This is a genomic window from Paraburkholderia phenazinium (genome assembly GCF_900141745.1).
Taxonomy (GTDB): Bacteria; Pseudomonadota; Gammaproteobacteria; order Burkholderiales; family Burkholderiaceae; genus Paraburkholderia; species Paraburkholderia phenazinium_B.
This window is the reverse complement of sequence record NZ_FSRM01000002.1, coordinates 1-57,671: the sequence shown is the minus strand read 5'-3', so window position 1 is coordinate 57,671 and position 57,671 is coordinate 1. Positions and strand designations below refer to the sequence as shown.

At 61.6% G+C, this 57,671-nt stretch carries 49 protein-coding genes (1 of these 49 running past the window's edge); 29 read left to right on the top strand and 20 right to left on the bottom strand.

Annotated elements, in window-relative coordinates; genetic code table 11:
• The 4 genes in view from BUS06_RS20310 to BUS06_RS20295 are tightly spaced (at most 12 nt apart) and all read right to left on the bottom strand, a layout consistent with a single transcriptional unit that may run on beyond the window.
• On the bottom strand, positions 1-963 hold the beginning of the coding sequence (locus tag BUS06_RS20310; protein ID WP_074266252.1) for a glycoside hydrolase family 127 protein. It extends 1,029 nt beyond the left edge of the window; the window shows 963 of its 1,992 coding nt (coding positions 1-963); it begins with the start codon at positions 961-963; its stop codon lies beyond the left edge, outside the window.
• Between the two features lie 6 nt (positions 964-969).
• Positions 970-1,917 (bottom strand): carbohydrate ABC transporter permease, encoded by a 948-nt coding sequence (locus tag BUS06_RS20305; protein ID WP_083611538.1) that lies wholly within the window; start codon positions 1,915-1,917, stop codon positions 970-972.
• Positions 1,910-2,851 (bottom strand): carbohydrate ABC transporter permease, encoded by a 942-nt coding sequence (locus BUS06_RS20300; protein ID WP_217272826.1) that lies wholly within the window; start codon positions 2,849-2,851, stop codon positions 1,910-1,912. The genes BUS06_RS20305 and BUS06_RS20300 overlap by 8 nt, the downstream gene beginning before the upstream one ends.
• Before the next feature lie 12 nt (positions 2,852-2,863).
• The gene (locus BUS06_RS20295) at positions 2,864-4,108 is read right to left on the bottom strand and encodes an ABC transporter substrate-binding protein (protein WP_074266251.1); all 1,245 of its coding nucleotides are present in this window, start codon (positions 4,106-4,108) and stop codon (positions 2,864-2,866) included.
• Positions 4,109-4,350: 242 nt separating this feature from the next.
• On the opposite strand from BUS06_RS20295, the gene BUS06_RS20290 reads away from it, so the two are divergent.
• Positions 4,351-5,187 (top strand): AraC family transcriptional regulator, encoded by an 837-nt coding sequence (locus BUS06_RS20290; RefSeq protein WP_074266250.1) that lies wholly within the window; start codon positions 4,351-4,353, stop codon positions 5,185-5,187.
• 36 nt (positions 5,188-5,223) lie between these two features.
• On the opposite strand, the gene BUS06_RS20285 is transcribed toward BUS06_RS20290, so the two are convergent.
• Both BUS06_RS20285 and BUS06_RS20280 read right to left on the bottom strand, forming a co-directional pair.
• Complete coding sequence (locus tag BUS06_RS20285) at positions 5,224-7,020, bottom strand: peptidoglycan D,D-transpeptidase FtsI family protein (RefSeq protein ID WP_074266249.1); 1,797 nt, start codon at positions 7,018-7,020, stop codon at positions 5,224-5,226.
• A 421-nt stretch (positions 7,021-7,441) separates the two neighbouring features.
• Positions 7,442-8,986: a methyl-accepting chemotaxis protein gene (locus BUS06_RS20280; RefSeq protein WP_074269201.1), complete on the bottom strand. Its 1,545-nt coding sequence runs from the start codon at positions 8,984-8,986 to the stop codon at positions 7,442-7,444.
• Between the two features lie 503 nt (positions 8,987-9,489).
• Between BUS06_RS20280 and BUS06_RS20275 the strand changes: the two genes are divergently transcribed.
• The 6 genes from BUS06_RS20275 (at position 9,490) to BUS06_RS20250 (ending at position 18,146) form a co-directional block, all read left to right on the top strand.
• Positions 9,490-11,496: a phospholipase D-like domain-containing protein gene (locus BUS06_RS20275; protein ID WP_074266248.1), complete on the top strand. Its 2,007-nt coding sequence runs from the start codon at positions 9,490-9,492 to the stop codon at positions 11,494-11,496.
• Positions 11,497-11,499: 3 nt separating this feature from the next.
• Positions 11,500-12,780, top strand: a complete 1,281-nt coding sequence (locus BUS06_RS20270) for an SEL1-like repeat protein (protein ID WP_254368922.1) — start codon at positions 11,500-11,502, stop codon at positions 12,778-12,780.
• Positions 12,781-12,921: 141 nt separating this feature from the next.
• A complete protein-coding gene (locus BUS06_RS20265; RefSeq protein WP_074266246.1) occupies positions 12,922-13,554 on the top strand; it encodes a hypothetical protein in 633 nt (210 codons plus the stop codon).
• 646 nt (positions 13,555-14,200) lie between these two features.
• Positions 14,201-15,907: a phosphoenolpyruvate mutase gene (gene aepX, locus BUS06_RS20260; protein WP_074266245.1), complete on the top strand. Its 1,707-nt coding sequence runs from the start codon at positions 14,201-14,203 to the stop codon at positions 15,905-15,907.
• Positions 15,904-17,079: a phosphonopyruvate decarboxylase gene (aepY, locus tag BUS06_RS20255; protein WP_074266244.1), complete on the top strand. Its 1,176-nt coding sequence runs from the start codon at positions 15,904-15,906 to the stop codon at positions 17,077-17,079. Before aepX ends, aepY begins: the two co-directional genes overlap by 4 nt.
• Complete coding sequence (locus BUS06_RS20250) at positions 17,079-18,146, top strand: 2-aminoethylphosphonate aminotransferase (protein ID WP_074266243.1); 1,068 nt, start codon at positions 17,079-17,081, stop codon at positions 18,144-18,146. Before aepY ends, BUS06_RS20250 begins: the two co-directional genes overlap by 1 nt.
• Positions 18,147-18,167: 21 nt before the next feature.
• On the opposite strand, the gene BUS06_RS37885 is transcribed toward BUS06_RS20250, so the two are convergent.
• From BUS06_RS37885 to BUS06_RS20220, 7 genes are all read right to left on the bottom strand, one after another.
• Positions 18,168-18,320, bottom strand: coding sequence for a hypothetical protein (locus BUS06_RS37885; protein ID WP_167379410.1), 153 nt, complete (start codon positions 18,318-18,320; stop codon positions 18,168-18,170).
• Positions 18,321-18,324: 4 nt separating this feature from the next.
• The gene (locus BUS06_RS20245; RefSeq protein WP_074266242.1) at positions 18,325-19,047 is read right to left on the bottom strand and encodes a PIG-L deacetylase family protein; all 723 of its coding nucleotides are present in this window, start codon (positions 19,045-19,047) and stop codon (positions 18,325-18,327) included.
• 204 nt (positions 19,048-19,251) lie between these two features.
• Entirely contained in the window at positions 19,252-19,839 is a 588-nt protein-coding gene (locus tag BUS06_RS20240; protein ID WP_074266241.1) for a nucleotidyltransferase family protein, read from the bottom strand.
• An 88-nt stretch (positions 19,840-19,927) separates the two neighbouring features.
• Positions 19,928-22,174, bottom strand: a complete 2,247-nt coding sequence (locus tag BUS06_RS20235; RefSeq protein ID WP_074266240.1) for a xanthine dehydrogenase family protein molybdopterin-binding subunit — start codon at positions 22,172-22,174, stop codon at positions 19,928-19,930.
• Entirely contained in the window at positions 22,171-23,172 is a 1,002-nt protein-coding gene (locus BUS06_RS20230; RefSeq protein WP_074266239.1) for an FAD binding domain-containing protein, read from the bottom strand. Before BUS06_RS20230 ends, BUS06_RS20235 begins: the two co-directional genes overlap by 4 nt.
• 9 nt (positions 23,173-23,181) lie before the next feature.
• On the bottom strand, positions 23,182-23,889 hold the full coding sequence (locus tag BUS06_RS20225; protein WP_074266238.1) for a 2Fe-2S iron-sulfur cluster-binding protein: 708 nt from the start codon (positions 23,887-23,889) through the stop codon (positions 23,182-23,184).
• A gap of 331 nt (positions 23,890-24,220) precedes the next feature.
• A complete protein-coding gene (locus BUS06_RS20220) occupies positions 24,221-25,132 on the bottom strand; it encodes a LysR family transcriptional regulator (protein ID WP_074266237.1) in 912 nt (303 codons plus the stop codon).
• A 227-nt stretch (positions 25,133-25,359) separates the two neighbouring features.
• Between BUS06_RS20220 and BUS06_RS20215 the strand changes: the two genes are divergently transcribed.
• The gene (locus BUS06_RS20215) at positions 25,360-26,028 is read left to right on the top strand and encodes an RraA family protein (protein ID WP_074266236.1); all 669 of its coding nucleotides are present in this window, start codon (positions 25,360-25,362) and stop codon (positions 26,026-26,028) included.
• A gap of 88 nt (positions 26,029-26,116) precedes the next feature.
• Here BUS06_RS20215 and BUS06_RS20210 read toward each other — a convergent pair whose 3' ends face one another.
• From BUS06_RS20210 to BUS06_RS20200, 3 genes are all read right to left on the bottom strand, one after another.
• Complete coding sequence (locus BUS06_RS20210) at positions 26,117-27,154, bottom strand: L-idonate 5-dehydrogenase (RefSeq protein WP_074266235.1); 1,038 nt, start codon at positions 27,152-27,154, stop codon at positions 26,117-26,119.
• 188 nt (positions 27,155-27,342) lie between these two features.
• On the bottom strand, positions 27,343-28,416 hold the full coding sequence (locus tag BUS06_RS20205; protein ID WP_083611537.1) for a porin: 1,074 nt from the start codon (positions 28,414-28,416) through the stop codon (positions 27,343-27,345).
• A gap of 158 nt (positions 28,417-28,574) precedes the next feature.
• Positions 28,575-29,783 carry an aspartate transaminase gene (locus BUS06_RS20200; protein ID WP_074266233.1) on the bottom strand — a complete coding sequence of 403 codons (1,209 nt, stop codon included), beginning with the start codon at positions 29,781-29,783 and terminating at the stop codon, positions 28,575-28,577.
• A gap of 283 nt (positions 29,784-30,066) precedes the next feature.
• Between BUS06_RS20200 and nac the strand changes: the two genes are divergently transcribed.
• The 15 genes from nac to BUS06_RS20125 all read left to right on the top strand — a co-directional run bounded on the left by nac (position 30,067) and on the right by BUS06_RS20125 (position 43,577).
• On the top strand, positions 30,067-30,993 hold the full coding sequence (nac, locus tag BUS06_RS20195) for a nitrogen assimilation transcriptional regulator NAC (protein ID WP_074266232.1): 927 nt from the start codon (positions 30,067-30,069) through the stop codon (positions 30,991-30,993).
• 132 nt (positions 30,994-31,125) lie between these two features.
• Positions 31,126-31,593, top strand: coding sequence for an acetyl-CoA carboxylase biotin carboxyl carrier protein (gene accB / locus BUS06_RS20190; RefSeq protein ID WP_074266231.1), 468 nt, complete (start codon positions 31,126-31,128; stop codon positions 31,591-31,593).
• Positions 31,594-31,668: 75 nt separating this feature from the next.
• Complete coding sequence (accC, locus tag BUS06_RS20185; protein ID WP_074266230.1) at positions 31,669-33,021, top strand: acetyl-CoA carboxylase biotin carboxylase subunit; 1,353 nt, start codon at positions 31,669-31,671, stop codon at positions 33,019-33,021.
• An 83-nt stretch (positions 33,022-33,104) separates the two neighbouring features.
• Positions 33,105-33,776: a 5-oxoprolinase subunit PxpB gene (pxpB, locus tag BUS06_RS20180; RefSeq protein ID WP_074269200.1), complete on the top strand. Its 672-nt coding sequence runs from the start codon at positions 33,105-33,107 to the stop codon at positions 33,774-33,776.
• Positions 33,773-34,780, top strand: coding sequence for a 5-oxoprolinase subunit C family protein (locus BUS06_RS20175; protein ID WP_074266229.1), 1,008 nt, complete (start codon positions 33,773-33,775; stop codon positions 34,778-34,780). Before pxpB ends, BUS06_RS20175 begins: the two co-directional genes overlap by 4 nt.
• 3 nt (positions 34,781-34,783) lie before the next feature.
• A complete protein-coding gene (locus tag BUS06_RS20170) occupies positions 34,784-35,248 on the top strand; it encodes an acetyl-CoA carboxylase biotin carboxyl carrier protein (protein ID WP_074266228.1) in 465 nt (154 codons plus the stop codon).
• 34 nt (positions 35,249-35,282) lie between these two features.
• On the top strand, positions 35,283-36,050 hold the full coding sequence (locus tag BUS06_RS20165; protein WP_074266227.1) for a LamB/YcsF family protein: 768 nt from the start codon (positions 35,283-35,285) through the stop codon (positions 36,048-36,050).
• 154 nt (positions 36,051-36,204) lie between these two features.
• A complete protein-coding gene (locus BUS06_RS20160; RefSeq protein WP_074266226.1) occupies positions 36,205-36,963 on the top strand; it encodes an SDR family oxidoreductase in 759 nt (252 codons plus the stop codon).
• A 57-nt stretch (positions 36,964-37,020) separates the two neighbouring features.
• Positions 37,021-38,031, top strand: coding sequence for a 2-hydroxyacid dehydrogenase (locus tag BUS06_RS20155; protein WP_074266225.1), 1,011 nt, complete (start codon positions 37,021-37,023; stop codon positions 38,029-38,031).
• Between the two features lie 347 nt (positions 38,032-38,378).
• A complete protein-coding gene (locus BUS06_RS20150; RefSeq protein WP_074266224.1) occupies positions 38,379-39,080 on the top strand; it encodes an amino acid ABC transporter permease in 702 nt (233 codons plus the stop codon).
• Positions 39,081-39,082: 2 nt separating this feature from the next.
• Entirely contained in the window at positions 39,083-39,832 is a 750-nt protein-coding gene (locus tag BUS06_RS20145) for an amino acid ABC transporter permease (RefSeq protein WP_074266223.1), read from the top strand.
• Positions 39,833-39,857: 25 nt separating this feature from the next.
• Positions 39,858-40,586 (top strand): amino acid ABC transporter ATP-binding protein, encoded by a 729-nt coding sequence (locus BUS06_RS20140; RefSeq protein ID WP_074266222.1) that lies wholly within the window; start codon positions 39,858-39,860, stop codon positions 40,584-40,586.
• A gap of 71 nt (positions 40,587-40,657) precedes the next feature.
• Positions 40,658-41,506: a transporter substrate-binding domain-containing protein gene (locus BUS06_RS20135; protein WP_174567538.1), complete on the top strand. Its 849-nt coding sequence runs from the start codon at positions 40,658-40,660 to the stop codon at positions 41,504-41,506.
• 106 nt (positions 41,507-41,612) lie between these two features.
• Complete coding sequence (locus tag BUS06_RS20130; RefSeq protein ID WP_074266220.1) at positions 41,613-42,368, top strand: glucose 1-dehydrogenase; 756 nt, start codon at positions 41,613-41,615, stop codon at positions 42,366-42,368.
• Between the two features lie 138 nt (positions 42,369-42,506).
• Positions 42,507-43,577 carry a zinc-binding dehydrogenase gene (locus tag BUS06_RS20125; RefSeq protein WP_074266219.1) on the top strand — a complete coding sequence of 357 codons (1,071 nt, stop codon included), beginning with the start codon at positions 42,507-42,509 and terminating at the stop codon, positions 43,575-43,577.
• 68 nt (positions 43,578-43,645) lie between these two features.
• On the opposite strand, the gene BUS06_RS20120 is transcribed toward BUS06_RS20125, so the two are convergent.
• Positions 43,646-45,853, bottom strand: a complete 2,208-nt coding sequence (locus BUS06_RS20120; protein WP_074266218.1) for a LamG-like jellyroll fold domain-containing protein — start codon at positions 45,851-45,853, stop codon at positions 43,646-43,648.
• Between the two features lie 705 nt (positions 45,854-46,558).
• Positions 46,559-48,301 carry an IlvD/Edd family dehydratase gene (locus BUS06_RS20115; RefSeq protein ID WP_074266217.1) on the bottom strand — a complete coding sequence of 581 codons (1,743 nt, stop codon included), beginning with the start codon at positions 48,299-48,301 and terminating at the stop codon, positions 46,559-46,561.
• 177 nt (positions 48,302-48,478) lie between these two features.
• On the opposite strand from BUS06_RS20115, the gene BUS06_RS20110 reads away from it, so the two are divergent.
• From BUS06_RS20110 to BUS06_RS20085, 6 genes are all read left to right on the top strand, one after another.
• On the top strand, positions 48,479-49,408 hold the full coding sequence (locus BUS06_RS20110) for a Gfo/Idh/MocA family protein (protein WP_074266216.1): 930 nt from the start codon (positions 48,479-48,481) through the stop codon (positions 49,406-49,408).
• Between the two features lie 70 nt (positions 49,409-49,478).
• Positions 49,479-50,483: an arabinose ABC transporter substrate-binding protein gene (locus tag BUS06_RS20105; protein ID WP_074266215.1), complete on the top strand. Its 1,005-nt coding sequence runs from the start codon at positions 49,479-49,481 to the stop codon at positions 50,481-50,483.
• 135 nt (positions 50,484-50,618) lie between these two features.
• On the top strand, positions 50,619-52,199 hold the full coding sequence (gene araG / locus BUS06_RS20100; RefSeq protein WP_083611535.1) for an L-arabinose ABC transporter ATP-binding protein AraG: 1,581 nt from the start codon (positions 50,619-50,621) through the stop codon (positions 52,197-52,199).
• Between the two features lie 30 nt (positions 52,200-52,229).
• Positions 52,230-53,240, top strand: coding sequence for an L-arabinose ABC transporter permease AraH (gene araH / locus BUS06_RS20095; RefSeq protein ID WP_074266214.1), 1,011 nt, complete (start codon positions 52,230-52,232; stop codon positions 53,238-53,240).
• A 78-nt stretch (positions 53,241-53,318) separates the two neighbouring features.
• Positions 53,319-54,875, top strand: a complete 1,557-nt coding sequence (locus tag BUS06_RS38550; RefSeq protein ID WP_074266213.1) for a methyl-accepting chemotaxis protein — start codon at positions 53,319-53,321, stop codon at positions 54,873-54,875.
• Between the two features lie 446 nt (positions 54,876-55,321).
• A complete protein-coding gene (locus BUS06_RS20085) occupies positions 55,322-56,464 on the top strand; it encodes a porin (protein ID WP_074266212.1) in 1,143 nt (380 codons plus the stop codon).
• Between the two features lie 72 nt (positions 56,465-56,536).
• Here the strand turns inward: BUS06_RS20085 and BUS06_RS20080 are convergent, their stop codons facing one another.
• Both BUS06_RS20080 and BUS06_RS20075 read right to left on the bottom strand, forming a co-directional pair.
• Entirely contained in the window at positions 56,537-57,295 is a 759-nt protein-coding gene (locus tag BUS06_RS20080) for a response regulator (RefSeq protein ID WP_074266211.1), read from the bottom strand.
• Positions 57,288-57,671, bottom strand: a 384-nt coding sequence (locus BUS06_RS20075; protein ID WP_143787621.1) for an ATP-binding protein, incomplete at its 5' end; no start/stop codon positions are given. The genes BUS06_RS20075 and BUS06_RS20080, both read right to left, overlap by 8 nt.

The following is a 57,671-nucleotide window of genomic DNA, read 5'->3' as shown; positions in this document are numbered from 1 at the left end:
GTAGTTCGCGCCAATCGCCTCTCCATCATGCCGTGAGCCGACGCCGCCGGTGATGTACATGCGCTGTGCCGTCAGCCGGCTCCAGAGCGTTTCAAGCCGCGGCAGCAGGGCTGCTTCGCCGGTCTCCAGATAGAGATCCGTCACACCGCATGCCATGTACAAGGCACGGACAGCATGCCCGGCAAGCGCTTCCATTTTTTCGAACGGCACGTCGTCCTGGAAGTACGCGTCACCGAAGCGGCCGCCTGTGAGAAGGCCGTGACCGCGTGCCTCGATAAAGAAGCGTGCAAGCTTGAGATACCGCTCGTGTCCCGTCTCCCGCGCCAGTTCGATGAGCGCCATTTCGATCTCTTCGTGTCCGTCGATGTCCTCGATCTTGCCTTCCGATTTCGGACCGAAGCGCTCGCACAACAGGTCGGCGACACGGACGGCAACATTGAGCAGGCGGCGCTGGCCAGTCGCACGATGGTGGGCCACCGCAGCCTGGATCAGATGGCCCGCACAGTACATCTCATGAAGATCACGCAGGTTGGTCCAGCGTTCGCCTTCGCGTTCCAGGCAGAAATAGCTGTCGATATAACCGTCTTCGCCCTGCGCACGCTCGATCAGGGTGATGCCCTCATCGATACGTTTCTCGAGCAGCGCATCGGGCCCACGCGCGACGACCCACGACGCTGCTTCGAGCCATTTGTACAGGTCGCTGTCGTTGAAGAACAGCCCCACGTGCGGGCCGTCGTACTCACCGAACACCCGCCGGAAGTTGTTGAGCCGCCCAGTGCTTTCGAGGAGATCCCACTGGCTTGGCAGGGTCCGCTCGAGATTGGTCGCAAACCGTGGCCCCCAGAAATCGCCTTTCAGGTCGACTGCATTGACCGCCACGGGTTTGATGTGCGCATAGCGGGTAGATGCTGCATCAACAACGACAGGTGGGCGCAAGGTTCTCGTATCGTTCATGGTGTGCATGGAGCGTTATGCCTTGACCGCACCAGCGATCAGACCGTTGATATAAAAGCGCTGCAGGAGCAGGAAGAGGATCGCGCACGGCAGGATGGAAATCGTGATGCCGGCTTGCATCAGCCCCCAGTCGACGGCGCCAAGCTGACCGCTTTGCGCATTCAGGAGCATGACCGGCAACGTGTAGTTTTTTGCGTCGCCGATCAGGATCAGCGCGGCTAGCAGTTCATTCCACGAACCGAAGAACGCGAACAGACCCGCTGTGACGATCCCTGGCAACACCAGCGGCACCATGATCATGCGCAGCGACTGCAACGAACTGCAGCCGTCGATCAGCGAGGCATCCTCGATCTCGCGGGGCACGGCGTCGAACGAGTTGCGCATCATGAACACTGCAAACGGCAACTGGAACGTCGTGTAGACGAGCGCGAGGCCGAACAGCGTGCCCTGCAGATGCATCCAGCGCAGCAGGACGAATAGCGGATTGAGGATCGACTGGAACGGAATCATCAGCGTCGCGAGGATCACGACGAAGATCAGGTTGCGCCCCGGAAAACGGAATCGCGAGAATCCGTAGCCGCCGAGGGTGGACAACACGAGCGTCATCACGACCGTCAGCATCGCAACCGACGTACTGTTGCCGAGATATCGCCAGATGCCTGCGCCATAGCTCGCGAGGTTCTGATAGTTCTCGAACGATAGATGGGATGGAATCCATCTGGGTGGCGAAGCGCTCGCGTCGGCCGGCGAATAGAACGAGGTAAATGCGGACCAGCCGATCGGAAACAGAAACGCCAGCGTGAGCACGCTGCAGATCAGGTAGTAAAGCGCGATCGACAGCCTAGCCTTCAGCTTTGTCACGCGACTTGAATAATGGAGCGCATCCACATTGGACGTGACGGGACTCGGCTTTGGCGTCGCATGCGCGAAACCGGTGTCGGCGGAACGCAATCGGTTACTCATCGTCGTCTCGCAGAAGAATTATCTGGATCACGCTTAGCATGAGCAGCACGATCAGCAGCACCACGGACATCGCCGCGCCGTAGCCGAGCTTGAAGTAGGTGAACGACGCACGATAGATCCAGTGGACCACCGTGATGGTGGTGTTCATCGGCCCACCCTTGGTCATCACATAGAACTGCTCGAATGCCAGGTAGGAGCCGATCACCGCCATGATCAGTGCGAGCGCGAAGGTGCGCCGCATCATGGGCACGGTGATAAAGCGCTGCTGCGCCCACCATCCCGCGCCGTCGATGCGGGCTGCTTCATACAGATCGTATGGAATCGCCTGCATGCCGACGAGCATGATCACCATCGTGAATCCACACGCCTTCCACACCACCATCACGATCAACGACGCCAGCGCGGAGTTGGTATCGCCTAGCCACTGAACCGGCTCGCTGACGATACCCAGTTGCATCAGGATCGCGCTGAAGATGCCCACCTGGTCGTTGAACAGCCAGACCCAGAGCAGACTCGCTGCGGTCAGCCCGATCACGACCGGCAGGAAGAAGGCAGTCCTGAAGATGCCCACGAACCGGATCGCGCGCTTCACGAGCAACGCAAGCGCGAAAGCGACGACAAAGATCGCCGGCGTGACGAACAAGGTGTATTTGGTCGTAAACCAGAGCGCGCCCGAGAACGATTCGTCGTGCATCAGGTCGAGGTAATTTCTCAACCCGTTGAACGACGGCACGCCCATCAGCGGCCACTGATAGAACGACATGCCGATCGTCATCGCCAGCGGCAGCAGAAAAAATACCGCCGTGAAAGCGAGGCAGGGCAGCACAAACCAGTATCCTGCGCCCTGCCGGCCTAACCCTTTACGCGGCTTCTTTCGACCCATCTGCGGTGCGAGGCCCGCACCGCCTGTTGCCGGATCGCCAAGGACATCCATGGTCGTTAAATCCTATGGTGTGTTCAGGATCTGGGTGAAGCGGTCTTGCGCATTTGAAACGGCAACATCCACGCCTTTGCCGAAGACAGCTTCCTGGATCATGGCGGCCCAGGGTCCGTTTGGATCGTTGATCAACTGGTTGAACTTGATGCTATAGGGCGTTTTGCCCTGACTCATAGCCGTTGCGGCGGTCAAATAACGGCCGTCGAGCTTGCTATACGCGTTGCTCGCGAGGTCGACCCGCACGGGGATGCTGCCGTTTTTCGCAAACTGATCGACCTGGACCTGTTCGCCAAGACACCACTTGATGAACTCCATCGCGTCTTTCTTGTGCTGTGAACCGGCTGGGATCGCGATCACATCGCCACCGGCGAAGCTCGCCCAGCCACTGTTCTGACCCGGCAGATACGAGAGTCCGAAATCTATCTCTGGATGGCTTTTCTTCAGGACGCCGATTGAAAACGCGCCGGACCCGACCATGCCGATTTTTCCGGTCTCGAACGCGTTGATGAAGTTGACGCCGCTGTCGGTCTTGGCACTTGCGGGCATCTCACCCGCTTCCCACATACGACGGTACATGGCGAGCGTGCCTTCGAGCGCTGGATTCTTCAGCGTCGCGGTCTTGCCGTCGGCCGACAGCACGTCACCGCCCGAGGCCCACACATAAGGCGTCAACGTAAAGATGTTGCAGCTGCCGCAGGCGCCCGAGAAATAGAAACCTTTAACCCCGCCACCGAGCGCGGTGATCTTTTTCGCATCGGCTTCGAGTTCGGCCCAGGTTTTGGGCGGCTGGTCGGGATTCAATCCGGCGCGTTTGAACAATGTCTTGTTGTACAACAGCATCGAACTTTCAGCGCTAAAGGGCAGCGCGTATTGCTTGCCCTGATAGGTCCCGAGCCGCATATGCGATGGACTCAGGCTCTGATAGAAGGGCAGCTTTTTGGCTTCATCCGTGATGTCGGTCAACTGCCCGTCGTGCGCGAACTCGGGCGTGTAGATCAGATCGATTGCAATCACGTCGGGCGCAGCGCCGCCAGCCGACGCCGTGCCGAACTTTGTCACGAAGTCGTCATTCGGAATGATGGTCAGGTTGACCTTGGTGGGATGGCTCGCGTTCCATGCGGTAACGACCGGAGTCACAAAACCCGAGTCCGACGCGCGCACCCAGAAAGAAAGACCATCGTCAGCCTGGGCGTGAGTGGCGGCGAGCACTGTCGCGCATGCCCATAGACGAAGCCATCGGTTGCAACGAATCATAGGTGTCTCCTCCTATTGCCGATGCACGTCCCGCGACGCTTTCCGGACCGTCGGGCTCGCTGTGCCAGCCGGGTACACGCATCGGTTGCTTCTGAGAAATGTGATTTTTTCGACCTTGGCGGGTCGTACCGAATCTTTCCGACTTCCCACGAACGCCAAGTCTGGAAAGCTTGACACGCCCGACCTGCCCTCGCAAGATGAAGAAACCGCAGTAAAACGCGCTAATTCCGACTTTTTGCGTAATGACCGATCCCGCGCTCCATCTGGCATTTCCACTGGGTCTCGAAGCAAGCAATGGCGGGCTGTTTGTGTCGCGCGGAGTGGGCGTGCATCCATCGCGAACGATCCAGTCGTACGAGCTGATCTATGTGCGGCAGGGTTGCCTGAATCTTCACGAAGGCGGACAGCTATTCGAGGTGAACGCAGGGGAGACACTGCTGCTTTGGCCTGGGCGGTTGCATGGCGGGACGTCGCCGTTTGCACCGGATCTCAGGTTCTATTGGGTGCATTTCACGTTGCCAGACGCGCCGCACAGCGGGTCGGCGTTGGAAGTGTTGCTGGAGATTCCTCAACACGCCAGGGTCGAGCGGCCCGATCATTTATCTGGCATGTTCCAGCGCCTGTTGAACGATCAGCAGATCTACGGCGTGCAACCGTTGCCGGACAGCCTGACGATCCTGCTGATGCTATGGGAACTCAAGCGCTCGCGGGTCGCGGCGACGGCGGCCGACGGGGCGCCCCAGCAACTCGCGGCAAGCGCCGATCAATGGATTCGCACGCATTTTCATGAAGCGATCAACGCCTCGGCGATTGCCGCGCATCTTGACTGCAATGCGGACTACCTGGGGCGCGTGTATCGCGCCACCTATGGGCGCACGTTGACGGACGCGGTACACGAACAGCGCATGCTGCACGCGGCCATCCTGCTTGCGGAAGACCGCTTGACGATCGCGCAGGTCGCTTATGCGTGTGGGTTCGAGGACAGCGGATATTTCAGGCGGCTGTTCAAGAGAAGCAGAGGGATGACGCCGAACGCGTTCCGGCGCCTGCATGTGCGGGTGCATGTGAATACGGCCTGAGGACGCGCATGCGGCGGCGCTGTTACCGCCTCCGCCTCACGCATCTGGCGGCACACCTAGCAACTGCAACGCCCCACCGGTCACCGCGCCGAACACAGGACCGGCAACCGTGCCTCCGTAGAAAGCCTTGCCAGCCGGATCGTCGATCATGACGGCGACGATCAGGCGCGGGTCGCTCATCGGCGCCATGCCGACGAACAACGCACGATAGCGATTCTTCGCATACGACACGCCGATCTGCTTGCGCGCCGTCCCGGTCTTGCCACCGACCCGGTAGCCGTCGACTGCCGCGGCGCGTCCGGTGCCACCCGGTCCGGTCGCCATTTCGAGCATCTCGCGGATGGCATGTGCGGTGGCGGGCGTCGTCACTGCGTGGCTAAAGCCGGCGGTGAGCGGCGAGTCGCCGCTGTCTGCAGCAGGAGCGAGGCCGTCACCATCCTGTTGTTCATTCATTTGCCCACCGGGTTGCCGTTCGACCGTATCCTCCAGCAGCAAACGCACCGGATGCAGCGTGCCGTCGCCCGCATAGGCGGTGTACATCTGCGCGAGTTGCAGCAGCGACGCCGACAGCCCGTAGCCATAAGCCATCGTGGCCTGCTCGATGGGCCGCCAGCGTCTGTGCGGGCGCACCTTGCCCGCGGCAGCGCCGGGGAAGGTTAGTTCCGGCCGGCGCCCGAGGCCATACTCCTGGTACTTGTTCCAGATCGTCTCGGCCGGCAGATTGAGCGCGAGTTTGGCGAGTGCGATGTTGCTCGACTTCTGCACCGCTTCGGCCACGGTCATCACGCCGTGATTCGAGGTGTCGTGAATCACGGCTGGTCCAATCCGGTACCACCCCGGCGTTGTATCGATCAGGCTTTGCGGCCCGACCATACCCTTGTCCATGGATAGCGCGACGACCAGCGGCTTGATCGTCGACCCCGGCTCGAACGTATCGACGACGGCCCGATTGCGCAGTTGGCGGCCGCTCAGCCGCGTGCGGTCGTTCGGATCGAAGCTCGGATAGTTCGCGAGTGCGAGGATCTCGCCGTTGCGCGCGTCGAGCACCACGACGCTGCCAGCTTCCGCACTGTGCTTCGCAATCGCCGCCTTCAGTTGCGCATAGGCGAGTTGCTGGATGCGGCGGTCGATGGTCAGGCGGATCGTCGCGCCGTTGTGCGCCGGTACGAGTGGACGCGTGTCCGACACCACCCGGCCGAGCCGGTCGCGGATCACCTCGCGCTGACCCGCCGCGCCGCTTAACTGCAGGTTGGCGGCGAGTTCGACGCCTTCCTGGCCTTTGTCCTCGATATCCGTGAAGCCGACCACATGCGCCGCCGATTCACCTTCCGGATAGAAGCGCTTCGAATCGGCGATCTGCGTGATGCCGGCGAGTTGCAGCTTGTCGATCGCGCTGGCTGTGTCTGCGTCCACCTGGCGCTTGAGCAGTACGAATGTTTTGTCACCCGCTACACGGCTGCGTAGTTCCACGAGCGGCACCTTGAGCAGCCTGGCGAGCGGCAAAAAGCATGTCTCATCGAGCAGCCTGGGCGTTGCCCAGACCTCATAGGTCGCGAGACTGACCGCGAGCATTGAACCGTTGCGATCGACAATCCGTCCGCGTGTGGCGTCCAGTTCGATGACGCGTTGATAGCGCTTTTGTCCCTGGCCGGCATAAAAGTTCTGATTGACCACCTGGACCCAGAAAGCGCGTGCGGCGAGGCCGCCGAATGCCGCGAACATCAGCACGATGATGAATTTCGAACGCCATGTCGGCAGGCGCGACGCGAGCATGGGGTGTCTCGCGGCTGATGCGTAAGTCCGAGGTGGCTGCGATCTGGGCTTCTGGAACATGAGTGCGGATGCGAGCAGCGAACGCAGGTGGCGGCAACGCCGTGATTGTAATTAAAACGTAATATTAATGCGAGGCCTATGCGAGCCCATAGCGACGGCGAGGAAGCACGTCGCGTCAAGGACGTCGGGCTTTGCTTAAGCGGGTTGCAAACGGGAGAGAAGTTGCGCTTCCGTAGATCGGTGCGCGTAGGGAAACACGAAGATAAGGAAGGCGGCGGGTCAAAAACCAGCCACGCAGCCTGAAAAATCCGCGAGACTGGTTCGTTCAAACAATGCGTCTCTCCGACGCGGCGTGTTGAGAGGCGCCCGGCCACCAAACGCATCCCAATAGGCGTTTTGCGGGCGCCTTCTTTTCAGGCATCGAGCGCGTGTTAAAGGCGCCCGGCAGAAACAGTTAACGTATAGCTATAGCCGCTCGCCCTCAGGCCGGCAGCGCAAAACTCGAGATTGCTTCGCGCAGCGAGCCGACCTGATCCTTGAGCGAGTGCGCGGCGGCGGCAGCCTGCTCGACCAATGCCGCGTTCTGCTGCGTGACCTGATCCATCTCACCGACCGCGCGATTGACCTGTTCGATGCCGGCGCTTTGCTCACGCGAGGCGTGGCTGATTTCCTCGAGAATTTCGTTGACGCGGCGTACTGACTGCACGATCTCGCCCATCGTCGAACCGGCGTTGGCGACTAGCGATGCACCGGCCTCGACAGTATTCGTGGAGGTTTCGATCAGCGCCTTGATTTCCTTGGCGGCGGTGGCCGAGCGTTGTGCGAGGCTGCGCACTTCCGAGGCGACGACGGCGAAGCCGCGGCCCTGTTCGCCAGCGCGGGCCGCTTCGACGGCTGCATTGAGGGCGAGGATGTTGGTCTGGAACGCGATCCCATCGATCACGCCGATGATGTCACCGATCTGACGCGAGCTATGGGTGATTTCGCCCATGGTGCGAACCACGTCGTCGACGACGCGGCTGCCGCGCGTGGCGACGTCCGCTGCCTGGCCGGCGAGTTGCGCGGCCTGGGTGGCGCTCTCGGCGTTCTGCTTCACGTTGACCGTCATCTGATCCATGCTGGAGGCGGTCTGGACGAGCGCAGCGGCCTGTTGCTCGGTGCGTTGCGAGAGATCGGTATTGCCGGCGGCGATTTCAGAGGCGCCGACGTTGATGTTTTCCGTCCCGGTGCGCACGCGCGACACGGTTTCGACGAGGCCGGCCTGCATGGTGTGCAGGGCGTGCAACAGGCTACCGGTGTCGCGATACTGGACCGGCACGTTGACGGCGAGATTGCCGCTTGCCATACGCTGTGCGGCGACGACGGCGATTTCGAGCTCGCCACCGAGAGCGTGACGTACGCTGCGCAGCACCAGCATCATGACGAACGTGGCGATGCCGCCGAGGACCGTGGTGATGGCGAGCCAGACGATGAGACTGGCGTAGAAGGCTTGCTGAACGTCGTCCATGTACATACCGGTTACGACGTACCAGTCCCAGGGGGCGAAGCGCAGTGAGACGCTGGTTTTGGGGACGGGCTGATCATGGCCGGGTTTGCTCCACAGATACGAGACGAAGCCGCCGTTGACGTCGCTGTTACCCGCGTTGACGATGTTGACGTACAGATGATTGCCGGCTGGGTCGGTGAACTGGGACATGTCCTTGCCGTTGAGTTCGGGCTTGATGGGGTGCATCAGCACGACCGGCTGCGAGTTGTTGACGGAGACGTAGCCGTCTTTGCCGTAGCGCACGGAGGCGAGGACGGCGAGGGCCTGTTTCTGGGCGTCGGGCTCGCTGAGGGCGTGTTGCTGGGACAGTGTGTAGTAGTGGTTAATGATGCTGACGGATTGCTGGGCGACGGCCATGAGTTGATCGCGGCGCTCGGAGATCATGGAGGCGCGGTTTTGGTACGCGCCAAAGCCACCGATCAGAATCAGGCCGATCCATAAGATGAGGATCATCGACCCGAGTTTTTTGTTCAAGGTCATGGAGGGCATTTTGCGAGTTCCAGGTGAGGGTGTTTTTTCGCCCGCGGCGGGCTTGGGGTTATGGTGTTTAACGGCTTCGCCGGGTTTTTGGTGAAGTAGGGGGGAACCCTGGGTTTTTGTTTTTTGTTTTTTGTTTTTGTCTGATTAATGGGTTTATTTGTTTTATTGGGGTTTTGGCCTTTCCTTGCGTCCTTATCGGTCTATTAGCGATGCCCCTTTGCGGGGCAGTGCTCCCAACTTAAGCCCCATTGCACCAGGAGAGTTTGTACGCGAGATGGAAGTGGGCACGGCTTTTCTGGGTGTCTCTGGACAAGAGCGAAGCCTGCCGAATGGCGCCTCGACTTTCAACGACCAGTTTGCAGACTTTTCCGCACGAATTGGGATGGCATGCGGGGTAAAAACCTTCAGGAGCTAAACAAGCTCCGCATCGCGGCCTCCTGATCTTTGCAGTCCTGCTGAATCAGGCGCAACACGCTGCTCAACCCTGATACGGACGCCTGACCATGAAACAGCAGAGCGCTACCACGCCGCTCGCGCTCTCCTGCACGCGAAGCGCAACGCTCACGTCCCCATGGTTCGTGCAGCGCACCGAATACAACCCCGCGCTGGCCACCTACCTGCCGCTCGTGAATGGCGAGACGGCCTTTGCGGCGGTGTTCGACGCCATACGGAACGCGGAGCACAGCATCGATATCCTGTGCTGGGGTTTCCAGCCGTCGATGTATTTCAGACGGGGCAGCGACGCGGCGGGTTCGCCATCGATCGGTGAACTGCTCGAATACAAGGGCCTCGAGAAACCTCACATCAGGATCCGGCTGCTGGTCTGGAGCGACTCACTGCACGTGGCGTCCTTCTCGGAAGACATGATGCCAGGCAACCACGGGCCAGTCGGGCTGGCGGGGGCTGCACAGGACGGGCGCACCCGCGCCCAGCGGGAATTCGACCAGCTCTGGTACTGGCGGGCCAACCGGAACAATGTCACGCGGATGTCGGCCGGGACGAGGGTCAATCCGTTCCCCGCAGCGAAATCGGTGGTGACCACGGCATTGAACGCATTGCCGGGCGCGCCAAAGCCGCTGACAAACATTGAATTCGCCACGCGCGATTTCGATCTGAGGGAGCGGGCCGAAATCGCCTGGCGCACGTGGATGAGCGGCCCGGCGGGCGACCCCACGCTGAGAGAGCGGAACACCGCGGCGATGACGGCGGAGCCCTCGCATCACCAGAAGATGGTGCTTGTCGACTACGAGCTTCCCGAGCGGGCCATCGGGTTCGTGATGGGGCACAACACGCTGGATGAATACTGGGACCGGGACGATCACACCTGGCTGCGGCAGGCGCCGCGAATGGGGCGCAACGGCCTGCATCCGCGGCAGGACATGTCCGCGAAGGTGACGGGTCCGGTCCTCGAGTACCTGAACGAGAATTTCTGCCAGGCGTGGGACGACGCGACCGGGCAGAACCTGACCCAGGCGCGGGCGGCGCTGGCTTGCCGGCTGAAGCTGCGCCCGGATCACGGTACGCCGGTGATGGCGCAGATCCTTCGCACGCAGTCGCAGCACGGCAAGGACGGCACGAAGGACATCGCTTCGCTGTACCTTCAGGCGGTGAACAACACGACGAGATTCGTGTACATCGAAAACCAGTATTTCCGTTACATGCCGGTGGCCGACAGGCTGCGGGAGAACGTCAACGCGCAGATCAAGGGGGGGCGCAACCCGGCGAAGCATGGTGAGGTGTATCTGTTCGTGGTCACGAACTCGAACGACGACGGCATCGGCCGCGGGACAGTGAGCAGCTACCAGATGCTCGCGGCGCTCGGATATGGCGACCGGATGCCCGGGGTCGAGACACTGGAGAAGAACGACCAGCTTACGCAGCAGGAGCAGACGCTGGAGAAGCAGCTTGCTGACGGACAGGCGGCCAGCCAGCGCGCGATGATGCAGGGCGCGGGTTTCTCGCAGATGCAGGGGCTCGCGAATTACCTGCAGGGCGCACAGACCCGGCAGGCAGAAATCGGGCAGCAGCTGGAGCAGACGAGGCAGGAGAAACGGCGGGTGGCGAGCGTGAGCCCGGACGGCATGACGAAGGAGGGAGAACTGGTGCCGCCGCAGGATATGCCGGGGATGAAGGTGCTGGTCTGCACCCTGGTCGCACCGGACACGCCTGCAGGCAAGGCGTGGGATTACGTCTATGTCCACCAGAAGCTGATGATCGTCGACGACGTGTTTACGACGCACGGCTCGGCCAATGTCAACCGGCGCAGCATGGAGGTGGATAGCGAACTGAATATCTGCCATGAGCATGGCGGCCTGACGTCCGCGCTGCGCAAACAGATGTGGGCGCTGCATACGAACAATCTGGGGGCTCAGGATGATGTGTCGGAGGCGTACTTGCAGTGGAGTTACATCATTTCCAAGAACACCAAAAGACAGAGCGCAAAGCGGGCTCCGATCGCGTCCCTCGTAGGCTTCCTGCGGACCTCGCCCACACGCACTTACGAGGATTGACTCATGAGACGAGGCATTCTCATCGCCCTGGTGGCGAGTCTTGCCTGCGCCTGTACAAAGGAGAACCCATTGGCTTCACTACCTGACCTGAGCGCCGTGCGCGCGAATCTCGCCTTTACCTGCGTACACGAGGACGACCATCTGCCGCCGCTCGATCCCGATGCGGACCAGTTGTTCAGATACGGCCGCTGGCTGCAGAAGCAGGACGGCCCGAAGGACTTCGACGATATCGCGCGGTATTACCGGATCGCGGCGGCTCACGATCACTACAAGGCCAATACCAACCTTCAGGCGCTGGTGTCGACGGGGCTGGCCGATTCTCCGGATGCACCGAAAGAGACGATCGACCTGGCAGCGCAACTGGTCAAACAGGGTGTGCCGGCCGGCTACTACGACATCGCGCATTACCTCGAACTCGGCTACGGGCTGAAGCAGAACAGCGAGACCGCGTTGCGCTATTTCCGCAAGGCAGCGGACCTGGGCAGTCCGGATGCGCAGTATTACCTCGCGGAGAAACTGTTCCCGGTTGACGCCGCACCTGAGGTTGCGCTGCAGATGTACCGGTGCTCAGCAGACCAGGGACATGGCAAGGCCGCGACCTCTCTGGCGATTGGTCGCGCCGACGACGAGGTCTACGCTGAAGCACTCAGGGCTTTCCAGCAGGGCGTCATGGCGGGAAATCGCCTGGCTGCTTGGGCTCTTGAAAATGGCTTTGCGGTAACTCCAGAAAACCGGGTGCTGTATTACCTAGCTGTTCCGAACGATCCCGAACGCTCGCGCCGCTACAAAGCGATCGGCAAATTCCTCGACAGGAACGAAGGTCTGAACCCGAAAGTCCCCGACGTCGACCAGATCGTGCCACTGCCGCCCGCGAAACTACCGCCGTGGGACGGCACGTTCCAGTGGGAGAAGGAACAGGCCGCAGCCGTGCCGCCGCCGAAGCCGTCCGATGCGCTGGTTGAACGGCTGGCCCGCGAGAAGAACCTCGACCCGGCGACAGGCCTTCGGGTCAGGACCGCGCATGAAAAGGAACTGGAGAGCCGCGTACCGCTGGGCACGCTCGTTCGCCCCGGTGAAGTCTGCCCGCAGGACGGCGTGTGGTGTGTCCGGGGATTCGCTTCGGTCAGCTACGACGCGACCCGCCGTTTCAGGAAAGGCGAGACGATGCCGCCACTCGCCCTGAAGGATCCCCGTCCCATTCCTGGCCTGGACTGGCTGCTCGGCATGCGCGTATACCGCACCAACGAGGAATGGAGCCTCAAGGCTTACCTCGATCATGCATAGGGGATAAATCGACACGAATATAAGCCTACTTCCGCCCTCGATTCCTGACGCAATCAATACTTAGACCACGTTATGTTCAGATATATACCTATTGGCAGATCACGATTTAAGCGCCTGATCTGCTGTATCGCAGTGATTCCAATGGTTGTCTTTGCCCAGAACGCCAGCGCGGACGACGACTGGTGGCAGAACCAGCATGCCCGAACCGACTGGGTCTTTAAAACATTAAAGGATAGCGATGTCGCATCTACGCTCGACCGCGTGTTAAAGGAGCAGGAGCGCTGGGCGAATCTGCCGGAAAATGCACCGACCAAATTCAGTTGTACAAAGCTGGAACTTCCCCCTCCGTCTCCCGCTGCGCTTTCCGCATTCAACCAGGCTTCTATGACGCGCGGGCCCGAAGCGGACAGGGGATATGCGAAAGCGGCATCTCTTGGTTATTGGCGCGCTGCAGCTCGGCTCGTCAACAGTAGTCTTGAGGACGAGTACTGGGAAGGCGCGGTACCGATTGTCGCCTGGCTGCTTGTGCATCATGTCCCGGCCGGATACAACAAGCTCGCAGACGTACTCGAGGCGCGTTCGGGCTACGATGGCGACGCGCCCAGCGACGGCACGCTCGATACGATCGAATCGTTGCGCTGGCGCGCTGCACGCGAAGGCGATCCGGTTGCACAGGCGCAGTTGGCGGATGTCTTTGACAAAATAAAAAAGCCTGCCATCGCGGCGTCATTGCGCGCGTGTGCGACTGAACAGAATCCGGATCTCACGCACTAGGGTAGATTGGCAACGAAGCCGAATTATCCGTAGGTCAGTGCCGCATTTCGCGGGCTCGACGCGCAGCACCGCTTGCACGACCATCGCATCCTTGCAGACTGACGTCTTGTCACATGTCGCCCGCCATTTCAGGGCAGGATGGCTAGCATTCGCTGTCTCTTCCGGATTGAAAATGAATCTGTCCACACAACGACGTCGGACGCGCGAAAGTAAGTGCCGCCCCGGGCAGGGGCATCGCTAATAGACCGATAAAAATGCAAGGAAAGGCCAACACCCTAATAACAAGCGACCCGCGAAAGCGAAAATAAAAAACCGCAATTCCAGATAAACAAAAAAATCAAAACCCTCAGTATGAGAAAAAGAACCCTAAATACTGAAAACAGCAAAAAACACCACATTTCCACAAAAATCGCCATATATGGCAACCGCAATGGCATCCGCAAAAGCGAAAACAATCCTTATCCGTTATAGTCACTTTTTTTCAGACGCCAGACTGGCCCAGACCACGGTGACACCGCAATGAAACCCGCGAACATCACCCGCCGCCATTGGCAATGAAACCCAAACCCGCGCCGCGAGCAAAGCACATCCAACCCCGCGGCAGGCAAAAAACAGCAAACAGACACCGCAGGAGCACACCCAAACCATGAACGCCCGCGAACCCGCTTTCGTCGCCGCCTCGCGCAGCTCCCGTCTGCGCCAGATGCTCACCAGCACCCAGCTCGAATTCATGATGGAGGCCCATAACGGCCTCTCCGCACGTATCGTCCGGGAAGCCGGCTTCAAGGCCATCTGGGCCTCCGGTCTAGCCATCTCCGCCCAGTTCGGCGTGCGCGACAACAACGAAGCCAGCTGGACCCAGGTCGTCGATAACCTCGAATTCATGGCCGATGCCAGCGATCTCCCCATCCTCCTCGATGGCGATACCGGCTACGGTAACTTCAATAACGTCCGCCGCCTCGTGCGCAAACTCGAACAACGTGGCATCGCCGGCGTCTGTATCGAAGACAAGCAGTTCCCCAAGACCAATAGCTTCATCAACGGCGAGCGTCAGCCGCTCGCCGAAATGGACGAGTTCTGCGGCAAGATCAAGGCCGGTAAAGACTCGCAGACCGATGAGGACTTCTCGATCGTCGCGCGCGTCGAAGCACTCATCGCCGGCTGGGGCATGGACGAAGCGCTGCGCCGCGCCGAGGCCTATCGTCTGGCCGGCGCCGACGCGATCCTGATTCACAGCAAGCTGTCGCGTCCCGACGAAATCCTCGAGTTCGCCCGCGAATGGGCCGGCCGTGGTCCGCTCGTCATCGTGCCGACCAAGTACTACAGCACGCCGACTGAAGTGTTCCGCGAAGCGGGCATCAGCACCGTCATCTGGGCGAACCATCTGATTCGCGCGTCGACCTCGGCTATGCAAGCGGTTGCCAAAGAAATCCACGCCAGCGAAACGCTCGTCGATGTCGAGGACCGCATCGCCTCCGTCAACGAAATCTTCCGTCTGCAGGACGCCGATGAATACTCGGAAGCCGAAAACCGCTATCTGTCGGCTTCGCGCGCGTCGGCTTCGGCCGTCGTGCTGGCCGCCAGCCGTGGCGCCGGTCTTGAAGCCGTGACCGCGGATCGTCCCAAGGTCATGTTGCCGATCGCCGGCAAGCCGCTGTTGCGCTGGCTCGTCGATGCGTTCAAGAAGCAGGGCGTCAACGACATCACCGTGGTCGGCGGCTATCGCGCCGATGCCATCGAAACCGCCGGCATCAAGCTGGTCGTCAACGAACGCCACGCGGAGACCGGCGAACTGGCCTCGCTCGCCTGCGCTGTCGATGCGCTCAAGTCGGATACGGTCATCTCGTACGGCGATCTGTTATTCCGCAGCTATATCGTGCGCGACCTGGTCGAAAGCGAAGCGCCGTTTAGCGTCGTGGTGGATTCGTCACTGACCGAGCCGGTCAACAGCAGCGTGCGCGACTTCGCATGGTGCTCGGCGTCGGACGATCGCGGTCTGTTCGGCAACAAGGTGCTGCTCAAGCGCGTCTCGAGCGAACTGCAGGGCAACGCGACTTCGGGTGACGTCAAGCAGCCGGACGGCCGCTGGGTTGGTCTCTTGAACGTGCGCGGCGAAGGACGCGAGCGTCTGCACGCCGTGCTCACCACGTTGCGCGCGCGTCCGGATTTCGACAAGCTCGATATGCCCGCGCTGCTCAACGCGCTGATCGAAGCCGGTGAAGCGATCGAAGTGCAGTACGTGCACGGTCACTGGCGCGGCGTCAACGATCTGGAAGACTTCCGTCGTGCCGGCGATTTCGCGCACTCGCAAACGCCGCTTGCCTCTGGCGCCGCCAGCGGAGAGGCGCAATGATCGAGGCTGCAAAGTTTGTCGAGGCGGCGCGCGAGCGTGGCTTCGACTGGTATGCCGGTGTGCCGTGTTCGTATCTGACGCCGTTTATCAACTATGTGCTGCAGGACCCGTCGCTGCATTACGTCTCGGCGGCCAATGAAGGCGACGCGGTCGCGCTGATCGCCGGCGTCACGCTCGGCGCGCAGAACGGCCGGCGCGGCGTCACGATGATGCAGAACTCCGGGCTCGGCAATGCGGTGAGCCCGCTGACGTCGCTGACCTGGACGTTCCGTCTGCCGCAACTGCTGATCGTCACGTGGCGTGGCCAGCCCGGCGTGTCCGACGAGCCGCAGCATGCGCTGATGGGACCGGTCACGCCGGCCATGCTCGATACCATGGAAATTCCGTGGGAAACGTTCCCGACCGAAGCCGACGCCATCGGCCCGGCGCTCGATCGCGCGATTGCTCACATGGACGAGACCGGTCGTCCGTATGCGCTCGTCATGCAGAAGGGCAGCGTAGCGCCGTATGAGTTGAAGCAGGGTGACGGCGCGGCGCGGCGCACGCCGTCCGCGGCACAAGCGCAGTGGCGCGGCGCGGCGGCGGATGCGCTGCCGACGCGCCAGGCCGCGTTGCAGCGCGTGATCGCGCACACGCCGGCTGAATCGACGGTGGTGCTGGCATCCACGGGTTTTTGCGGGCGCGAACTGTATGCGCTCGACGACCGGCCGAACCAGCTGTACATGGTCGGCTCGATGGGCTGCCTGACGCCGTTCGCGCTCGGTCTGGCGCTGACGCGTCCCGACCTGCACGTGGTCGCAGTCGACGGCGACGGCGCCGCGCTGATGCGTATGGGCGTGTTCGCCACCTTGGGTGCATACGGTCCCTCCAATCTGACACACGTCCTGCTCGACAACGGCGCGCACGATTCGACCGGCGGTCAGGCAACGGTGTCTGCGCAGGTGTCGTTTGCGGGCGTCGCGGCTGCGTGCGGTTATGCCTCGGCGGTCGAAAGCGACGATCTGGCCGTGCTCGACGAAGTACTCGCCGCGCCGCCGCTGCAGGGTCCGCGTTTCGTGCGCCTTGCGATCCGTCGCGGCACGCCGGACGGCCTGCCGCGTCCCACCATCACTCCGCCGGATGTGAAGACGCGTCTCATGCGCCATATCGCCACCGCTCAAGGAGCCCAATGATGTTGTTGCTCAATCCCGGCCCCGTGACGCTGACCGAGCGTGTCCGTCAGAGTCTGCTGCAGCCCGATCTCTGTCATCGCGAGAGCGAGTTCTTCGATCTGCAGGAAGAGGCGCGCGAGCGTCTGCTGCAGATCTATCAGCTTGACCCCGCCGAGTGGCAAGCCGTGCTGATGACCGGTTCGGGTACCGCTGCTGTCGAAAGCATGATTGCGGGCCTGGTGCCGGAGAACGGCAAGCTGCTGGTGATCGAGAACGGCGTGTACGGCGAACGCATTACGCAGATTGCGAGCCAGTACCGTATCGCGCACGAAGCGCTCAAGCACGACTGGATGCAGGCGCCCGACCTCGAACGGATAGCGGCACGCCTCGCTGCGGGCGAGGGCGTCACGCACGTGGCGGTGATTCATCACGAGACCACCACCGGCCGTCTGAACGATCTGCAGGCGCTGGCCGAGGTGTGCCGCATGCATGGCGTGCGTCTGCTGGTGGATGGCGTCAGCAGTTTCGCCGCCGAGGCAATCGATTTCGCCGACAGCACCATCGCAGCCGTCGCGGCGACCGCCAACAAGTGTCTGCATGGCGTGCCAGGCGCGTCGTTTGTCGTGGTGCGGCGCGAGGCCCTGGTTCACGCGGCAAGCCGTACCTACTACCTGGACCTGGCGCGTCTCGCCAAACTGCAGGATCAGCGCAATACGCCGTTCACGCCGTCGGTGCACGCCTACTACGCACTCGTCGAAGCATTGCGTGAACTCGAGGACGAAGGCGGCTGGAAGGCACGTCACGCGCGCTATGCGGCGCTTGCCGAGCAGGCGCGTGCAGGTCTGGCTGCGCGCGGGATGGAGAGCGTGCTGCCGCCGGAACAATCGTCGGTGGTGTTGCGCGCTTACCGGCTGCCGGCTGGCATCAGCTATCCGCAACTGCACGACGCGCTGAAGGCCCGCGGTTTTGTGATCTACGCAGGCCAGGGCGGCCTCTCGGCGGAACTGTTCCGCATCTCGACGATGGGCAACATCCATCCCGCGGACGTCGACCGTCTGCTGCAAGGCTTTACCGAAATCACGCGTTAAAGCCAGCCCGACTCCGCAGCGTCAAACCGGATCTTTATCCGGCGGCCCTTCGGGCCGCTGCGGCTCGTCGTTGTGATGGCCGGGCGAGGGCGGCGCCAGCGGGTCGCCCTCCGGATCGCGTGTCGGGTCCGCAAGCGGGTCGGGAATCGGGTTGGTATGCATGCGGAAAAACATGACGTCACCTCGCGGGAGAGGAGCGGCGTGCGGGAGCACGGGACACGCTCAACTGCCAGTAGTGTTCGGCGCGAAACACATCTTCGTAACCTTTCGGCCCGAATGCGCGTAGCTGGCTCTCATAAGCATAGACGGCCTCGCGCTTCAGGTACGCCTGACGTTCGGCATCGATCGTGTGTGCGATCGACGGGTGCGCCGGCGTCGCCATAATCCCCCGTAGCGCCAGATCGTCGAGGCGCGCCTCGACCACGCCCGGCTGGCGGCGGTGGATCGCATCCTCGTAGGCAAACCACGTCAGGTGCGACAGCCGCGGCAGGATTTCGATGCAGGCGTCGTAGACCAGCGCGTGATCGGCGTGATGCAGACCGAGCGGCATCACCAGCGTGTTCGCGGTCGAGCGGTAAATGGTTTCTTCAAGCGCAGCCGACAATCTGCTGATCGACGGCGAGTCCAGATACTGGCCGTCGCGAAACGGCATCCTGACCGGGACCGCGTCGAGCAGTTCGAGCGCACGATTGTCTTCCAGTGTGCGCGCATTCACCGATTCCTGCGCGCTCGTAAAGCCGGCCTGCTGGTCCCATTCAGTCTGCATATCCGGCTCGGGCGCCGCGGCGAAGACGGTGCAGACGACGGCGTCGGGATGGGTGGCGAGCAACGCGCCGCAACTAAAGACGGCATCGTCGAAATGGGGCGAGACAACAAAAAGACGCGGGCTGGTTTCGCTCATGGGAGTCGCACTGGATTGTCGGAGGCGAGGCACGCGGGATACCGCGTCTGACGCGACGACGGGAACGCGTCACATCAGCTTAGTCGGTATTGGCGCGCGCTGCGCACAACGTCAGTGCATTCGCAAGGCGTGTGCCTGAGCGCGGCGCTGCCCCGGGAGGCGTCGCGCGAGATCGTCTGGGAGGTTGCACGCAGGGTTGTCCGGTCACACGCCGGCGAGATCGTCGGGTGTATCCACGTCGCGCAGGATGCCCGGATCGTCGAGATCCAGACGTGCGACCCGGTTTGCGGCCAGCAGGGCACGGGCGCCGGTGTCGCCGTCGAGTCCGCGCAAGGCTTCGCCGTGCTCCGCGCCGAAACCGACCGGATGCCCGCGTTGGCCCTGATAAAACGGCACGACAATCGATGCTCCGCCGTCGAGCGTGCGCGCTACGGCTTCTACCGTGGCGACAGCAATGCGCGGCATATCGGCCAGCGCGACGATCCAGCCTTCCGAGTCGGCGCTCGCTTCGATGCCGGCGGCAAGGCTCGCGCCCATGCCGCGTTCGGCGTCGGCCGAGAACACCACGTCGCAACCGGCCTCATTGAGCATGCGGGCCAGCGCTTCGGATCCTGGCCTCACCACGGCGAGCACGCGGCTGACCACCAGCAGCAGGCGATGCGCGGCTTCATGCGCGACGATGCCGCCGTCCGGCATGCGGGCGAGCAGTTTATTGTGCAGACCGTCCGGATCGAAGCGCGACCCGTAGCCGGCGGCGAGCAGCACGCCGGTTGCGAGCGAGGCGTAGGCCATGGGCGGCACCTGGAGAGGAGGATGAGGTCGATTGTGCGGCGCAACCGGCGAGCAGGCAAGCGCGAATGTGGCGGGCGCGCCGGCCCCCTCAAACCCGCACCGGCGATAACACCTTATCGAGCGTGATCGGCAAATCCCGCACCCGCACGCCAGTGGCGTGATAAACCGCATTCGCGAGCGCTGCCACCACGCCGGTCAGGCCAATCTCGCCAATCCCCCGCACGCCCAGCGAATTGATATGAGGATCCGGTTCGTTTACGAAGGTGACATCCAGCGCGCCGATGTCCGCATTCACCGGCACGTGATACTCGGCGAGATTCATATTGACGAAGCGTCCATAGCGCTCGTCGAGCAGCGTGTCTTCTTCGAATGCGGCGCTGATGCCCCACACCATGCCGCCCATCATCTGGCTACGCGCGGTTTTCTCATTGAGGACCCGGCCGACGTCGTACACGCCGACGATGCGCGGCACCCGGATCGTGCCGAGATCCGCATCCACATGGACCTCCGTGAACACCGCCCCGAACGAATGCAGCGAATATTCGCTGCGCTCCTGGCCGGGCTTCACACTTACCACGGCCTCGATCGGTTTGCCGCCGGCGCGCGCGAGAATTGCGGCCGCGGGGTCGCGCAGTGACGGATTCGCGCGGCTGACCACCCAGCCGTCCTGCACGGTCACATCGGACGCATCCATGCCGTGTACCGGCGATGCATTGTCGGCCAGCGCGAGCGACATCAATTGGTTGCGCACCTGCGTGCAGGCATCGTGCACCGCCGGCGAGACGCTCGCGGCCGATTGCGAGCCGCCCGAACCGGGCGCTTGAGGCAAGCTCGAATCGCCGAGCTCGAAGTGGATTTTTTCGGGCGGAAAGCCGAGCGCGTCGGCCGACACCTGGGTCATCACCGTGTAGGTGCCGGTGCCGAGATCCTGCGTACCCGAGCCGACCATCGCCGTTCCGTCGGGCAGGATGCGCGCAATCGCCGCGGCCGGGCTTCGGTTGGCGGGATACGTGGCGCTCGCCATGCCGAGGCCGATCAACGTATGGCCGGAGCGCATCGAACGGGGTGTCGAAGTACGCCGCGACCAGCCGAATTTTTCCGCGCCAATCTCATAGCATTGGCGCAGTGCCTTGCTCGAAAAAGGCTTGTTCTCCTGCGGATCGACTTCCGCGTAGTTTTTTAGCCGCAATGCGACGGGGTCCATCTTGAGCTTCCACGCGAGTTCGTCCATCGCGGATTCGAGCGCGAACGAGCCTGTGGTTTCGCCTGGCGCGCGCATAAATGTAGGCGTACCAAGGTTCAACTGGACTAGGCGATGCGTCGTCAGCTGATTCGGCACGGCATAGAGCATGCGCGTGACCATGCAGCAGGTCTCGGTCCAGTCTTCGATCGTCGACGTGTTCGAGATGCTGTCGTGGAGCATCGCGGTGAGCGTGCCGTCGGGCCGCGCGGCAAGTAGGAAATGCTGCTCGGTACGCGGTCGCGCGCCGACCGAGCCGAACATCTGCGGGCGCGTCAAGGCGAGGCGCACCGGACGTCCCGTCTGCTTCGCGGCCATCGCGCAGAGCACCACATGCGACCAGGACGAGCCCTTGCCGCCGAAACCGCCGCCGAGGAACGGCGAGATCACGTGCACGTCATCTGGCGATACGCCGAGCGTTTTCGCCACGGCGGTGCGCGTGCCGCTCACGCCCTGGGTGGAGTCGTACAGCGTCAGTTGCGGGCCATCCCAATGCGCCATGGTGGCGTGCGGCTCCATGGGGTTGTGATGTTCGACCGGTGTCGTGTAGACCTGATCGATGCGCACGCTGCCGGCGGCCACGCCCTCATCGAAGTTGCCGCGTTGCGTGTCGGTCTGGCGGCCCTGCGGGCTGATCGGCGCGTGCATGGTCGCTTTGGCGCGCGTGAAGTTATGCGCGCCAGGCGTCGCCTGATACGTGATGCGCAGTTGCTGTGCGGCGTCGGTGGCGCGCTCCAGCGTGTCGGCGACCACCACGGCGACTGGCTCATTGCTGTAGTGAACCTGGTTGTCCTGCAGCAACGACAGATGACGGCCGGCAGGCGGCGCCAGCGGCGGACGCCCGCCGTTGGGCAGGCGCGGCGCGTTCTGATACGTCATCACCAGCAGTACGCCCGGTAGCGATTGCGCGCGGCTCGCGTCGATCGAGGCAATGCTGCCGCTCGAAATCGTGCTCGTCACCAGCACCGCGTGCGCGAGGCGCGCTCCGCCAAATTCCGCTGCATAGCGAGCCTCGCCCGTGACTTTCAGCACGCCGTCGGTGCGGTCCATCGGCTGACCGACCAGTGGCGCCTTCTTGTTCAGGTTCGTAGTCATGCGACACCTCCCGTCCGGCCCGCGGCCTGATTCACGGCACGCACGATCGAGCGTTGCGCGAGTTGCACCTTGAAGCGGTTGCCGCTGAGCGGCTGCGCCTCGCCCATCGTGGCAGCGGCGGCCGCGCGCAGATTCGCATCCGAGATCGGTTTCCCACTCAGCATCTGCTCCGCGACACTCGCGCGCCACGGCTTATGCGCGACCCCGCCCAACGCGATATGCGCAGTCCTAACCGTATTGCCATCCATTTGCAAAGCCGCGGCGACCGAAACGAGCGCAAACGCGTAACTCGCGCGGTCGCGCACCTTCAGGTAATGGGAGTGGTCGCTAAAGAGCGGGGGCGGCAAGTCGACCGCCGTGATCAGCTCGCCGGGTTGCAGTGTCGTATCCACTTCCGGACGATCGGCAGGCAGGCGGTGAAACTCCGAGATCGGAATCGTGCGCTCGCCGCGCAGACTGCTCACGCGCACCACGGCATCGAGCGCTGCGAGTGCCACGCTCATATCCGACGGGTTCACGGCGACACACTGCGAACTGGCGCCGAGGATCGCATGCGTGCGGTTTTGCCCTTCTATCGAAGCGCAGCCGCTGCCGGGCTGGCGCTTGTTGCATTGGCTAAATGCCGTATCGTAGAAGTAGCCGCAGCGCGTGCGCTGCATCAGATTGCCGCCAACGGTGGCCATATTGCGCAACTGCGGCGAGGCGCCGGCCAGAAACGCTTGTGACAGCAACGGGTACTGCTCGCGTACCAGGGCGTGATTGGCGGCATCGCTGTTACGCACGAGTGCGCCGATGCGCAGGCCGCCGTCGGGCAGCGTGCCGATAGTGTCGAGGCCGCGCAGGTGCGTGATATCGACAAGATGTACGGGTTGCTCCACACCGCCTTTCATCAGATCCAGCAGGTTGGTACCGCCGCCGATAAACATCGTGCCGGGTTGCTGCGCTGCGCGCAGCGCGCCGCTCACGTCCACAGCGCGTTCGTAGGAGATCGCGTCCATGCCGGCCTCCTAGGCGTTGCCCGTGCTGCCGTCATGCACGGCGCGCACGGCGGCGACGATGTTCGCATACGCACCGCAGCGGCAGATGTTGCCGCTCATGCGCTCGCGGATTTCATCGTCGCTGAGTTGGGAAGGGTGCGTGCGGACATCGGCCGTGACGGTGCTGGCGGTACCGTTGCCGAACTCGTTGAGCATGGCAGTGGCCGAGCACAATTGCCCGGGCGTACAGTAGCCGCACTGGAAGGCGTCGTGTTCGATGAAGGCGCGCTGGATCGGACTCAACACGCCATTGCTCGCCAGGCCTTCCACTGTAGTGATGGTTTCGCCATCGTGCATCACGGCAAGTGTCAGGCAAGAGTTGATGCGACGGCCTTCCACCATGACGGTGCACGCACCGCACTGGCCGCGGTCGCAGCCTTTCTTCGTGCCCATCAACCCGGCGTATTCGCGTAGTGCATCGAGCAGCGTCACGCGCGGCTCGAGTTGCAGCGTATAGGCGCGGCCGTTGACATTGAGCGTGACCGGCTGCGGCGGCTCGGGCGCGCGCGGCGCTTCGGGCGACGGCACGGCGGCAGGTTGGTTCTGGGCATGGACATGCGGCGCAACGCCTACCGTCGCGGCGGCCGCAGCGGATTGCAGGAAGCGGCGGCGCGAAGGTTTATTGGGGGTGGCGTCAGGTTCGTCGTCTGAACCCGGGGGGACTCGATTTCTGGACATAACGTTCTGTTTGCTCCATGAAAGGTCGATGCAAACCCGCGACACGTCGGGAGTTCGATGCGATGCACTGGCGGCGTAGAGAAGTCAGCAATTTCGATGCCGCGGTGGTGAGCGGGAACTGCGGGAAGACGTCCGGACATGCGGATGCGACGCGGCATCGCTGCACGTTGCGATTAACTATATGCAATGCCGCAGAGGATCAAGCGTCCGTTATCGGGCTAGAAAAGAAACACTGTTTTGCGCAATACAGCAGGAGCTATTGATGCCGACACGGAGCGGCAAATCGCCGGTCAAACGTTCTATTGGTAAGGCATACAGAGGAATTGAAGCCCTATGCTGCTGCCAGATCCGTTAGTGTTTCGCGTAGCCACACGAGTGCCGGGTCGACATGGTTACGCGGATGCCACGCCGCGAATAGCGTGAAGCCGCGCGCCTCGAACGGCAGTTCGAACAGATCGAGCCGCTTGTTATGGCGCTCTGCAAAGCGCGACGGCAACGTCGAAACGTAATCCGAATTCACCAGCAATTCGGGCACTAGCGTGAAATGCTGGACTGAGAGTGCGACGCGCCGTGCACGGCCGAGCGCATCGAGATGTTCGTCCATGAAGCCGTAGAAGCTGCCGCCACTCGTCGAGACGAGTACATGTTTTAGCGAGCAATACGTATCCAGATCGAGCGGCGTCGTGCCTCGTGGATGCCCCTTGCGCTGCACGAAGACGAAACGCTCGTCGAACAGTTTGCGGGCTTTCATCGACGCTGGGATCATCCGCTCGGAACCGAGCAGCAGATCGATCTCGCCACGCTCGAGGCGCTCTGCCGTCGACGGTTGATCGGCCACGACGAACGCAATGCGCACGCCCTGGCCGGCCAGTTCGGGCAGCCGCTCCATCAGCGGCAAACCGAGCACGGAGGTGGCGTTGTCGTTAGCCGCGATGACGAAGCGCCGCACGTCGCTATGCGGATCGAAGGCCGGTTGATGGCGCACCACCACCTCCAGGTTTTTCAAGGCTGCGTGCAACGGCTCCATCAAGGCTAGCGCCCGCGCGCTACGCGTCATGCCGCGGCCGGTTTCGGCGGGGATCAGGAGCGGATCGCCGAAGATCTGCCGCAGCCGCGCGAGTTGCGTCGAGACGGCGGGCTGCGTCAGATGCAGGCGCTCGGCTGCGCGCGTGACGTTGGACTCTGCGAGCAGTGCATCGAGTGACACCAGCAGGTTCAGGTCGATACCGCGTAGATCAATCATGTTGATGGGTCGCCTCCAAGGGATTGATCACAAGAATACGTAGCTGGGCGCTGGAGTTCAAGCGCGCGTTTGCTAATCAGGGCGGCGACGGATCGCGCTTCGCTTCATAAGTGTTCGGTATTGCGGCAGACCGATTTCATCTTGGCGTGCCCGCGGTGGCGAGCATACCGTTACGAGTGCGTGACAGCGTCAAGCTGTTCCCTCTATTCCCGACACGAACATCGACTATGTACAAAGCCATCCGCAAGAACCCCTCGGCTGCTCAGGCCGAAGTCAGCACTCTGAACGCGTTGCGCGACATTCCGGTCTCCGCGCTTAGCGACAACATGCATCGCAACACCGGCAGTGCGGGACTGCATCCTTACCAGCGCCCCGGGAAGAAGACGATGGCCGGCACAGCGGTCACGGTGCGTTCGCGCGGCGGCGATAACCTGACCTATCTGCGTGCGCTCGAGTTTTGCCGCCCAGGCGACGTGCTGGTGGTCGATGCCGGCGGCGACCTCAACAACGCGGTTGTCGGTGGCATCTTGACGTTTTACGCTGCCACGATCGGTCTCTCGGGCGTAGTGATCGACGGCGCGATCCGCGATGTCGCAGAGATTCGTGAGCGGGATTTTCCGGTCTATGCGCGCGGTGTCACACACCGCGGACCGTATAAGGACGGTCCGGGCGAGATCAATGTGCCGGTATGTGTGGGCGGCATGGTCGTTAACCCGGGCGACATTGTCGTCGGCGATCAGGATGGCTTGCTGGCCATCCCTCAGGAAGACGCCGGGTTTGTCATCGAGAAGGCGCTCGCCGTGCTGGAAGCGGAGGCCGAAACGATGCGTGCGATGAGAGAAGGGCGTTGGGACCGGGCGTTCATTGACGCGCTGGAAGCGCGCTGCAATAACTAAGGCCCGAAGTTTGGGCAGGCTTTGAGTTGTTTGCGACGGTTATGCCTCACACGCTAACCGTCGCGATCCAACTACTGGCAACAAAACATCATTCGAAATTGACCAGCACCTTCATCGATTTCGACCGGTCGCCAGCGGCTTTAAATGCCGCGATCGAATCCCGATACGAAAACACGCCGGAGATCAGCGGCTTGACGTCGATCAGGCCTTTGTTCAGCAGCTCCACTGCTACCGCGAACTCTTCGTGAAAGCGAAATGCCCCGCGCAATTCGAATTCCTTGGCGACAACCACGTTCATCGGCAAGCTGACTTCACCACCGCCAAGACCAACCTGAACAACAATGCCGCGCGGACGCAGCACGTCGAACGCGCTGCGCAATGCAGCGGCGTTTCCGCTTGCCTCGAACAGGACATCGAAGCTACCCTTGTTGGCCGAGAAGGGCACAAGAGCGTCGGCTTGCTCGGCGACGTTGAGCGCGACATCTGCGCCAACCTGGAGTGCGCTTTGCAGCGGCAGCGGGCTCACATCGGTCGCAACAATGTGCGCTGCGCCCGCGCGGCGGGCAGCCGCTACGATCAACGCGCCAATCGGTCCACATCCCGTAACGAGCACGCGCTTGCCGAGCAACGGTCCTGCGCGGCGCACCGCGTGCAGTGCGACGGACAGCGGTTCTGCCATCGCGGCTTCTTCGTCAGTCAGGGTGTCTGCAACGACATGAGCCTGTGAGCGATCGATGACGATTTCCTGGCGGAACGCGCCTTGCACATGCGGCGTGCGCATTGCGCTGCCGTAGTAGCGCATATCCAGGCAATGGTTCTGCAGGCCTTGCTGACAGTATTGGCAGAGTCCACACGGCCGGCTCGGGCTGATCGAGATGCGTGTGCCAACCGGCATATCGGTGACGGCCGAACCCGTACGGGCTACGACGCCCGACACCTCGTGGCCGAGCACCATTGGCTCCTTGATGCGCACGGTACCGAAGCCGCCGTGATTGAAGTAATGCAGATCGGAACCGCAGATGCCGCCAGCTCGAACGCGTATGAGCAGCTGGTCAGCGTCGGGTTCGGGAGTCGGAACGTCCTCGATGCGTAAGTCCAGCGGGGCGTGAATGACGAGTGCGTGCATGGAAAAGGTCTCGGTCAGCGAATCGGGAGATTCGGGTGAATGATCAACCTATACCTTAGGCCTGTGCGATGCAAGCGACCAAGAGCGATTTTGTCTGGGCCAATCGGCACAGCTTATGGTTGTTGATTTGCGATGCCGGGTCTGCTTCGGCTGACGAGGCGCGAAGCAGACCTCTGGTTCAGTAGGTTTTAGAACTTGTGACGCAGGCCGATATCCGCCTCGAACAGCGAGTTATGGCCGTAGAACGGTTGGTTGGAACCCGAAGCCGCAGCCAGCGTGACCCATGCGCCGGTCAGATGGTTGTAGTCGGCGCCGATATAGATGTCCGTGCTCTTGCTCAGGAAGTAATCGAACGTCGGGCCACCGGTAATGCGCGTACCGCTCTCGCCGGCGTGGTGAACGAAGTCGACATAGAGCGGCAGGTCGAGAACGAAGGCCGGTGTGATGTAGTACTGAAGAGCTGTGGAGAACGAGTCGTTACGGTAGTCCGCCGGATAGACGTGGCTGAAGATGTATGAGGCAAAGACTTTGGCCGAACCGAACTTGTACGTTGCGCCGGCCGTGAAGACCTTTTGCGAGCTGTCCGGAATCGTGAGGCCAAAGTAGGTGCTGCCGTACTCGGTCGTGGCCGGCGTCAGGCCGCCAATGTCGTTGATCACCTGATAGGCCGCCCCGACGCTCAACGGACCGTTGTCGTACGAAAGAGCGAATGCGGGCGACGAATACTGATGGAAATTGCCGGCGGTCTGGCCGAATGTATAGGAACCCTTAGCGGTAATGCCGGCAATAGTCGGCGACGTGTATCGCACCGAGTTGTCCAGACGTCCGCCGCCGGTTTCGCCCGCTCCCTGGAAGCCGACCGTGCCGGTGTAATTGGCGAACGCATAGATGTCGTGCGTCCAGCCCATTTCGTGGACCAGCGTGTACTGGCGGCCCGCTGTGATCGTGCCGTAGTTGGTGGTGAGCCCGACGAGAGCCGTGCGGCCGAACAGACGCGCCGTGCCATTCGGCTCCGATTGCTGCGTCGCACCGGTGTTCGGCGTAAAGCCGCCTTCCAACTGGAAGATTGCGGCCATGCCGCCACCGAGATCTTCCGTTCCCTGCAAGCCCCAGCGGCTACCTTGAATTTCGCCGCCGCTGCCCATCGTGAAAAGACTGCCGCTGCCGGTCTTCGTCTGATGATTGTCGTAACGCACCGCTTCATCAATGATGCCGTACAGCGTGACGCTCGACTGCGCATACGCGGTTCCAGATACTGCCAATCCAACTCCAATCAGTACACCTAATGTATTCTTTTTCACGAGAAGATCCCCTTGCAGTTTGAAGAAAACGGAAATTACAGTTCAACTGCCGCATCCAGACAGTGCGGCATGTCTTTATCTGAGAATGCGGCGCGATATTTCGCGCCGCATTTTTGCCCTCAATCCAAGGCAGCTACGGCCGCCGCGATCTTTTTGCAGCCTTCGTCGATGGTTTCGACGCTGGTGGCGATCGACATCCGGAAGAAGGGGGAGACCCCATAGGCCGAGCCCGCTACCAGCGCAACCCCTGCGTGTTCGAGCAGGTAGAGCACGGCATCGGCGTCGCCTTCGAGGCGTTTTCCCTGCGGGGTGGTGCGGCCGATCATGCCGCCGCAATTCACATACAGATAGAAAGCGCCACCCGGCGTGCGGCAACTGATGCCCGGGATTGCATTGAGTGCTGCCAGCGCGTGGTCGCGCCGTTCGCGATAGACACGCACCGAACGGGTGACGAAGCTTTGGTCGCCGGTCAGCGCGGCAAGCGCGGCAGCCTGGCTGATCGAGCTCGCGTTGCTGGTCGATTGGGACTGGAGCGTGTCCATGGCGCCGATTAGGTCGGCCGGACCGGCTGCATAGCCGATACGCCAGCCGGTCATCGCGTAGGTTTTGGACACGCCGTTGACCACCAGGGTCCGGTCCATCAACAGAGGCTCGACTGAGAGCAGATGCTGAAGCGCCTCGCCGTCGAAGCGAATGTGCTCGTAGATATCGTCCAGCATGACGAGCACACGTGGATGACGCAGCAGCACGTCGGCCAGTGCGCGCAGCTCGCCGGCCGTATAGGTCGCGCCGGTCGGATTGGTCGGCGAATTGATGATCAGCCAGCGTGTACGTGGGGTGATCGCGGCTTCGAGGGTCGCAGGCGTCAGCTTGAAACCATCGTCCTCGGTGCATGGCACTACTACGGGTACGCCGTCACAGGCCAGCGCCATGTCCGGGTAAGACACCCAGTAAGGCGCGGGAATCAGCACTTCATCGCCTTCTTCGACGGTGATGGCGAGGGCGTTGAAGATCGCGTGCTTGGCGCCGCACGTGACGATGATGTGCTTCGGATCATACGAAAGCCCGTTCTCGCGCTTGAGCTTGTCGGCGATAGCGGCGCGCAGTGCAGGCGTGCCCGCGGTTTGTGTATAGCGTGTTTCACCGCGCTCCATCGCTTCGAATGCGGCACGACGGATATGTTCGGGCGTATCGAAGTCGGGTTCGCCAACGACCAGATTGACGATCGTTTTGCCCTGACGCCGCAGTTCGGCGGCACGATCCGCCGCGGCACTGCTAGGCGACGGCTTGATGCGCTGGACACGGGCGGCGATGCGCGATGCACTCACACTGGACTCCTGGATGGGGGTTTAATGAGGCCTAACAGTAAGCGCGCAGAAAAGATGTCGCTAAGATGTCTTTCCGCTGGCGTAATAACATCCACTTATGACGGGACGAGCTGCGCACTGCACACGCATCGCAGCAATTAGTACTTCCCGCAATCGCTGCTGCCGGGGGCAATGCGCCACATCTGTCGCGTCGTCGGCACACGGGTTTTTTGAGGGCTGTGCGTCGAACAGCGCTTGCCCTATGATTGCTGCAATCCCTTAACCGACCACGGATGCAATCAGCGTGAACCTGCGGCGTTTGAAGTACTTCGTGAAGATTGTCGATATCGGCAGCCTGACCCAGGCGTCCGAAGTGCTGCATATCGCCCAGCCCGCGCTGAGCCAGCAACTGATCACGCTCGAAGACGAGTTTCAGCAGCAACTGCTGGTGCGCACGAAGCGCGGCGTGACGCCGACCGAAGCGGGCGCCACCCTTTACCGTCACGCGCAGCTGATCCTGCGGCAGTATGAGCAGGCGCAGGCGGACGTGAAGAGCGCCGGGCAAACCTTGTCAGGCCAGGTGTCCGTGGGTCTCGCGCCGGGCACGGGGGCGTCGGCCCTGTCCTTGCCGTTGTTGCGCACGGTGCGCGCCCGCCATCCGGACATCCTTCTGTATATCAACGAAAACTTCGGTACCACGCTTAGCGAGCTGATCATGAACGGGCGGATGGACATGGCCGTCCTCTATGGCGACAAGCCGGTCCACGGCCTGTCGTTCCAGCTTCTGATGAACGAGGAGCTGTTCCTCGTCGCGCCACGCAGCATGGGCATCACGCAGGAGCAGATCAACGTGACGGCCCTGCGCGATGTGCCCTTGCTGCTGCCGCGGCCCTATAACTATCTGCGCAAGTACGTGGACGAAGGCTTCGCGCGTGTCCAGATGATCCCCAAGGTGGTGGCCGAGATCGAATCGGCGTCGACGCTTTCGGCCGCCGTGGGCGCCGGCATCGGCGCCACGATCCTGCCGGACTCCACCGCGCGGGTCGTCGCGGCGGCGGGCGATATCGTCCAGTGCCGCATCGTTTCGCCGGTCATCAAGATCCCCCTCTCGGTCTGCCTGTCGGACCATCTTCCCCTTTCCGAGCCCGCCGCGGCCGTCAAGGACATCCTGCTGGAACTGGCGGGTGACCTTGCGCTCGACGTGCGTTCGGAGGCCGGCGCCGATACATAAGCGCGCCTTATCGCTACAAACCCAAACCGTCTTGGCGCATTTTTTATGCGCCAGATACATTGAGTCCAGCGTAGATCGTCCAGCTTGAGTGGAGCCGGACCGACTAGCCTTAACCAGGCCACGGACTCAGAAATGGATCTTCAGAAGATTAAGGGTCTCATTGACCTGCTGGCCGAATCGCGGCTTGCCGAACTCGAACTGATCGAGGGCGACGAGAAGATTCGGCTTGTCAAAACACATCGGCGCGCGACGTCCGATGCGAGCGAGGACATCCCTCGCTCCGCGCGTTCGACCCCCGCCGAGGAAGCGGGGCAGGCCGTCCCACCCGTCGCCGCTTCGACCACAGTGGATGCCACGGCGAGCGAGCCCCAGCTGGTCTGCGCCCCGATGTTCGGCATCGTTCATCTGACGCCGGCTCCCGGGGAGCCACCCTTCGTAGGCGTAGGCGATGCCGTTGAAGAAGGGCAGGCGCTCTGCACGATCGAAGCGATGAAGATGTTCAACGCGATCGAATCCGAGTTCAAGGGCAACGTCGTCGAGATTCTCGTCAGGCCGGGTGACGAGGTGGAAGCCGGCCAGCCGCTGTTTCGAATCAGATGATGGCCATGCGTACGAATCCATCGATGAATTGCCGCTCCGTTGTGGCGACGTGCCATTTCTTCCGGTCGGGCGACGATGTTTAACAAGGTATTGATTGCCAACCGCGGCGAGATCGCACTCCGAATCCAACGGGCGTGCCGTGAGCTGGGGCTCAAGACGGTCGCGATCTATTCGGAAGCCGATGCGGACGCACGCTACGTGCGGCTGGCCGACGAGGCGTTGTGCATCGGTCCCGCCGCGCCCGGGCAAAGCTATCTGAACCGTGGCGCGATCCTGTTTGCCGCGCATGTCAGCGGTGCGCAGGCCGTTCATCCCGGCTACGGCTTTCTTTCGGAAAACGCCGACTTCGCCGAAGAAGTCGAAGCGGCAGGGCTGAGTTTCATCGGTCCGGAACCGCGCTCCATCCGGACGATGGGCGACAAGGTCGCGGCCAAGCGCGCCATGCGCGCAGCCGGTGTGCCCTGCGTTCCGGGCCCGGACGGCGGCTTGCCCGATGATCCCGCAGCGATCCTTAAGGTAGCCGAAGCGATCGGCTTTCCCGTTATCGTCAAGGCGGCCGGGGGCGGCGGCGGGCGCGGGATGCGGGTGGTGCAGAGTGCCGGGCAGTTGCTGGAAGCGGTCTCGGTGACGCGCGAGGAAGCGCGCCGCGCTTTCGGCAAGCCCGAACTGTACGTCGAGAAGTTTCTCGAGCATCCGCGCCACGTCGAGATTCAGGTCCTGTGCGACACCCATGGCAATGCGCTGTGGCTCGGTTCGCGTGACTGTTCGCTGCAGCGGCGTCATCAGAAGGTACTGGAAGAAGCACCGGCGCCAGGCATCGATCCGGGGCTGATCAGGCAGGTCGGCGAGCGCTGCGTGGAGGCATGCCGGCAGACCCGCTACCGCGGCGCGGGCACGTTCGAATTCCTGTTCGAGAACGGCGAGTTTTACTTCATCGAAATGAACACGCGCCTGCAGGTCGAACATCCGGTGACAGAGATGACCTCCAGCATCGACATCGTCAAGGAACAGATTCGCATTGCGCAAGGCCATGCGCTGACGATCCGGCAATCGGACATCCGCACCAATGGCCATTCGCTCGAATGCCGTATCAACGCCGAGGACCCTTTCACTTTCTTGCCGTGTCCCGGCAAGATCACAGCGTGGGAATTGCCGGGAGGAAACGGCGTGCGGATCGATTCGCACATGAGCAGCGGCGTCGTGGTGCCGCCGTATTACGACTCGCTGATCGGCAAGCTCATCACCTACGGCGCGAGCCGCGAGGAAGCCCTGGTGCGCATGCGTCTCGCACTCTCGGAGATGCGCATCGAAGGCATTCGTACTAATGTGCAGTTGCATCAGGCCATACTTGAAGACGAGGGTTTTTGTGCGGGCGGCGTCGATATTCACCATCTGGAACGCTGGCTTGCAAACAGGAAACCGACATGACGTGCATCATCGAACATGCATCGATCGCGTACGCCGGCACGGCCGGACAGATGCGACTGGATTCAGAAAGGACCGCCCACGCGATGAAACAGGACGATTCGGACCCTCCGCTTTGCATCAGCATGCTGGGCACGACGGCGATGCTCTTCGAAGCGCCCGGCGCGCTCGATCTGCGTGCGCAACGCCGCATCTGGACGCTGGCGCGCGAGGTCGAATCGTGGCCGGGTGTGCGTGAGGCGGTGCCGGGCGTGACCAATCTGATGCTGACGTTCTCCACGCCGCCTGCCGATCCGGGCTCGCTCGACGCCGCTTTGCGCGACGCGTGGGCCGCGGCGGGCGAACTGCAGATTGAAGGCAAAGTGGTGGAGCTGCCGGTGGAATACGGTGGCGAGTTCGGGCCGCATCTGCACGACGTGGTGGCCCACACCGGCTTGTCCGTGGATGAGGTCGTGCAGTTGCATTGCGCGCCGCTCTATACCGTCTTCGCACTCGGCAGCCACCCAGGCTACTGCTACCTCGGCGGCATGGATCCGCGTATTGCCACTCCGCGCCGCAAGGTGCCCGTGCTTGGCCTGCCAGGGGGCGCTGTGTCGATCGGCGGCGTGCAGACGGGCGTTTCGGCCTCCACAGGGCCCAGCGGTTGGAACACCATCGGCCATACCTCGATGTCCTTCTTCGATCCGATGCGCGACAATCCGGCTACCCTGGCACCCGGTGACATGATTCGTTTTCGCGTCGAGAGGATCGTCTCATGATCGAGATCCTGTCTTCCTCAGCACTTGCCACGGTGCAGGACCAGGGGCGTGAGGGTTATCTGCGCTACGGTGTCGGCACGGCCGGCGCGATGGACCGGTTGGCACTCTCGGTCGGCAACCTCCTGCTCGGCAATCCCGAGGACGCGGCGGGCATCGAAATTCCGATGTTTCCGTTCCGCATTCGCTTCCTTGAAGACACCGCTTTCGCGATCACCGGCGCCGATTGCGCCGCGCGTCTGGGCGAGCGTTCGGTGCTCCCCTGGTGGACCGCGCAGGCAAGCAAAGGCGACGTCCTGACGATCGGCGTACCGGCAAGCGGCACGCGCTGCTATCTGTCGCTCGCAGGGGGTGTCGACGTGCCTGTCGTGCTCGGTTCGCGCAGCACGCAGTTGCGCGGGCAGTTCGGCGGCTACAACGGGCGCCAGTTGCAGAAAGGCGATGTGGTGCAGGCTGTCGGCCTCGAGCAGGCTGCGCCGCTATATGAGCTGGCCCGCGAAGCCGGGTTCGGCACCGTGCCGCCTGAGTTTTCGATACCCCGTCCGCTGGCCGTCCCTGAGGCCGAGGCGACCGAAACGGTGGTGCGTGTGCTGCCCGCCGCCGAATACGACTGCTACCAGCCGGAATCGCTCGCTGCGTTCTGGAGCGAAGGATGGAAGGTGACGCCGCAGAGCGACCGCTACGGCTACCGCCTTGCAGGTCCGACGTTGAGCGCGGTGCGTGTAATCGAAAAGCGCTCGCACGGCATCGTGCCCGGCGTGATTCAGGTGCCCCACAACGGCCAGCCGATCATCCAGTTGCGCGACGCGCAGCCGTCGGGCGGTTACCCGAAGATCGGCACCGTTATCGAGGCAGACCTGTGGCGGCTCGCGCAGGCTCGCATCGGAACGAAGCTCCGTTTTGTGCAGACCACCTATCCTGAAGCGGTGGCCGCACTCGAAGACGTGGAGCGCTATCTCGCCAAGGTTCGCAACCTGGTCGACCTTTTTCGCGGGTCCAGACACTGAAACATGACACAGAAAATCGAAGTACAGGTCAGCGAACTTCGGCAGATCACCTCGTGGCTGACTGAGGTCGATATCGAATTCGTCGAGATCAGCAGGCCTGGAACGACTATTCGGCTAACCGCAGAGGCGCAGCAGCGCGGTGCCTCGCACGAATCGCCGCTGCCGGCGGTGCCGGGCGGAGGTACCGCTGCAGCGGCCCATGTGCTGGAAGGTGCGCAGAAGCAGGTGACTACGGTGACGGCCAGTTCGGTGGGGATTTTTCTGGTCGCGCATCCGGCGCGCACCACGCCGTTCGTGAGCGTCGATGATCACGTCTTGCGGGGCGATATTGTCGGCCTGCTGCAGATTGCTCAGTTGTGCGTGCCAGTTCTCGCGCCGATCGACGGTCGTGTCCTGCGGGTACTTGCGACGCACGGCGATAAGGTGGGTTACGGAACGCCGTTGTTCGTGCTGGCAGCTTCGGCATAGGGGTAAATCGGGATCAGACAATGGAGAGTGAAGAGTGGAAATCGACCTGAACGCCGACCTCGGCGAAGGCTTCGGCCCGTACACCATGGGCGAGGATGAAGCGATGCTCGATATCGTCTCGTCCGCCAACGTGGCCTGCGGCTACCATGCAGGCGATCCGGTCATCATGGACAAGACGGTCCGCATGGCACTCGCGCGGCAGATCGAGATTGGCGCGCATGTCGGCTTTCCCGATCTGCTGGGCTTCGGCCGGCGGCAGATTCAGGCCGATCCGCTGGAACTGGCCAAGTACGTGCTCTATCAGATGGGGGCATTGGCCGGGATCGCGAAGGCTGCGGGGCACCGCGTCACGCACATGAGCTTTCACGGTGCGCTCGGCAACATGGCTGCTGCGTCGTACGAACTGGCCGAGCCGCTGGTGCGGGCGGTGGCCGAGTTCGATCGTGACCTCATCATCAGCGTCTCGACCAACACGGAAATCGAGCGTGCCGCCGACAAGGTAGGCATCCGCACGGCCAACACTTTCCTCGCCGATCGCGCTTACGACGATCAGGGCGCGCTCGTCTCGCGCAAGCTGGAAGGCGCCGTGATCAAGGATCGCGCCGCGGTGCTTGCGCGCGTCAAGGAACTGCTTGAAGACGGGACGATTACGACGGTCACGGGCGGCAAGCTCAAGGTCGCAGTGCAGTCGATTCTGTTGCACGGCGATACGCCAGGCGCCGTCGAACTCGCACGCACGGTGCGCGCGGGAATCGAAGCGGCGGGTGGACGGGTCGTGCCGGTATCGAAGCTGGTGCGCTGAACAGTGCGCAAGCCGATCTGGCGCGTCATAAGGTCGACTTATCCCTACAAATCCATTTCGTCTTGGCGTGCGGTTTTCACGCCGTATACATTGAATCTCAAGGTTGCCGTCATTCGAACCGCGATAGATTCAGAACCACAAATAGAGGTAATTCATGCCGTTTTCAGACTATAAAACCGCGCTGGTGACTGGTGCTTCTACCGGAATGGGTGCGGCAATCGTCGAGCGCTTTTGCCGGGAAGGACTCGAGGTTCATGCGCTTGCACGCAACGCGGATCGTCTGAATGAACTGGCCGAGCGCACCGGGTGCATTCCGCATGCGATCGACGTCTCCGATCTGCCTGCCGTGACGAAGCTGACGCAAGAAGTGCCGTTCGATATCGTCGTGAACAATGCCGGCGTGTCGCGCAAAGGCTCGATTCTGGATGCGAATGTCGAAGACATCGACGTGCAGGTGGAAGTGAACCTGCAAGCAGTGCTGCACATTGTGCGTCTCACCATGCCGGGCATGGTGGCGCGCGACCGCGGTCATATCGTCAACATCAGCTCGATTGCGGCCATCTACAACTTCAACGGCAACTCGATCTATCACGCGACCAAGGCGGGTATTCATGCGCTGTCGCGTCAGTTGCGGGTGGATGCCACTGGCAAGCGGGTGCGTATCACCGAGATCTGTCCAGGCCGCGTTGCGACCGATATCTTTGGCCACGTGCATGGCGATATCGAAGAAGCACGCAAGAAGTTCATCGACGGCTTCGAATTGCCGCTCCCGTCCGATATCGCCGACGCGATTGCGTTCGCGATCGCCGCGCCGCTGGCCGTCAACATCAGCAACATGGAAATTTTGCCGACGCTGCAGGTGCCCGGCGGCCTGACGACGATCAAGCGTGAGCCTGTTGATCACGCAGATTGATCGAACGCGTCCGGCATGCGCAAGAACATCATCTGAATCCAACCAAGGAGCTGTCCCATGCGAGCATCGGTCCTCGTTACCCGTGCGTCGTTTCCCGACATCGTTGATCGTCTGCGGGTGCATTTTGATGTGACCGATAACCCTGATGACACCGTCTGGACCCAACCCGAACTCATCGCGCACCTGCAAGGCAAAACGGCCGCGGTGACGGCGGGCAGCGACCGGATCGACGTCACCCTGCTCGACGCCTGTCCGCAGTTGCGCGCCGTCTGCAATATCGGCGTGGGTTACAACAACGTCGACGTAGACGCTTGTACGGCGCGTGGCGTACTGGTCACGAACACGCCGGACGTCCTCACCGGCACGACCGCCGACTTCGGCTTCGCGCTGATGATGGCAGCCGCGCGGCGCATCACGGAGTCGGAGCGCTTTCTGCGCCGCGGCGAATGGATCAAGACGGGGCGTTACGAAATGTTCGTCGGCGGCGATGTGCACGGCGCGACCCTGGGGATTCTCGGCATGGGCCGTATCGGCCAGGCCATCGCGCGACGCGGCGCCCTGGGTTTCGGCATGCAGGTGATCTATCACAACCGCTCGCCGCTCGCGCCTGAAGTCGAGGCAAGTTGCCAGGCGCGTTACGTCGACAAGGACACGCTGCTGCGCGAATCCGATCACCTGATCATCGTCGTGCCGTATTCGGCGAGTTCGCATCACGCTATCGGCGCGGCGCAGCTCAAGCAGATGAAGTCGTCGGCGACGCTGACCAATATCGCACGCGGTGGCGTGGTCGACGATGCCGCGCTGGCGGTTGCGTTGGCCGAGGGCAGCATCGCAGCGGCAGGCCTTGATGTCTTCGAGGGCGAGCCGGCGCTGAATCCCGCACTGCTCGAGTTGAGCAATGTGGTTCTGACGCCGCATATCGGCAGTGCCTCGGTCGCCACCCGGCGGGCCATGGCGGCGCTTTGTGTAGACAATCTGATCGCCGCACTCGGACTGGGTAATACGCCGGGCAAGCCGCCCACCCCGATCAATCCGCAAGTGCTGACGCACGCGGCGGCCACCGTCTGAGCGTGCCGTAACGCGACACAGGCGGCACTGGCCTGCGCGTTTGAGTGTTACGCGCTTTTGCCTCGACGCAAAAGCGCGCTTAAAAAAGCAGGGTGGCTGGAAACGCCCCCTGTCATGGAGACAAAAGTCATGCAAAGCCCGGTCCATCAGGTTGTCCGCCGGTCGTCACCCGCATCATTCGCGAAACTTATTGCGCCAGAAGAAAGGCCTCTGCAAGGGTCTATTTTCGCGAGCTAGTATGAATTCAACGTGGGAGCAGACGGCATTTCCGCTTTCAAAGACGATGTGACTGCTGATCATGCAATGCAGCGAACATCGGTCCGATCCGAATCATTGGGGCGTGCAATATGAAACTTCATTTTGACCTGGCGACGGTGCTGCAAGGCGACTACGGCGCGCTCTTCCTGCACGGTGTCGAACTCACACTCGCGATGGCCGTATTGGCGTGGCTTCTTTCGCTGGTGGTGGGGATTCTGCTGACGTTGATCCGCCTGACCAACAATCGTGCCGCGACTGCCTTCGTGTCAGCGTTCGTGGCCTACCACCGCAATGTGCCGATGCTGGTCCAGATCCTGTTCTGGTACTTCGGCATTTCGAATGTCTTGCCGCAAGGTTTGCAGGATCTGCTGAACCAGTACAACGGCCAGTTCGTGTTTGCCGTGATTGCGATCGGCCTGTGCAGCGCGGCTTACCTCTCCGAAGATATTCGCAGCGGCCTGCGTGCCATTCCTTATGGCCAGTACGAAGCCTCGCGCGCGTTGGGCCTGAATTTTGTCAGCGGCCTGCGCTACGTCGTTCTGCCCCAGGCCCTTCGCAATGCCATTCCGCCGATGGTCAACCACGCCGTCCTGCTGTTCAAGAACACGAGTCTTGCGATGGCAATCGGAGCGGCCGAGCTGACCTACGTCACCCGGCAGATTGAAAACGAAACGTTCCTCTCCTTCGAGTCGTATTTTGTCGCGACGGTGGTCTACCTCACGATCTCGCTCGTCATCATGCTGGCGGGAGCGAAGCTCGCGACGCACTACCGCATTCCGGGAGTGAAGTGATCATGTTGCAGATCCTGCGCGACAACTGGACGCTGCTGCTGATCGGGCAGTATCCGCATGGCCCGCTGGGCGGCATCGTCCTGACGATACTGCTGTCGCTGTCGGCTCTCGTCATTGCCTTTCCGCTGGGCATCCTCGTGGCGCTTGCGCGGATCAGTCCGTTCCCGCTTCTGCGTGCGCCGGCTACGGGCCTGGTCTATATGGTGCGCGGCATCCCGTTGTTGATGGTGATCTTCTGGGTGTACTTTCTCGTGCCCGTGCTGACCGGCTATCCGGTCACGGGCTTCGTGACGATGCTGTGCGCCCTGGTGGTCTACGACTCGGCGTATCTGGGCGAAATCATCCGGGCCGGTATCGAGGCGCTTCCGAAAGGCCAGGTCGAAGCGTCGCGCGCGCTCGGCATGAGCTACCTGGGGACGATGCGCGCGATCATCCTGCCGCAGGCGCTTTATAACGTACTGCCAAGCATGGTCACTCAGTTCGTTTCGACGGTGAAGGAAACTTCGCTCGGCTACATCATCAACGTCCAGGAAATCTCGTTCGCGGCCGACCAGATCAACAACCGGCTGCTGACGAAACCGTTCTCCGTGTATCTGATTCTCGCGCTGAGCTACTTCGTGCTGTGTTATGCGCTGACGCGCTTCGCGCGCCATCTGGAGCGCCGCGTGACGAAGAAGCGGGCGGGTTCGGCTGCGAGGAACAGCAAGGTGGCCTTGGCCTCTCTGCCTGATCCGCTGCCTAGCGAGAACTAGGCGTCCCACTATCCAAGGAATTCGCATGATCAAGTTTTCCAGCGTCAACAAATGGTACGGCGAATATCACGCACTCGTGGATGTGAACGCCGAGGTTCGCAAGGGCGAAGTGGTCGTCGTGTGCGGACCGTCCGGCTCCGGCAAATCGACGCTGATTCGCACGGTCAACCGGCTCGAGGAAATCGATCGCGGACAGATTTCGTTCGATGGCCAGAATATTCACGACCGGAAGCTCAGTCTGAATGCTTATCGAAGCCGCATCGGCTTCGTGTTTCAGCAGTTCAACCTGTTTCCGCATCTGTCGGTGCTGGAGAACATCACGCTCTCGCCGATGCGTGTAAACGGTCTGAAGCGCGCGAACGCCGAGCGTAAGGCGGCCGATCTTCTGGCACGCGTGGGACTGTCCAACAAGGCGAGCGCCTATCCGCCGCAACTCTCGGGGGGCCAGCAGCAGCGCGTGGCGATTGCCCGTGCGCTGGCAATGGACCCTCCTGCGATGCTGTTCGACGAACCGACCAGCGCGCTCGACCCGGAGATGGTGGGTGAAGTCCTGAACGTAATGAAGAGTCTGGCCCAGGAAGGCATGACGATGATGTGCGTCACCCACGAGATGGGTTTCGCGCGCGAAGTGGCCGACCGGGTCTGGTTCATGGATGCCGGCAAGATTCTGGAGACGGCGCCGCCCGAAGAGTTCTTTTCACGCCCGCAGCATGCGCGTGCGCAGCGATTCCTGTCCGATCTGCGTACGCATTGACGATTCGATGTAGACATCTTGTACTACCTGGCTGATCGATAGCCTTACTCATATAACTCAGGAGCATGACGATGCAAGGGAAGAAGTTTGTTGCGGGGCTGTTAGTCCTTGGTGGTACGGCTGCATGTTTGACTCCTGCTTACGCGGATCAACTGGCTGATATCAAGAGCCACGGCGAGTTGACCTGCGGTGTCTATTCGAACGTCGAACCGTTTTCGTATCCGGATGCGCAGACACGCCAGCTCGAAGGCATGGATGTCGACCTCTGCAATGGGATCGCCAAACAACTGGGCGTCAAGGCGAAGCTCGAACCGCTGGCTGTGGAAGCGCGTATTCCGCAACTGAAGCTTGGACGCGTCGATGTGGTCGTGGCTAACCTTGCCTATACGAAGACGCGTGCAACGCAGATTGCATTCAGCGATGCTTACTATTCAACCAAGGAAGTGCTGGTCGTCAAGAAAGCCGATGCGACGAAGAAATTAACTGACTTCGCTGGACAGAAGATCAGTGCCGCGGACGGTTCGACTTCCGCGCAGTCGATTCCTTTGTCCATCAAGGATGGCCAGGCGGTGACCTTCCACGATACGAGTTCGGCGTTCCTCGCGCTTGAGCAGGACAAGGTGAAGGGCTTCGTCACGAACCAGATGACTGCCATCAAGATCACGAAACAGGTTGACGGCACGGATGGCGCGGTCGCGATCGCTTCCGAGCCGATGTTGATCGAGCCGATCGCGGTGGGCCTGCGTCAGAACGAACCGGCGATGCTCGATGCGGTCAACAAGGCGCTGGCGGCGATGGAGCAGAGCGGCGAGATGAGCGGTGTGTTCAATAAGTGGCTGGGTCCGAAGACACCGTACGGCCTCGTGCGGACCGACAAGGTCACGCCGATCAGTCAGCTCAAGTTCACGCCGGTGTCGTGAAGAGACGCATTGAAATGTGCCGCACCCTGGCGCCTTGTGCGCCGGTGCGGTAAAACGGTGTCTTTAGCAAGGACGCAAAGGATCTGAGTTGAAGAATATCTTGGGGATGTTCGATCTGGCGGGCCGCCGTGCCTTGATTACGGGTTCGAGTACCGGGATCGGTTATGCATTGGCAACAGGACTTGCCGCAGCGGGGGCTGAGGTCGTTCTGAACGCCCGCAGCGAGGCGCGCCTGAACGACGCTGTCGGCCGGCTGAATGCCGACGGTGCAACCGCGCACGCCGCCAGCTTCGATGTGACGTCGCCGGACGAAGTGGAGGCGGCGATCGGGCGTATCGAACGGGAGATCGGCCCGATCGATATTCTGGTCAACAACGCGGGCATGCAACGGCGCGCACCCCTCGAGCAGTTTTCCCATGCACAGTGGGAAGAGCTGATGAAGACGAACGTCGAAAGCGTCTTCCTGGTGGGGCAAGCGGTGGCGCGTCATATGATCGAACGTAAGCGCGGCAAGATCATCAACATCTGCTCGGTGCAGAGCGAGTTGGGTCGGCCGAATATCGCCGCTTACACGGCGAGCAAAGGCGCGGTGAAAATGTTGACCAAGGGCATGGCCATCGACTGGGGCCAGCACGGCATTCAGGTCAATGGACTGGGACCGGGGTACTTCAAAACCGAACTGACTGAAGCGCTAGTCAACGACGAGAAGTTCAGCGCGTGGTTGATCGGACGCACGCCTTCGCGGCGCTGGGGTGAAGTCGAAGACCTCGTCGGCGCGGCGGTATTCCTCGCAAGCGACGGGTCGAACTTCGTGAACGGTCACATTCTTTACGTGGACGGCGGAGTCACGGCGACGCTGTGATTGGCAGCGTGCGACGCCGGACCTCATACCATCTGTATCAATCATGCTGATGGGTCGCATTTGAGTAATTGATTTCAGGAATACGTGGCCAGGTTCTAGAGTCAAGGCATGCAGTCAACCTTCTCTCTGGAGTCAGACATGAAAGCCTGGATGCTCGATGAACCCGGTCAACCGCTCGCCCTGCGCGAGGTCGCACAACCGCAGCCGCGTCGCGGCGCGGTGCTGGTGCGGATGGAAGCGGTGCCGCTTTTGAGTTACACGCGCAGCTACGTCGAAGGAAAGCTGCCCTATGCATACCCGCCGGGGCCGTTTTCACCCGGCACGAACGGTGTGGGCCGGGTAGAGGCGGTCGGTGAGGGCGTAGTGGCATTCCACGCCGGTCAACGCGTTGCGGTGAATCCCTACTGGGTGGCGGATGAAACCGTGCGCGAACCTGCTCAGGCGCTGCTCGGCCTGACAGCGATCAGCGCGGACAGCGGTGTGTTGCTGGCTGATTTCCCGCACGGCACGTTGCGCGAGCTGGCCGAGTTTCCTGCTGCGACGCTGATCGCGCTCGATGGCCTCGAAGACGTTTCAGCCACGCGGCTTGCGGTGCTCGGCAAGTTTGCGGTGCCGTTCGGCGGCCTGCGGCGCGGCCGGCTGACGGCGGGTGAAACCGTCGTGATAAACGGCGCCACTGGTTATTTCGGATCGGCCGCGGTACTCGCTGCGCTCGCGATGGGCGCGACCCGTGTGATCGCGCTGGGCCGGCGGCCTCAACCGCTGCAGGCGCTCGTCGAACTGGGGCGAGGGCGGGTCATACCGGTCGTATTGACGGGGGATGCCACCCAGGACGCTGCCGCGATTCGCACCGCGTCGGGCGGCGGTGCGGATCTCGCGTTCGACATGGTTGGCCAGGCAACCGATCCTCAGGCGACGCTCGCCGCGCTGCGCAGCTTGCGCCGCGGCGGCCGGCTCGTGCTGATGGGCAGCATGCAGGTGGACTTGCCGATCGCGTATCAGGAGATGATGCTAAACAACTGGGAGTTGATCGGCAATTTCATGTACACGCGTGCCGATTATCTTGCGCTGGTTGCACTGGTAGCGTCGGGCCAGATACCGCTCGACGCGGTCGAGCTGCAGTCGTATTCATTCGCCGCTCTTGAGGCGGCGATAGACGCCGCAGGACAGATGGCAGGGCTGCAATGCACGGTGGTGGATTTCGCGTGAGAGTAGCAAGGCTGCGCGTGCGTGGATGCCGATGCCTGTAGAAGGCATCGGCATCCGGCAGGCCGTCGCTATGCCGAGATCAATGCAGTGATCTGTTCGGCAGTGAGCGCGTTGCGATAGATGCGGAACTCATCGATCAAGCCGTTGAAGTAGGGGTCTGCTGCAAACTGCGAACGGCCGATCCAGTTCTGGTTGGTACTTTCCACGAGGTACGGCGCGAACGACATTGCCGTATTGGAGCCGATGGCGTTGCCATTCAGGTACAGCGTGCCGACACTGCCCGACAGCGTTACCGCGACATGCGCCCACTGTCCGGTGGGCAGCGCGACATTGCCGTTGATGTCCTGCTCGCCCGCGCTGCCGTTGAGTGTGATCGCAAAGCGCGCGATGCCCGTGTTGGCGCGGGGTGTCAGCATCATGTAGCGGCCCGTGCCGCTGCCGAAGTCGAATATGCGTTCCCAGTTCTTCGACGCGTTCCAGTACACCCAGGCCGCGATCGTGAAGTCAGAGATGTCCGCAACGATGTTGGCGGGCAGGCTGACATAGCCTGTGTTGCCGTCGAGCGATACAGCATGGCCTTGCTTGCCGGCCACCCAGGTCGCACCGCCGGTTAGTGTACCCGTGTGCCCTTTGCCGCTTGAATCGGCCGCATTCGTGCCGCTGCCTTCGTCGAAAGTCAGGTAGGTCTGCAGTTGTACGGCGGTGATGGCGACCGCCTCGTTCGACGCGGCTGTTTCACCGGACGGCGTGTGCGCAGTCACGACGTAGTAATAGGTTCCTGCTGCGAGGCCACTGTCCGTATAGCTGAGCAGATCGGTGACGCCGCTTGCAATCGTCGTGTAGGGGCCGCCGGATGCAGTGCCGCGCTGCACGTTATAGCTCGTTGCATAGGCCGTACCCCACCACGACAGGATGACCTGTCCCGCGCTTGCGGTCGCGGCGAGCCCGCTCGGCGGTACGCCATTGGCGATGGCGTCCAGCGTGCAGGTCAGCGTTCCATAGCCCAACTGGTCGTAACCGCCGCTGGTTGATCCATAGTTGCCTCCGCCGCCTTCCGGCTGGACCAGCACGGCGAACTTCTGCGTATAAGGTGCGGCCATGCCCTTGCGGTTGACGTAATGGTTGTAGACGAGCGCCCAGCAAGGCCGCGCGGTACCCTGAGCGGAGGTTGAAAACCCGGTCTGATTGACATTGTCGACGTTGTTGTAGCGCACGAAGGGCACCGTGTAATAGGTCGTGCCCGATTCGATCAGATTGCTTTTCGCCACGTATTCAGCCCCCATGAGGAAGCGGTTGTTGTCGTAGCCGTAGAGATCGACACCCTGATTCCAGGCCATTTCGCAGATCGCGCCTGCCAGCGCGATGCCGAGTGTGGCATGCCCCTGGTCACGTCCCGATTCCTGCCATTGGCCGAGATAGCCCGGATGCACGTAGTAGACCGCCTGCAGGATGCAGCCGTTGCCGGGGCCGCTCTGGAAGAACGTAACGGCTTCGTCGAAGAGCGACTGGTTATCGCACAGCACGCCGATGGCCATGATCGATGCCAGGTTGCACAGATCCCAGTTGGCCCAATAGTGCGTCTCCTGGGTGTTGTTGTGCCGGTTGATGAAGTCGTGGTTGATCGGATAAAAGATGCTGGACATCATGTTCTGGAAGCGTGCGAAGTCGGCGGCTGCCCAACCCGAATACGTGCGCATGATTTCGCCAGCATTGGCAAATTCGTAGCCGTAAATGCCGGCGGCAAGGTCGACATTCGTATCGCCGCCGAGTGCGGTCAATGCGGACGACCAGGCGTTCATGATCTGCACCGCCTTGTCGGCATACGCCGTTGTGCCCGTCACTTTCCAGCGCAACGCGCAGGCGTACGCGGCTGCGATGTCGTTGTACAGCAAAGTGTAGTTCTGCGAATGCACGCCGTCGCTGCCCCGGTAGACGACCGCCTGCGGGCGGGGCGAATAGGACAGGCTCGCGTGACTGTTCGCGATCAGGATGTTCCAGCTATCTATCCACGGAGAAGCTTGCGCCGCGACCTTCTGGCTCATCCGGTCAAAATCGCTCTGGGTGTGCAGCAAGCCCGGATGCACGAACGTGCCGGTGGAGGAACTGCTTTGCGCCAGATCCGATGCCGTCGTCGCGGATCTGGACGCTTCGGATGTCTGCGCCGCCTGATCGGACGAGGTTCCCACTCCCTCACCACCACATGCCGACAGCGCCAGGGCGCCCAGGCTGTAAAGAAAAGTGCGGCGCGAAATGCTTGCAGCAATTTGTGTCTGCATGGCGAGACTGTCTGACTGTCCAGACTGCGTCTCCGATGTGCCCGGATTCGCAACGATTCTTTGTGTATCGACCAGCCTCGGTTTCGACCTCTTCATACCCTTCACACTCCTGAATAGTTGGCAAACGTTTGCGCGCTGGCCCGCGCCATTCCTCCTCCGGACTGAACGGCGGACCACTTCATTGCGGGTGCTTTCCATGCGGCACCCAGTACTTTGCATTCCTATTTTTTATAGAAACGCCTGGTACGGGTATGCATTCGATTTACGACATCAAATCTTAATGCCGATGCAGATCGATTTATTCCGGCTATTCAATACGCCAGATACGGCGGATTGGATTTGCCGCGGTGGCGAAGTCTGCCTATGATCGCCACCTCTTTTTGTAAACGGCGGATATCACGCGGCCTGAAGGGTAAATGTTAGAGTTATTTTATCTGGTAAGAAATAAATTTCGCGATTGTTGGATTTGGTAAAGAAATTCAATTGGAGATTCAGAAAATCCTTATAAAAGTCTCAGGATTTATTTGGCTTTTGACGACCGAAATTCGGTGGGAGGAGTGACTGAAGATATGCGTCGAGCTGGGTCGATGCATTGGCGGAAGGTGGGCGTTGCGACCCGGCAGGCATCGCGTTGCGAGCCTGCCGGTGAGTGGATTCGACGCCGCGGGTTAGCAGGGCATGGCCGCTACCGTTGCCGTCGTATTTTCAATGCGAGTGGCGAGGCACCTCGGCGCCGCGGCATCCCACCAGGAAGTCGAAGTCGCAACCCTGATCGGCTTGCAGAACGTGATCGACATAAAGCTGGCGGTATCCGCTCGTATCAGCCGGCGACTTCTGCTGCGATTCTGCCCAGTCGGCCAGACGCGCGGTCAGTTCTTCCGCGCTGACGTCCAGGTGGAGCCGTCCGGCGAGGGCGTCCAGTTCGATCCAGTCGCCTTCGCGGACCACGGCGAGCGGGCCGCCCGCCCGCGCTTCCGGCGACACGTGCAGCACGACGGTGCCGTAAGCGGTGCCGCTCATGCGCGCATCCGAGACGCGCACCATGTCCGTCACACCTTGAGCGAGCAGCTTCGGCGGCAAGCCCATGTTGCCCACTTCGGCCATGCCCGGATAACCCTTCGGCCCGCAATTCTTCATCACGAGCACGGAGTCCGCGGTCACGTCGAGTTCGGGGTCGCCGATGCGTGCCTTGTAGTCGTCGAAGTTTTCGAACACGACAGCGCGGCCGCGGTGCTTGAGCAGCGACGCCGTGGCTGCGGAGGGCTTGAGCACGGCGCCATTCGGTGCGAGGTTGCCGCGCAATACGCAGAGCCCACCGTCGGCGACGAGAGGTTTGTCCAGAGGACGAATCACTTCGTCGTTATAGAGCGGCGCTTCCTTGTTGTTGTCCCACAGCGACTGACCATTCGCGGTCAACGCATCCGGATGCGGCAGCAGGCCCGCTTCGCCGAGACGTCGAAGCACCGCAGGCAAGCCGCCCGCATAGTAAAACTCTTCCATCAGGAAGCGGCCCGACGGCTGCAGGTCGACGAGCGTCGGCGTGCCGCGGCCCACGCGGGTCCAGTCGTCGAGTTCGAGGTCCACGCCAATCCGCCCGGCAATCGCCTTCAGATGGATCGCTGCATTGGTGGAGCCGCCAATCGCGGCATTCACGCGAATCGCGTTCTCGAATGCTTCGCGCGTCAGCAGCTTCGACAGGCGCAGGTCGTCAAGCGCCATCTCGACGATACGCATGCCGGACATATGGGCAAGCACGTAGCGGCGTGCATCCACCGCAGGAATCGCGGCGTTATGCGGCAACGTGACGCCAAGCGCCTCAGCCATGCAGGCCATGGTCGAAGCGGTGCCCATCGTATTGCAGGTACCCGCCGAGCGCGACATACCGGCTTCAGCGGACATGAATTCGTGCAGCGAGATCTTGCCCGCCTTGACCTGCTCGCTCAGTTGCCACACAACGGTGCCGGAGCCGATGTCACGGCCTTGATGTTTGCCGTTGAGCATCGGGCCACCGCTGACCATAATGGCGGGCACGTCGCAACTCGCTGCGCCCATCAGGAGCGCAGGGGTGGTCTTGTCGCAGCCCGCGAGCAGAACAACCGCGTCGATCGGATTGCCGCGGATCGACTCTTCCACGTCCATGCTCGCAAGGTTGCGCGTAAACATGGCCGTGGGGCGCAGGTTCGACTCGCCGTTCGAGAAGACCGGAAACTCGACCGGGAAGCCACCTGCTTCGAACACCCCGCGTTTGACATGCTCCGCGATCTTGCGGAAGTGCGCATTACACGGGGTCAGCTCCGACCATGTATTGCAGATGCCGATGATCGGTTTGCCCTGGAACTCGTGATCGGGGATGCCCTGATTCTTCATCCAGCTGCGGTACATGAAACCATTCTTGTCGGCTGTGCCGAACCACTGCGTCGAGCGCAACGCTCGTTTTTTGTCTGGCATGATGCCCTCCTGATCCCACATTATAGTAAGACTATTTAGAGTGTTCACTAGGGTATTCACGAATATTTGTGCCAAAACACCCGCAATATAGTGTGACTATTAAAAATTGTGACGGACGCCGCAACCTCGCTGGCGAGGTGTGGCCGGAAGCAGCGTAAAAATCATTGAGGCCAAAACATGCCAAAGCAAATTTCGGTGGGCCTGGTTGGCGTGGGCAAGATCGCGCGCGATCAGCATTTGCCGGCTCTCGCGGGAAACGACGGGTTTGAGCTCGTCGCGTGTGCGAGCCGCAACGCGCAGGTCGACGGCGTGCGCAACTACAAGACAGTGCAGGAACTGCTCGCGGCAGAGCCTGATCTCGATGCGGTCTCGCTTTGCGCTACGCCGCAAGTGCGTTTCGAGCAGGCGCGTGCTGCCCTGCTGGCCGGTAAACATGTGATGCTGGAAAAGCCGCCCGGCGCGAGTGTCGTCGAGGTGACCGTTCTCGCCGCGCTGGCCCAGGAAAAAGGCTGCAGCCTGTTCGCTTCGTGGCATTCACGCTACGCGCCTGGGGTCGAGACCGCGCGGGCCTGGCTCGCACAGCGCGAGATCAAGTCGGTGACCGTCCTCTGGAAAGAAGACGTCCGCAAGTGGCATCCGAATCAGGACTGGATCTGGGAAGCGGGTGGCCTGGGCGTGTTCGATCCGGGCATCAACGCGCTGTCGATCATCACGCGCATCTTGCCGCGCGCGTTTTTCCTGAAGTCGGCCGAGCTATGGGTGCCGTCCAACCGGCAGACCCCGATTGCCGCCAACCTCAATTTCATCGACGACCACGATACGCCGGTTCGCGCAGAGTTCGACTGGCGCCATGGTTCTGAAGAACTGTGGCAGATCGAGGTGACGACCAGCAGCGGTGTGCTGCGTCTCGCGCAGGGCGGCAAGCAGTTGCATATCGACGGCGTGGCCGTCGACGTCGGCCCGGAACGCGAATATCCCGGCCTCTACGAGCGCTTTCATGAACTGATCACCGCGGGCCGCAGTGACGTCGATCTGCGACCGCTCGAGCATGTGGCCGATGCATTGCTGCTAGGTCACCGGCACGCGGTTGAAGCCTTCGTCGAGTGAACGCCGTCTGCCGAGTCACAAGTCTTAGACCACACGTAGTCAAACCCAAGTTGTATTCCAGGAGACCCAGATGAACCAGAAGCTTCGCCGATTGACCCTGTCCGCAGTTGCCGCGGCTGTCCTCGCGGTACCGTTCGCGGCCCAGGTTTCGGTGCGCGCAGATGAACCCCTCAAGATCGGCTTCCTCGTGAAGATGCCGGAACAGGCGTGGTTCATCAATGAACAGAAGGCCGCGACCGCTGTCGGTCAGAAGGATGGCTTCTCGGTAGTGAACATCGGCACGCCGGACGGCGAAAAGGTGCTGGCTGCAATCGATAACCTCGGTGCGCAAGGCGCCAAGGGCTTTGTGATCTGCGCGCCTGACGTGCGTCTCGGACCGGCAATCGAAGCACGCGCCAAGCGTTACAACATGAAGTTCGTCACCGTCGACGATCAACTGGTGGACTCGACGGGCAAGCCGCTCGGCGATGTGCCGCACCTCGGCATGTCGGCCATCAAGATCGGTAATCAGGTGGGCCAGGCAATCTCCGATGAAATGAAACGTCGCGGCTGGAAGCCGGAAGAAGTCGGCGCGCTGCGCATCACCGACTACGAACTGCCGACCGCCAAGCAACGCACCGACGGCGCCACGCAGTCGCTGCTCGCCAACGGCTTCAAGAAAGAAAACATCTTCGATGCACCGCAAAAGACGACGGATGACGAAGGCGGCTTCAACGCAGTCTCGCCGGTGCTTGCACAGCATCCGAACATCAAGAAGTGGGTGATCTTCGCGCTCAACGAAGAAACGGTGCTGGGCGGCGTGCGCGCGACCGAGCAGTTGCACATTCCCGCGTCCGATGTGATTGGCGTCGGCATCAACGGCGCTGGCGAAGCGTTCGCCGAGTTCCAGAAGAAGGAACCGACCGGCTTCTACGGCACGATCGCCGTCAGCTCGACGAACCACGGCAAGCAGAGCACGGAGAACCTCGTCGAGTGGATCAAGACGGGCAAGCAGCCGCCCGCCGATACGCAGACGACCGGTGAGTTGATGGTGCGCAGCAACTGGGAAAGCGTGCGCAAGGAACTCGGTATTTAAGCGTTCGAATGAGCGCTCGAAAGAGCGTGCACGTGAGCCTGCCCGCATGACGGGCAACACTCGCGGCGCGGGCGGCACACCTGAGGTGTTCAAGGTGTCCGCCCGCGCGTCGTATTCACCAGCAAGAGGCATTTGATGACGGTTTCCCAACCCGACGCGGCGCATCTGAGTTCCAGCGGTGCGGCGTCTGCTGCTGTGTCCAGCGCGGCTCCTGGCGGGAGTTCCGCAGATACCGAGGCGTATCTCCAGCTTGCCGGCATCACCGTGCAGTTTCCGGGCGTACTGGCGCTCGATCAGGTTTCGCTCGACGTGCGTCGCGGCGAAGTCCATGGCTTGATGGGCGAAAACGGCGCGGGCAAATCCACGCTGCTGAAAGTGCTCTCGGGCGTGAACCAGCCGGCCGCGGGCACGCTCGCGCTGAACGGCGTGGTGCAACAGTTCACCACTACCAAGGCCGCCATCGAGGCGGGCGTCGCGATCATCTATCAGGAACTGCATCTGGTGCCGGAGCTGACGGTGGCGGAGAACCTGATGCTCGGCGCGCTCCCCAACCGCTTCGGTGTGCTTGACGAGAAGGCGCTGCTGGCCCGCGCCATGCGCGAACTCGAACGCCTCGGCGAAAAGATCGATCCGGCACAGCAGGTCAAATATCTGTCTATCGGTCAGCGTCAGATGATCGAGATCGGCAAGGCGCTGATGCGCGATGCCCGCGTGATCGCCTTCGATGAGCCGACCAGTTCGCTCTCGTCGCGCGAGACGACGCAGCTGTTCCGCATCATCCGCGCGCTCAGGGCCGAAGGTCGCGCGATTATCTACGTCACGCACCGCATGGAGGAAGTCTATGAGCTGTGCGATCGCGTCACGGTGTTTCGCGATGGACACCATATCGACACCTTCGAAGCAGGTGCGGGGCTTGATCGGGACCGCCTGATCAGTTGCATGGTGGGGCGCTCGATTGCGGATGTGTATGGTTACCGCGCGCGTCCCACGGGCGATGTGCAACTGGAAGTGAAGGGGCTGATGGGAAAGGGGCTCAAGGAGCCCGCCTCGTTTTCCGCGCGCAAGGGTGAGATCGTCGGCTTCTTTGGCCTTGTGGGCGCGGGCCGGTCCGAATTGATGAAGCTGATCTACGGCGCGGTGAAACCGGCTGCCGGTGAGATTGTGCTGAGAGGCAAGCCGGTGCGCTTTACGACGCCGCGCGATGCGGTGCGAGCCGGCGTGGCGCTGTGTCCAGAAGATCGCAAGCAGGAAGGCATCGTCTCGATCGCGTCGGTCTCTGACAATCTGAACATCAGTTGCCGCCGCCACTTTAGCCGCTTCAACGTGCTCAACAGCCGCAAGGAAGCGCAGACCGCGAAGGAATTCATCGCGAAGCTGGCAATCAAGACGCGCAATGGCGAGACGCCTATTGGCACGCTTTCGGGCGGCAATCAGCAGAAGGTGATCCTGTCGCGCTGGCTTGCCGAAGAGATCGACGTGTTCCTGATGGACGAACCGACCCGCGGCATCGACGTCGGCGCGCGCAGCGAAATTTACGGCCTGCTCTATGGGCTGGCCGAAGCGGGTCGCACGGTGATCGTCGTATCGAGCGACCTCGCAGAAGTCATTGGCATCGCGGACCGGGTGCTGGTGATGAAGGAAGGCCGCATCGTCGGCGATTTGCCGAAGGCCCAGGCGAGCCCAGACGCGCTGATCAAGCTCGCCCTGCCGCGCTAAGGCCAGACTGACCGAATGGAAACAGACACAATGCAAACACAAGAACCTACCAACACCGCAGCCACGAATCCGGCGTCCGGCGTCGCCACGCGTCCGCGCGCCATGCAGGCATGGGACTTCATCAACAAGTCAGGCATTGTGATGGTCTTCATCATACTGTTTGGCGCGTTGTCGCTGACCGTGCCGGATTTCATCAGCGCACGCAATATTCAGGGGCTTTTGCTCTCGGTTACGCTGATCGGTTCGATCTCGGTCACGATGATGTTCGTGCTGGCGCTCGGTGAAGTTGACCTGTCGGTGGCATCGATCGTTGCGTTCTCGGGCGTCGTGGCTTCGACGCTGATCACCGCGACGCATAGCGTGATGTTCGGCATTGCCGGCGGCGTGCTGGCGGGAGGCGCCGTCGGCCTCGTGAATGGCGTGCTCGTCGCACGCTACAAGATCAACTCGCTGATCGTGACCCTTGCCATGATGGAAGTGGTGCGCGGTCTCGCGTACATCACGTCGAACGGCGACGCGGTGATGATTTCCGAAGAAAGCTTCTTCGATCTGGGCGGCGGTTCGTTCCTCGGTATTTCGTTTCCGATCTGGAGCAACATCGTCGGCTTCGTCCTGTTCGGATTCCTGCTCAAAAAGACGGTGTTCGGCAAGAATGTGCTGGCTGTGGGCGGTAATAGCGAAGCCGCGTTGCTGGCGGGCCTGCCTGTTACGCGCATCAAGATCGTGGTGTTTGTACTGCAGGGCCTCGTCACCGGTTTTGCCGGCGTGATGCTCGCATCGCGGATGAGCCTCGGTGACCCCAAGACTTCGGTCGGCCTGGAACTCGGTGTGATCTCGGCGTGCGTGCTCGGCGGCGTCTCCTTGACGGGCGGCGTTGCAACAATCTCCGGCGTGCTCGTGGGCGTGCTGATCATGGGGTCGGTGCAGGACGCAATGAGCCTGCTGAACGTGCCAACGTTCTATCAATACCTGATTCGCGGCGGCATCCTGTTGCTCGCCGTGCTGTTCGACCGGTACCGGCGTAGCAAACGAGTGGGCTAAGCGGATTTTGGGCCACCCCGTACGGCAAAAATCAATTACACGCCGGCGGGGACATCAAAAAATACGGGGAAGGGCACGATGTTCAAGGACACCAGTATCCGCGGGAGCATCACGTTCGTCATCACGGCCTTTGTCGTGATCCTGCTGAGCGTGATCGGTATCAGCGTCGGCATGCTCGAGCTCAGCAATGAAGGCATGAGCAAGATGGTCGAGGAGGATACCCGGATACTGGTCGATCTGAAGACCAGCAGCGAATTGCTGCAACGGGTGCGCGTGTCGCTTGACAGCTATCACGCGCTGTACGGAGTCGGAGATCCTGAACCGCAGTTGCTCGTGAATGCCCGTCAGGATATCAAGGAGTCCGACCGGCAATTTGCCGACTATTTCGCGCACCAGCCAATGGATCCGGCGGTACGGGATCTGGCGACGCAGTTGCAGGGCAAGCGCAGTGCGTTTGTCAAACAGGCGTTGCTGCCCGCTTTCGATGCCCTCGAACAGATGGACTTTAGCGCCTTCAAGACGCTGCAAGGCAAGGAAACCAAAGCCTTGTCAGACGCCTATCAAAGCGCAATGTCCAGCCTCGAAAACGCGCTTACCGAGCGCGAAAGGGCCCGCTATACCGAAGCGCAGACACGTTTCAAGTCGATGGTCGGTGTGCTCGGTGGCGTCGCGGTCGTTGCGTTGCTGCTGGGCTTTCTTGCACGACACATCCTGATCGGCGCCGTCGTGCGACCGCTGGTACATGTCATCGCGCATTTTGAGCGCATCGCCTCTGGCGATCTGCGCGGCGAGATCACGATCGAACGTCAGAATGAAATGGGCGCGGTGTTCGCCGGCCTCAAGAAAATGCAGCACGCTCTGGTGACGACGGTGGCGACTGTGCGCAGCAGCACGGAATCGATCAACGTCGGCGCGCAGGAGATCGCCTCGGGCAATAGCGACCTGTCCCATCGTACGGAGCAACAGGCGGCGTCGCTCGAACGCACCGCGTCCAGCATGGAGCAGCTCACGTCGACGGTGAAACAGAATGCGGACAACGCGAATGAGGCCAATACCCTTGCGTTGAGCGCATCGGACACGGCGGTGCTTGGTGGCCAGGTGGTCGGCAACGTCGTCGAGACCATGCAGGGGATTTCCGTGCATTCGCGCAAAATCTCCGAGATCATTGGTGTGATCGACGGCATCGCATTTCAGACCAATATCCTCGCGTTGAACGCAGCGGTCGAAGCCGCGCGTGCAGGCGCGCATGGGCGTGGCTTTGCGGTCGTCGCAAGCGAGGTCCGCAATCTCGCGCAACGCAGTGCCTCTGCCGCGCGCGAGATCAAGCAGCTGATCAACGACTCGGTCGGGCAGATCGCGCAGGGCTCGGCGCTCGCCGAACGCGCGGGCTCGACGATGAACGATGTGGTTAGCTCGGTGCAGAAGGTCACGAAGATCATCGCCGAAATCTCGTTCGCTGCAAGCGAGCAAAGCAAAGGTATCGAGCAGGTGAATCTCGCTGTGACGGAAATGGACCAGACGACCCAGCAGAACTCGGCGCTGGTCGAGCAGGCCGCGGCCGCATCCCAGTCGCTGGAGGAGCAGGCAGCCAGGCTGATGGAGGCCGTTTCGGTGTTCAAGGTCGCGGGTGCCTGACCGGCATCTGCTTGAGTCATCGACGTAATGCTGGGTAAGCCGGATTAAGCGAAACTGGTAATAAATTGCGTATCTAATTTTTCGGAACTTTGGAGAATTAAAATTGTCGCTATTGAAATTGCCATTCGATGTGGCTGATTAAAAGAAAGTTGAGGAAATATTATCTGAAGTTGCGCGGCTTGGCATTGCCCGGGATTGATGCTGCCAACGCACCTCCGGATTTCTCATGAAGGTCCATTCAGTATGGGTTCGGAGCATGTTCGCGAGAGCGGCATGCTCCGTTCGTATCGACGCGCCGCTTTTGTATTTTCTAGTTGTAGCGTTACAGGAAAAACGAATAAACGGCAGAAAAAGTGAAGCGTAAGGAATTACGAAATACAGAATTGACAGGATTGCGATAATCTCCGCCACTCAATAACAACCGATTCAAGGTTAACGGAGAAGCAATGAAGAAACTCGTCCTGTCTGGCCTCTCGCTGGCGGTTCTAGGCGGTGCGGGCGCAGCTCACGCGCAGAGCACGGTCACGCTCTACGGCCTGATCGACGCCGGTATCACCTACACGAGCAATCAGGGTGGCGCACATAACGTCCAGGAAACCAGCGGCGCAGTGAACGGCAGCCGCTGGGGCCTGCGCGGTTCGGAAGACCTGGGTGGCGGCCTGAAGGCAATCTTCACGTTGGAAAACGGCTTCAGCGTGGCGACCGGCAAGCTCGGCCAGAACGGTCTCGAGTTCGGCCGCCAGGCTTTTGTGGGCCTGTCGAGCGATCAGTACGGCGCGGTCACACTGGGTCGTCAATATGACTCAGTCGTGGACTACCTGGCTCCGTTGGCCCTCACCGGTACAGGATCGGGAGGCACCCAGGCTGCCCACCCGTTCGACAACGACAACCTCGACAACTCGTTCCGCATCAACAACTCGATCAAGTACTCGAGCGTGAACTATGGCGGTTTCAAGTTCGGCACCCTGTATGGCTTCTCGAATGACGCGGGGGGCTTCGCCACGAACCGCGCCTACAGCGCAGGCGCTTCGTACAACTACGGTCCGTTGAATGTGGCAGCAGGCTACCTGGAGTTGAACAAGGCGGGCACGTCGTACAACTCGAGCGGCGCGGTGACCAGCGATGCGACTTTCACGGCCGGCACGCAACGCACTTACGGTGCAGGCCTGAACTATGCCTTCGGTCCGGCGAAGGTCGGTTTTGTGTTCACGCAGACCCATCTCTACAACGCGAGCAGCATCGGCGCGTCGGCTTCGGGCACGTCGTCCGGCCTGACGTTGACGGGCGGCGGCGCAAGCTTCACGAACTATGAGGTGAACGGCCGTTACAACATCACGCCGGCATGGTCGCTCTCGGCTGCGTACACGTTCACCGATGCGCATCTCGACGGCGTGAGCCCGAAGTACAACCAGTTCAGCCTGCAGACGGCGTATGCGCTGTCCAAACGCACGGATGTCTACCTGATGGGGGTGTATCAGCATGTCAGCGACACCGGCGATTCGGGTATCACGGCCGATATCAACGGCCTGAGCACGTCGTCGACGGACAGCCAGGTGGCGGCCACGATCGGTATTCGTCACCGGTTCTAAGGTCTGCTTCGTCTCGCCCCGCGTGATGCAAAAGACCCGGCAAATGCCGGGTCTTTTGTTTGCAGCGGCGCGTTACTGCAAACCGGTAGATGGCCCTTCGCTGGAGTCAGTCTCGAGATCCGGGTCGAGCCGATAGCCCACCCCATAGATCGAGCGGATCATGTCTTGCCCCGGACGGACGGCCTGCAGCTTGCGGCGCAGGTTCTTGACGTGTGTATCGACGGTGCGGTCGGTGACGACGCGGTGATCGTCGTAGAGCTGCCGCAGCAGATGATCGCGCCGGTAGATCCGGCCGGGCGTGGACTGCAGCAACGCCAGCAGCCGAAGCTCGATCGGCGTGAGCTGCAGATCCTTGTCGTCGAGCAGCGCGACGTGCCGGTCGACATCCACCAGCAACGGCGGCTTCGGTACAGCTTCGGGCTGCGTCGTCGTTGCCGTCGTCGTCGCCAGTTTGCCTGCGCGCCGCAAAATAGCCTTCACGCGCGCGACCACTTCGCGTGGACTGAACGGCTTGCAGACGTAGTCGTCCGCGCCGAGCTCGAGACCGAGCAGACGATCGATTTCATCCACCCGCGCGGTCAGGATGATCACCGGCACCGCCGAGAAGCTGCGTAATTCGCGGCATATTTCGAGTCCGCCGCGTCCGGGCAGCATCAGGTCGAGAAGAACCAGTGCCTGCGGTTGCGCACGCACGAATGGAATCACTTGCAGGCCGTCGGCGATGATCGTCGTACTGTAACCCTCCGCTTGCAGATAATCTGAAAGCAGCGCGGCAAGCTTCGGCTCGTCCTCGACGATCAGGATTGGAATGGTAGTGGGCGTATCAGTCATGGTGAGAGGGCTGAAGCGGAAAGCGCAGTTTGATCCAGAGACCGCCGATTGGCGAGCGTGCAGCCTCGATGGTGCCTTCGTGCGCCTCGGCGATATGGCGGCACAATGCGAGTCCCAGACCCGCGCCACCGCTTTGTCTGCTGCGTGAGATGTCCACGCGGAACATGCGCTCGAACAGGTGAGGCAATAGAGGCTCGGGTACGCCTGGGTAAGAGTCCTGAACATCGATATGCAATTGCTGCCCGTGCATCGAAACGCTGACGCATACCTTGCCGCCAGGATCGGTATAGCGCAGGGCGTTTTCCAGCAGGTTCTTCAGCAATTGCGTGAGGCGATACGGGTCGCCCACGATCACCGCGGGCTGGTCGACGATGTC

Excerpts from the sequence above, each read along its gene's own strand:
- BUS06_RS20175 (WP_074266229.1), top strand. The coding sequence starts at position 33,773 with ATGATCGAGATCCTGTCTTCCTCAGCACTTGCCACGGTGCAGGACCAG.
- BUS06_RS20225 (WP_074266238.1), bottom strand. The coding sequence starts at position 23,889 with ATGTCCAGAAATCGAGTCCCCCCGGGTTCAGACGACGAACCTGACGCC.
- BUS06_RS20220 (WP_074266237.1), bottom strand. The coding sequence starts at position 25,132 with ATGATTGATCTACGCGGTATCGACCTGAACCTGCTGGTGTCACTCGAT.
- BUS06_RS37885 (WP_167379410.1), bottom strand. The coding sequence starts at position 18,320 with ATGTTTTTCCGCATGCATACCAACCCGATTCCCGACCCGCTTGCGGAC.
- BUS06_RS20135 (WP_174567538.1), top strand. The coding sequence starts at position 40,658 with ATGCAAGGGAAGAAGTTTGTTGCGGGGCTGTTAGTCCTTGGTGGTACG.
- BUS06_RS20250 (WP_074266243.1), top strand. The coding sequence starts at position 17,079 with ATGTTGTTGCTCAATCCCGGCCCCGTGACGCTGACCGAGCGTGTCCGT.
- BUS06_RS20105 (WP_074266215.1), top strand. The coding sequence starts at position 49,479 with ATGAACCAGAAGCTTCGCCGATTGACCCTGTCCGCAGTTGCCGCGGCT.
- BUS06_RS20170 (WP_074266228.1), top strand. The coding sequence starts at position 34,784 with ATGACACAGAAAATCGAAGTACAGGTCAGCGAACTTCGGCAGATCACC.
- BUS06_RS20285 (WP_074266249.1), bottom strand. The coding sequence starts at position 7,020 with ATGTTCCAGAAGCCCAGATCGCAGCCACCTCGGACTTACGCATCAGCC.
- BUS06_RS20265 (WP_074266246.1), top strand. The coding sequence starts at position 12,922 with ATGGTTGTCTTTGCCCAGAACGCCAGCGCGGACGACGACTGGTGGCAG.
- BUS06_RS20280 (WP_074269201.1), bottom strand. The coding sequence starts at position 8,986 with ATGACCTTGAACAAAAAACTCGGGTCGATGATCCTCATCTTATGGATC.
- BUS06_RS20120 (WP_074266218.1), bottom strand. The coding sequence starts at position 45,853 with ATGCAGACACAAATTGCTGCAAGCATTTCGCGCCGCACTTTTCTTTAC.
- aepX (WP_074266245.1), top strand. The coding sequence starts at position 14,201 with ATGAACGCCCGCGAACCCGCTTTCGTCGCCGCCTCGCGCAGCTCCCGT.
- BUS06_RS20140 (WP_074266222.1), top strand. The coding sequence starts at position 39,858 with ATGATCAAGTTTTCCAGCGTCAACAAATGGTACGGCGAATATCACGCA.
- araG (WP_083611535.1), top strand. The coding sequence starts at position 50,619 with ATGACGGTTTCCCAACCCGACGCGGCGCATCTGAGTTCCAGCGGTGCG.
- accC (WP_074266230.1), top strand. The coding sequence starts at position 31,669 with ATGTTTAACAAGGTATTGATTGCCAACCGCGGCGAGATCGCACTCCGA.
- BUS06_RS20145 (WP_074266223.1), top strand. The coding sequence starts at position 39,083 with ATGTTGCAGATCCTGCGCGACAACTGGACGCTGCTGCTGATCGGGCAG.
- pxpB (WP_074269200.1), top strand. The coding sequence starts at position 33,105 with ATGAAACAGGACGATTCGGACCCTCCGCTTTGCATCAGCATGCTGGGC.
- BUS06_RS20295 (WP_074266251.1), bottom strand. The coding sequence starts at position 4,108 with ATGATTCGTTGCAACCGATGGCTTCGTCTATGGGCATGCGCGACAGTG.
- BUS06_RS20270 (WP_254368922.1), top strand. The coding sequence starts at position 11,500 with ATGAGACGAGGCATTCTCATCGCCCTGGTGGCGAGTCTTGCCTGCGCC.
- BUS06_RS20155 (WP_074266225.1), top strand. The coding sequence starts at position 37,021 with ATGCGAGCATCGGTCCTCGTTACCCGTGCGTCGTTTCCCGACATCGTT.
- BUS06_RS20290 (WP_074266250.1), top strand. The coding sequence starts at position 4,351 with ATGACCGATCCCGCGCTCCATCTGGCATTTCCACTGGGTCTCGAAGCA.
- BUS06_RS20085 (WP_074266212.1), top strand. The coding sequence starts at position 55,322 with ATGAAGAAACTCGTCCTGTCTGGCCTCTCGCTGGCGGTTCTAGGCGGT.
- araH (WP_074266214.1), top strand. The coding sequence starts at position 52,230 with ATGCAAACACAAGAACCTACCAACACCGCAGCCACGAATCCGGCGTCC.
- aepY (WP_074266244.1), top strand. The coding sequence starts at position 15,904 with ATGATCGAGGCTGCAAAGTTTGTCGAGGCGGCGCGCGAGCGTGGCTTC.
- BUS06_RS38550 (WP_074266213.1), top strand. The coding sequence starts at position 53,319 with ATGTTCAAGGACACCAGTATCCGCGGGAGCATCACGTTCGTCATCACG.
- BUS06_RS20300 (WP_217272826.1), bottom strand. The coding sequence starts at position 2,851 with ATGGATGTCCTTGGCGATCCGGCAACAGGCGGTGCGGGCCTCGCACCG.
- BUS06_RS20235 (WP_074266240.1), bottom strand. The coding sequence starts at position 22,174 with ATGACTACGAACCTGAACAAGAAGGCGCCACTGGTCGGTCAGCCGATG.
- BUS06_RS20240 (WP_074266241.1), bottom strand. The coding sequence starts at position 19,839 with ATGGCCTACGCCTCGCTCGCAACCGGCGTGCTGCTCGCCGCCGGCTAC.
- BUS06_RS20080 (WP_074266211.1), bottom strand. The coding sequence starts at position 57,295 with ATGACTGATACGCCCACTACCATTCCAATCCTGATCGTCGAGGACGAG.
- BUS06_RS20110 (WP_074266216.1), top strand. The coding sequence starts at position 48,479 with ATGCCAAAGCAAATTTCGGTGGGCCTGGTTGGCGTGGGCAAGATCGCG.
- BUS06_RS20230 (WP_074266239.1), bottom strand. The coding sequence starts at position 23,172 with ATGGACGCGATCTCCTACGAACGCGCTGTGGACGTGAGCGGCGCGCTG.
- BUS06_RS20115 (WP_074266217.1), bottom strand. The coding sequence starts at position 48,301 with ATGCCAGACAAAAAACGAGCGTTGCGCTCGACGCAGTGGTTCGGCACA.
- BUS06_RS20130 (WP_074266220.1), top strand. The coding sequence starts at position 41,613 with ATGTTCGATCTGGCGGGCCGCCGTGCCTTGATTACGGGTTCGAGTACC.
- BUS06_RS20160 (WP_074266226.1), top strand. The coding sequence starts at position 36,205 with ATGCCGTTTTCAGACTATAAAACCGCGCTGGTGACTGGTGCTTCTACC.
- BUS06_RS20245 (WP_074266242.1), bottom strand. The coding sequence starts at position 19,047 with ATGAGCGAAACCAGCCCGCGTCTTTTTGTTGTCTCGCCCCATTTCGAC.
- BUS06_RS20215 (WP_074266236.1), top strand. The coding sequence starts at position 25,360 with ATGTACAAAGCCATCCGCAAGAACCCCTCGGCTGCTCAGGCCGAAGTC.
- accB (WP_074266231.1), top strand. The coding sequence starts at position 31,126 with ATGGATCTTCAGAAGATTAAGGGTCTCATTGACCTGCTGGCCGAATCG.
- BUS06_RS20275 (WP_074266248.1), top strand. The coding sequence starts at position 9,490 with ATGAAACAGCAGAGCGCTACCACGCCGCTCGCGCTCTCCTGCACGCGA.
- BUS06_RS20210 (WP_074266235.1), bottom strand. The coding sequence starts at position 27,154 with ATGCACGCACTCGTCATTCACGCCCCGCTGGACTTACGCATCGAGGAC.
- BUS06_RS20305 (WP_083611538.1), bottom strand. The coding sequence starts at position 1,917 with ATGAGTAACCGATTGCGTTCCGCCGACACCGGTTTCGCGCATGCGACG.
- BUS06_RS20125 (WP_074266219.1), top strand. The coding sequence starts at position 42,507 with ATGAAAGCCTGGATGCTCGATGAACCCGGTCAACCGCTCGCCCTGCGC.
- BUS06_RS20150 (WP_074266224.1), top strand. The coding sequence starts at position 38,379 with ATGAAACTTCATTTTGACCTGGCGACGGTGCTGCAAGGCGACTACGGC.